The organism is Bacillus cereus group sp. N21 (genome assembly GCF_016483395.1).
GTDB classification, from domain to species: domain Bacteria; phylum Bacillota; class Bacilli; order Bacillales; family Bacillaceae_G; genus Bacillus_A; species Bacillus_A pseudomycoides.
Genome location: NZ_JAEHBX010000044.1, coordinates 1 through 41,450, shown reverse-complemented (window position 1 = coordinate 41,450; position 41,450 = coordinate 1). Strand labels below are relative to the sequence as shown.

Here is a 41,450-nt window from a genome sequence, read left to right as displayed (position 1 = left end):
GAGTCCATATAAATATAGAACTCAGGTTACTTAGTTGTGCTTTTTGAATACAGTCTACTTGACAGGGGTCACTTCAACATTGGTCAGCTTTCTTCATCCGATCATATTTTCACATGAAGATTAGGGGCATCCTCTTTAAGGATCGGGATTTCCCCATTATGTACGCTCCATAATGGGCATCGAACAATATATTTCTATACAATCAAACATTGAATAGAATAGGGCAAAACTTGTTCGCATTTTTAGAAAAGGGATAGGGATATAATACTAGTAATGCGTCGAATACTCGGACGCTACACTCATTATATTATAGTAAATCCTTTTATATGGGAAATATGAATTACTTACATAATTCATACGTAAAACATATTAATCCATCATTTTATATTTTTAACATTACGAAATAATAGCATTGCCAACATCGCCCCAATTAATGCAAGTGTCATATCCCACTGTGTGTCCCAAACATCTCCTAGTGTTCCAAGGAATGCTTCTGCTCCTGTCCCCGTTAATTTTGCAACTGCAAACTCTAACAACTCATATAATGCACTAAATGCTAAACAAACTGATATTACAAGTAGTTCTAGCCATCCTTTTTTTTGAATCTCAACTACCTTTATAAGTACTTCTCGTGTTAATAATGCTGGAACAAAGCCTTGCATAAAATGCCCAACACGATCATAGTAATTTCTTTCTAAATCATAAGCATCGCGTAGCCAATTGAATAATGGTACTTCTGCATATGTATAATGGCCTCCAATGAGCAATATCAACATATGAATCCAAATCCATACGTATGTGAACGTTGTAAATCGAAAACGTCGATATATAATCATTAAAATGAGTACTAAAATAGCTGCAGGTGCGACCTCTAAAACCCATGTAAAAGAATCTTTTGGGTATATTCCTGATATAAGTAATGCAATCCAAAAACCTACACATAACAATTTATGAAAATGAGCAGACACACCTCTTTCCCCCAGTACTTTATTTCTTATTCCATTAATAACATACATCCAGCTAAAACAGGTGTCATGATCATCGAAAACCTCAAAATAATACGAGGTGCATAATTTGTAAACTTCGCGCCTATATATGCCCCGAGCATTGTTCCCATTAAAACTTGTACTAATAACATGTAATCTAAATATCCTGCTGAAGTATATCCAACTCCTCCACCAATTGCAATTGGTAAAATAACAAGCATTGTAGTCCCTACTGACTGATGAATTGATAAGCCTAGTAATACCATTAATCCTAGTTGAATGAAAGGTGCTGAACCAATTCCAAATGCTCCTGCTAATATCCCAGTTGCAATTCCTAACATAGCTCCTTTTCCTAATACATATGGAGATAACTGATCTGATAAACTAGCAGACCACTCTTTTTGATTTTGCACAAAAAACAAACGAACTAACATGCATATCGCTGATAAAAATAACATACCAGCCGTAAACCAATGAAGGAGCTGTGCAGGAATCCCAGCACCAATTTTAGATCCAACATATGATCCAAGCGCACCAAATCCTCCTACAACACAGCCAATTTTCATGACAACATTTCTTTCTCGATAATGACTTATCACTCCAGAGAGTGTTGTAAATGCCATTGCTGTTAATGATGTCGCGAGCGCTATGTGAATTGGCACATGAAATACGAGAGTGAGCACTGCAATAATAAACCCAGCTCCACCTGCTCCAACAAACCCTAATAAAATCCCCATTAGAAACATTGTAATAATAATAGCCACTTTCTTTCCCCTCCAATGGCTCTATTATCTTATATATTTCTTTTTTAGCAAATAAAAAAGCATCCACATAGGATGCTTTTCACTATTTTTCTATATTCATTATATGTACTCTGTTAATCTTGATTAATTAAAATGACTGCTGGCCCAGATACTACCACTCCAGCGACTTCAATTTTTTCAAATTCTTTAACTGTAATAGATATAACCCCTTCTCTTTCCATCAATTCCTTACTCAAGGCTTCAGTTGGTATTTTTTTCACCGTCTTACCTCCTTTTCATTCTTGTTACCTTATATCAGTAATATCTTGTCATGAATCTGGCATGTAAGATTATGAAATTGTTCCAATGCATCCATATATACACTCCCCCTGCCATTTTCATTCCTTATTCCATAAAGAATATACGATTCCTTTTTGTAGCATATTGAAAAAAAATAAAAAAGCATCCTGTACGGATGCTTTCATCAGTTTAATTCACGTGAAAATTTTGTATACACACCAATACCTGCAAGCAATACCCCTAGCCCCGCAAACATTGTACCTAGGCCTAAAAAGAATGAACCGAGTGTTTGTAAATCTTCCATATGTATATCCTCTTTTCGTGTTATCTTCATATTCAATAAATAAATTGTATATCATTCCCTATTTTAATTCCATTTATTTTTAGAAAATTCCAACTTTTTAAGTATCCCTCTGACCAATAAAGTGAAACTTTAATCAGTGGATACTTTTCTTCAGCTCTCACCAATGAGACTTTTACGGGCAGTTGATTTCCCATCTAACTTCTTTGTTTTCACTGAATTTTGAAGCTTGGACTACTGGTTCAGAAAGCTCTGCACCTGTTACACGCTGCAAATCAACAGAATCGTATAAAGGAGTTGATTTTATAATATGTACGAGAAATTCTCCTTGCACTTCACTTTCAACCACTTGATTATCTCCTCGGCTAACCTCGCCTTCCATATACTCTTTCATATGTTCCTCAATGCTTTTTAACGCTTATTCATCCGTCCATATTGCTACTGTTTTTTCTACTGGGGCTGCAAATGAAGAAGTTGGCACCCTTACCACTTAAAGTGCAATTAACATTGCTAAAACATTATAAATTCCTTTTTTTCATGATACTTGTTTAACGCGTTATGTATTGAATCATTTCGTGTTAACTTCCCTCCTTTTCTAACATAATAAAAGTTATTTAGTAATCTAATAAACTTCTAGATTACAAAACTAGTTTAAAGTATAATGAAATTTTCCCAATTCACATAGACAAGAAATCCCATTTTCCACTTTTTTACATTCATTAACAAAAAAAACAGAAGACCATAACTCATAATGATCTTCTGCTTTTCATTTCAATCTTTATATAACCTATGCTCTACCACCTTATCATCATTATCAAATTGAAGAATGAGCCATTCACTATCTATAGGAATAAACCCTCTTTCATCTCCAAGGTAATAAACAGTTTGATTCATTTCCTCAAAACGCCTTGTCTCAGTTGGTTTTCCTAACAATTGTACAATCTCTTTCTTAGGTTTTCCCACTAGTTTATGTTTCGTTAGAAGATCATCTATCATATATACTCGTTTCCGTTCATCTTTTAGCCATCTATCTGTTTGAAACTTTGAATTATACTCATTTACACCTAGTTGTACGATACAAATACTGAATAATACCGCTCCCACAATTGTAATACTTTTAAATATGCCCTTATTATTACCACCAGAAAAATGAAAAACGATCCACTGAAGAGCCAGTAAAAGAATAAACGGAATTGATACCACTAAAATACTCACAGTATTATAAGACGAATGAGTCATGCCAATGATGAATATGAAAGCGATACATATAAACAAATATAAAAAAACATAAACATACAATGTTGCCCGTAATAAAAAATCTCTATACGCTCCCAATGAAAAATCACCTTTATCACATCAGATTTTTTACAACTTCACTTCTCCCATACATTCAATCATTTCTTTTATCCCTTGTAATTCTTGCACTGTATATAGTACTTTCCCTTCCAATCTTTCCTTTCTAAAATACGTAACAAGTTGCTCTCTATCCTTCAACCTCGGAAGTACTTCATTGGAAAGATCGATCATTTCATTTCCACTTCCATTTGTCTCATTGCCGAAATATACAGTGGGCTTAACTTCTTCTTTTAGAGCTTGCGAATGAACCTCTTTCAAGTAATCATATACAATTGTTGAAAGATGTTTTGCTTTATAAACGGGGTTTCCTACGTTTTCTACCATTAGAGTCATTGAATCTCCCTTTTTCATAAAAACAAATGTCTCTTCCTTCTCATATTCATTTTGATACTTACCAATCTCATCAATCATAAATGAATATACCCCTGCATTTTCTTTCGTCAATCCGTGTATCATTCTTCCTTGCCATTCTGTTGTCTCAATTACATATATTCCGGTTGTCGATAACAATATATGATCAACTCGAGTATTCCCCATTTTATTTCCTCTTCTACTATGTACTTTGGGAAGAAATATATTTGGAATAATATGTAGTTCGTCTTCAGTTATGATTCCTTCCTGAACAAATCCCCGTTTCATATAATGTAATATTTCATGCGTATTCATTTCTTCACCATTTCTAGAATACGCTCTTAATTTTGTAATTAGATCTTGTAACATATGTATCTCATTACTGTGTTTCTGTTGCATTTCACTACGCTCTTTACTATGCTGCATCGCTAATTGATTCTTCATCACTCTCATGTTTTCTACTTCTCTAGCTGCACTCTCTTTTAAATTATTGTACTTTTTACGCTCTATGTTTTTTAATGTCTCCTGCTTTTCTTCATAATCCGCTACAGCTGCAGCCATCTCACTCTGATAGTTTTCTATTGACTTTGTCTTTTCAAATTCCACTTGTTGGTTTTCTGATTCTAACTGTTTATTCTTATAAAACAGTACAAATACTCCAGCTAATAAAGCTAAAATTACACATATAAGTACATATTCCATCTTTTTTCTCCTTTATGGCTTAGTAAAATATTACCTAAACTTTTAAAATCCATTTTATTCTATTATACTACGTATTAAAATAACTCTCTGTAAAATTTGGATATACTTTTCACAGATAGCGATGGGTATCTCTCGGAATATAGCAAATGGTTTAACAAATATGTTGAAATTGAAGTTGATAGAATACATATTGAATTTTTAAAAGTAGAGTAAAAATGTCGATAATCAGATATGATAGTATAAAAAAGCCTTCAGGAAAACCTTGTTCTCGCAGTTTTTCCTGAAGACCTCTTATATTTTGAAGTAAATATATATTTTAATTTATAATTCTTTGCCTTACTACATTTAGACCTGATTATTTACTATAATCCATTTTCTTTCCATATTCCTATATCTTTTTGAAAAGAATATACTCAATAATTAAATCATAAAATAAGCTTTAAACTGTAATACCTCCATACTTTTTATTTTTCAATATACACCGAACGTACAATCGTACGAGTATAAGCTTTACCTTCTGAGTTAATACCTTTAATATCAATCGTCACATTATATACATCTGACTTTTTAATATGATTCAAAAGGCCTGTGAATGCAGCCTCATCTAACCTTTGCAGCTGATTCGATTGCGACACTAAATTCCCTTCTCGATCAACAACTCGGACAGTGAAAGAAAGATCCTCTTGTTTTCCTAGTTCTTTAGTAGATTGTTTCAATTGAAATTCAACTTTATCAGCTTTGATTTTCCCTGGCATTTTCAAAGTAAACGGTGCTTTTTGTTTATAATCACTAACAATCATATAAGCATCTTTTGCATGTGCTGTCATTAGTTTAACATGCCATTCCCCTATTTCCATTCGATTTATTTTAAATGTCCGAATAGACGCACCCTTAAAGTAGGAAGTTTCATCTCCTATCGTGACCTTACTATCTTCGTCTGTATATACTTTTCCCGACGGAGAAATAAGTTGTATTTTCACTTCTGAAGATGCTGTTAACACCGAGACAACGCCCTCTGTTTTTGTATCTACAGCAAACGTTTGATCAATCCATTTATTCTGTATTAGTTCTCCACCTAAAACGGTTTGATTAGAAGTAGTATTTAAATCATTAACAAGTTCTCTAGCATTATTATTTAAAGTATAAGGAACGAACGTGGCGGTAGAAGTACGTAAATACGGTTCAATTCGAGAAAACACCGCCGAACCTTTTCGTATATCATCATGATCAAATCTAGAATCGGTAAATAAGTGTGTTCCATAAGGTAATTTTGTACTCCATTCATTCACTAATCCATCATTGGAGCCATACGCGGAAAGGTATAGCCCACCTAAAGATAGAGCAGAGAAAGCCGGTCCCCAACTTGTACCTGCAACTGTATAGTAACGATTTAATTTAACATTTGGATTGTTATCTATTACAGAACGAAATTGTGCCATTTCACCTGTTTGTAAAGAATAAGTGCCATCGTCTCTTTGTCCGAGTAATGAAGCCAGCCAACCAGCCCACCAACTATACGATAAGTCTGCTAAATTTGATCCATAATGCGGCGAAGCCAGTGTAATGACTTTTCCTACAAAACGATTCGCACCATATTGAATGAGTGCTGCTTGAGTGTCAATTCCACCTTTACTATGAGCCACAATATTCACTTTTTTACCAAAATGATTATAAATCTCTTCTAGCTTTGCAGCCAACAATTTGCCATTATCCCACTGACTTGCAGATCCCTTCCCAGCTGCATCGTATAGTTGAACAAACACAGTTTGATATCCTGCACGATAAGCATAATCATACATATCGTTTGCATCGTGATAAACTGTTTTTCCATACCAACTATCCGCACTTCCATTTCTCCCTTGCACAAAAACAATAGGTGGCCTATTTTCATCATAATTTAAAGGCTTCTCACCTAAAAACCAATCTCCTGGATTGAATGTTTCTTTCGGTGGAAGCATCTCCCTATAAATTGGCGTAGCATTGGTCTCAGCAGTTGCAATACCACCAACAGAAGTAACCAGTAAAATGAATGCAGCAATCAACACCATACATCTTTTAAACAACGCTTGCATAATACTCCCTCCTTTTTTAGAAAGATGACGCAGAGTTTATAGATTGCTATGCTGTTGCAATACAATAACTGCTATTATTTCCAAATCTCATTTTCTTCTAAAGTTTCTAAGATTCATATTTATTCCATTAATAAGTATGATAATTTGACAGCATCGTCTTATTCTTTATAAACGATATTCTTCCTATGCTCCTTAATTCCTTTCATTCATCAATAGTACAAATGTTTCTCAACAAAAAACTTACAGATTTTATCGGTAATAATACTGAGTTAAGAAAACCCACTAGAAAAAGAAGTTATAATTTGTATGATGAAGATTTTATATTAGTTGGAGATGATTTAGAAGTTGGTGTATGTATTGAAAGAACAGAATATCATTACGAATTCAGTATGTGAGGCGTAACAGAAATTACAGCAATGTGATCATTTTTAAAAGAATAAAAAAGAGGCCTTCAAAACCTTAATACTACAAGGCTTTCTGAAGGCTTCCTTTATTCTGAAGTAAATACATATTGTAATATAACCCTTGCTTACTCAGTAACTCTTGATGTGTTCCTCTTTCTATAATTTCTCCATCATGCATAACAAAGATTTGGTCAGAATCTTGAATAGTAGATAAGCGATGTGCAATCGCAATTGTTGTTCTACCTTTTCGCATACGCTGCAACGCTGTTTGAATGGCCTCTTCCGTTTCTGTATCAATATTGGCCGTTGCTTCATCTAATACCAATACTTTCGGATTTGTCGCAATCGTTCTAGCAAACGCGATGAGTTGCCTTTGTCCACTTGAGAATGCCGCTCCCCTTTCTACTACTTCTGTATCATACTGTTCTGGTAACTTTTCAATAAACGTATTTGCTTGAACAAAACGTGCTGCTTCTTTTATTTCTTCATCCGTAATACTTTCATTATACATGCGAATGTTTTGTTTCACATTTCCGGCAAACAAGAAGGCATCTTGCAATACGAGCCCAATTCTCTTTCGAATTTCCTTCTCTTCAAACTTTTCTAAGTTTACACCGTCTATTAAAATATGACCCCCTTTAATATCATAAAACCGCATCAACAAGTTCATAATTGTACTTTTCCCACTTCCGGTATGCCCAACAAAAGCAACTGTTTGCCCAGGTTTTACATGAAAAGATACATTTTTTAAAACATCACGTTTTCCGTCGTATGAAAATGTAACATCTTTAAATTCAATTTCTCCTTCATGTACTTTCGGCTCTCCATTCCCTTGTTGAATAGGCGCTAAATCTTTTTCATCCATCAAATGAAAGACACGTGATGAAGAAACAAGTGCTTGTTGGAAGAAAGATAATTTCATCATCATTTCATTTGCAGGTTGGAAAAAACGATGAATATAGTTAACAAAAGCATATAATACCCCAACTTCAACTGGACTATTCAAAGCGTCAATTCCAAATAATGCGAGCACCAATGCAATCGCCACAATATGAACAAGATCTGTTGCCGGTCGTAAAAACAATGCATCTAATTTTAACGTACGGCGCCCAGCACTGTAATGCTTATTATTTACTTCTTCAAATTCTTTTCGCATCCGTTTTTCTTGACGAAACACTTGCACAATGTTCATCCCTTGAATCGATTCATTAAGCTTTGCATTTAAAATACTTAATTGATTGCGAAGTTCTAAATAAAAAACAGAGCTTTTCCTGCGATACATGGTCATAATCGTCAACATAATTGGTATTAATAAAAGAGAAAACAATGTAAGTTTCACATTAAGTAAAAACATAGCCACTAAAATTCCAATTAAAAATACTACATTTTTTACAAATGTTGATAACACACTCACATAGAAATCTTTAATTGCTTCTGTATCATTTGTTATACGAGATACGAGGGTACCAATTGGTGTACGGTCAAAAAAGCTTAATGACAACCGTTGTACATGTTCATACACTTCCACTCGCATATCTTGCACAATTTTGAAAGCTATATTTTGGAAATATAATAAATTTAAATACGTAAATAAAACCTTTAATAAATGAGCAATCATATATACAACAAATAAGGTTACAAGTGCTGATTGTTCAAAGTTACGGGGAACTAAATGTTCATCAAGAAACTGTTTAATTAAAAACGGACCCATCATTTCTGTAACAGTTGCACCAACTAGAAATAGAAATGCTAGTGACAATAAGCCTTTATATGGTTTCATATAAGAAAGTAATCGCCATAAATCGCTTCTTTTTTTCTCAGCCATTATATGCCTCCCTTCTCAACTAACGCTTCTAACTGCTGGCTTTCATACATCTCTTTATACCAACCTTCTTGCCTCATTAGTTGTTCATGTGTACCACGCTCTACAATTTTCCCTTCATCAACAACAAGAATAAGATTTGCATGTTGAATGGCACTTAACCGATGTGCTGTAATAATCGTTGTTTTTTGCTCTCTTTCTCGTTTCAGCGCTGTTAAAATTGTTTCTTCTGTCTTTGCATCAACTGCTGATAAACAATCATCTAAAATTAAAATTTCAGCATTCGTTAGTAAAGCACGTGCAATAGAAATCCTTTGTTTTTGACCACCTGATAAAGACACTCCTCGTTCCCCTACTACCGTATCGTATCCTTCTGGAAATTGAACAATATCATCATGAATACAAGCAATATCAGCAGCACATGCAATTTCTTTATATGTAGCATCAGCCTTTCCAAATGCAATATTTTCCCCTATACTTGCTGAAAATAGGAAATGGTCTTGAGGAACATACGAAATAGCAGATCGAACGCCATGCAGCGTCATATCACGAATATCTTTCCCACCAACTTGCAGCGATCCATTAAAATGATCATATTCCCTGATTAAACATTTTAACAATGTCGTTTTCCCTGCACCAGTGCGGCCAACAATACCTAATGTTTCACCCTTTTTCAGTGTGAAATGAATATCTTCTAAATGGAGAGTTTCATTTTTCTTATAGGAAAATGTATCAATTGCAAACGTTATATCACCGCTTGCCTCTTTATGTACCGCTCCATCTTTGTTCACAACATCTGAAGTTTGAGATAATATTTTTTCCACACGGTCATATGAAGCACGACCACGTTCCATAATATTAAATAGCCAACCAAATGCGAGCATCGGCCAAACAAGCGTCCCTAAATATGTTGTAAATGTAATTAACTCACCAACTGTCAGTTCTCCGCGAACAACTAATAGTGATCCATAGCACACAGCGATTAAGAATGAAAAACCGACAATAAGAGAAATTGTTGGATCAAATAATGAATCGATACGCGCAACTAACATATTTTTATGCACAACATCTTCTGACTTTTTTCGAAATGCTTGTAAATCTTCCTTTTCTTGACCAATTGAGCGAATCACCTTCATTCCACTCATACTTTCTTGTACTTTATCATTGATCTCAGAAAACGCTTGCTGTGCTTTATGAAAACGTCTGTGTAATAAAGTACCATAATAATTAGTTGAAATCGCTACAATCGGCATTGGGATTAAACTTAACAATGTTAACTTCCAACTAATCGTAACCCCCATAGCCACTAGCACGCATCCACCTACGGCTAACGAATCAACAAGCGTCAAAACGCCCGCTCCAGCTGTCTGTTGGATTGCTTGAATATCATTCGTTGCATGGGCCATTAAGTCCCCTGTACGATGTGATTGATAAAAAGATGGACTCATGTTTGTAAAATGTTCATATAATTTCTTTCGTAATTGGCGCGCGAGCTTTAAAGAAGACCCAAAAATCATAATACGCCATATGTAACGTAATATATACATTGTAATCCCGACAACTACTAAAAGAACAACCCATTGTAACAACTTTTCAGATGTTAGCGTTTGGTTATTAATTTGGTCTACAACAACTCCAATTACTTTTGGTGCAACAAGCTCAAGAAGTGCTACACCAAATAACAAAATAATTCCCGTTATGTACGCCCGTTTTTCTTGTTTAAAAAACCACGCTAAATTAAAAAATACCTTCATTATATCCCCCTCCCTTGAAATGAGCGATGTTTTCAGTTTATCAAAAATACAGAATTTTTAAAAGTTTTAAACACTAAAGTTTTCCAAAAGAAAAGGACACTCTTATCGAGTGCCCCCTTTAGCGCTTATTTCATTTGTTGTTTGTTCATTGCGCTCATCATTTGATTGATTTTCTTTTGGGATGGTTTTTGTCCCATTTGCATCATCATCATTTTTAACATTTGTTCATTGATTGGTGGATTTTTTTGTAAGTAATTCATCATATATTTGCGGGCGATGAAAAATCCTAACGCCACGCCTGCTACTAGTGCTAATACGCCCACTAGAACAACTACCCAAATTGACATATATTTTCCTCCTTCATGTTGTCTACCTTACAGTGTACTAAAACCTTTTCAATAAGACAAGATTGTATTCGACATTTTTTACACATATGTTCGTGCTTGTTTCAGAGGATTTAACCAACCATACTTTTTATTTTCATAATCCATTGCTAAAAATGTCAATTCGCATTTCCTGAGAACCTCAAAGAAAGTCGTTTCCATCGACACATTTCCGGATGTACTCATTTGAATATATTGTGATTTCACCGTTATTTCGCCGTATTCTGCCCCAGTATAAAGCATGTGCGTATGATGTGTTCTATTATACTTCCCAAAACTACGTAAAACCTGTTCTAATTTATGGTGAATTCTCATTACTTGTAATGGTGTCGTAATATACATCATCTGCTTATATAACACTTTCTTTTCCGAAAGGGAATCAGATTCTGAAAATCGAGCAAATAAATCGAAAAACAAATACTCCCGACCAAAGTATGCCTTCGCAACATCTTCTTGAATTAAATACAATTCATACGTTTTCATACTTTCCCTCCCGCTCTGGACAACCTTTTCTCTTCATTATATAGAAGAAAATATGCAATGATTGTCTGACTACGGAGAAAGAAAAAACTTTTTCTGTCGAATAAACTCATTTACATAGAAAAATCTCTCCATGCCGGAGAGATTTTTCACAAACCATTAAAGCATTTCTTTTACTTTACGAACAACATTTTCTACAGTGAATCCATACTCTTCCATGATCTTTTCACCAGGAGCAGAAGCACCGAATGTATCGATACCTAGTACATCTCCTTCAAGACCAACGTAACGGTGCCATCCGAAAGTCGCACCCATTTCAATTGCGAAACGTTTTGTTACTGCTTTTGGTAATACAGATTCTTTATATTCAGCAGATTGCGCTTCAAAGCGATCCATAGATGGCATGCTGACAACAGCTGCATCAACACCATCTTCTGCTAATGCTTTTTGCGCTTCAATCGCTAAGCTTACTTCAGAACCAGTTGCAAGTAAGATTACATCAGCAATTTCTTTCTTGCTTGCAGAAATTACATACGCTCCTTTTGCAACTTTTTCATACGTATCGTCTTTTGCACCTTCTAATGTTGGAAGATCTTGACGAGTTAAAATTAATGCAGTTGGTGTGTTTGTAGACCCTAAAGCTAACTTCCAAGCTGCAACAGACTCGTTACCGTCAGCAGGACGAATAACAGATACATTTGGCATTGCACGAAGCGCCGCTAACTGCTCGACCGGTTCATGTGTTGGACCATCTTCACCAACAGCGATACTGTCATGTGTAAACACATATGTTACAGGCAATTGCATTAATGCTGCAAGACGGATTGCTGGACGTAAGTAATCAGAGAATACGAAGAACGTACCACCGTAAGTTTTTAAGCCGCCATGAAGTGCGATACCGTTCATTGCTGCACCCATTGCGAACTCACGTACACCGTACCAAATATTTTTACCGCTGTAGTCAGCTCTTGTAAAGTCTTTTTCGTTATTCATGTATGTTTTGTTAGAACCAGCAAGGTCTGCAGATCCACCAAAGAATGATGGTACCGCTTCTGCAATCGCGTTAATTACAGTACCTGAAGAAGAACGAGTTGCTGTTTTTGATCCTAATTCATAAGTTGGTAAGTTTTGATCCCAACCTTCTGGAAGAAGACCCTTCATCGCTGTTTGTAATTCATTTGCTAATTCTGGATATGCTTGTGCGTATTCACCAAGCATTGTGTTCCACTCAGCTTGAGCTGTTTCGCCAACATCTTGTACCGTTTTACGGAAGTTATCATATACTTCTTCTGATACATGGAAGTCTTGTTCAGCTGTCCAAGCATACGCTTCTTTTGTTAATTTTGTTTCGTCTACACCTAGTGGAGAACCGTGTGAAGCTGATTTTCCTGATTTGTTTGGAGAACCGAAACCGATTGTTGTTCTTACTTCGATTAGCGTTGGGCGTTTTTCGTCAGCTTTCGCTTCCTCAATTGCTTTCGCAATTGCTGCAACATCGTTTCCATCCTCAACACGGATTACTTGCCAACCATATGCTTTATAACGATCTTCTACACTTTCAGAGAATGAACGATTTAAATCACCATCTAATGAAATATCATTAGAATCGTATAATACAACAAGTCGACCTAATCCTAAGTGAGCAGCTAATGAAGATGCTTCAGCAGAAACGCCTTCCATTAAATCGCCATCACCGCAAATTGCGTATGTATAATGGTCAACTACATTGTATGCATCACGGTTATACTTCGCTGCTAAATGTCTCTCAGCCATTGCCATACCAACAGCTGTCGAAATACCTTGTCCAAGCGGACCAGTTGTTGCATCTACGCCTGCTGTGTGACCATACTCAGGATGTCCTGGAGTTTTGCTTCCCCATTGACGGAAATTCTTTAAATCATCCATTGTTACGTCGTAACCAGATAGATGAAGTAGGCTGTATAATAACATTGAACCATGGCCTGCAGATAATACGAAACGATCGCGGTTAAACCACGTTGGGTTATTTGGATTATGTTTCATAAATTGCGTCCATAATGTATAAGCCATTGGTGCTGCACCCATTGGCATTCCTGGGTGACCAGAGTTTGCTTTTTCAATCGCATCAATGGATAATGTGCGAATCGTGTTGATAGAAAGTTGTTCGATTGAATGTGACATGCTATTCTTCCCTTCGCTTATATTAGTAAACGTTTTACACATTTATATGATAGCTTCCCACGCAAGATTATACAACATGTATCGACAAATATGTTGATGTTTTTTCGAATTTGTTCAAAAAACATACTAAATTTCACAATGTATAGGGTTTCAATCTGCTATACTTTTTCATTATTCATTTATTGATAATAAAGGGAATTATCTGTATTTTCATACGTGGCTCATAAAAATCTTTAGCAAATATTCTGCCCCCTCCATACCGCTCCTCTATTTACCATTTATTTACAACATATATAATAGAAATGAATATATATTAATTTTCATCGTATATATCAAATAAAAACTGCGGGAGGAGAAATGATGAGTGAACAAGTGGTTTCCTAAACCCTTTTAATTGTTTTTTCCCTTATTACAATTAGTTCTATTTACTTTTCAGTAAAATTAAAGTCACCTTATAAATACCTCCCAGGTGTTGTCATGCTTATTCTCTCCATTGGCACGTTCAGCATACTATATTTTGATCGAGGTATAATGATAACGAGTGAAGGATTAGGCTATTTATATAGTCTCATTGCAATCCTCTTGTTACTTATCGCCAGTATTTCTTTATTCATAGCAATTGCTATTTCTTTTATTTCAGCTTTATTTAGAAAAAATTAACATTTGTTATATCTGAGCACTACGCTCGATAAAAAATTAAATTCCAAAATGCAAAAGGTGTCCTTCTCCCGCTTCCACTTTATAGAGTAATCTAATTAAAGACTCTAACTCTGTACAAAGAATATCTCGATTAAAACTAAAGTATTCATACTCTCCATCCGTATCACACTCTACCGTCCATTGAAATGAGCCTGTGAGTTCTATTTTTTCAGGTCCCAATGAAAAGAGATTGACTAATGAGCGAAATAGGTTGATCGCTATTTCTGCTCCCTCTTTCTCGATTTTTGTAATACCATAATAATGGATACCAAACCCTTTCTCTTTCTTAAAAGGATTATATGTTGGAATCCACTGTAAAAAATCTGACACATACAAAACAATTTCATCACTGAATATCACGAATTCTTCAACAACCGTTCCATCTTTATAAAAAAACTCCCTGTCATGCCAAGAAAAATCTTCAGAACTTAGCTCTCCTTTTTCATTTGAAACAAATACAAATTCATGTTGCAAAGCCATAGTATTCTCCTCCTTCTCCTGTCATCATACGATACTCCGAAAACATTTTCATTTTCTTCATTATACATTTTTATATTTTCTAAACATTTGACAAAAAATAAATCTAGATTATTTGTTATGATTTATCATAAGATAACAAAAAAAGAAGGTTGATAAGCTTGAATAAGAACAACATTGTTCATATAAATATTCTACTAACAAGCGATATACACGGTACGATTTATCCAATTCATTATCGAAATAACGAGCCAGCAGAAATAGGATTAGCCAAACTTGCAACACGTATCACCCAAGAGCGTAACCAACATGAACATGTAATTGTGATCGATAACGGCGATTTTATACAAGGAACTCCATTCACCTATTACTACGCTAAATATATACAGCATAAAAAGAACCCAATGTCACTTATCGCGAATTACATTGGATATGATGCGGCCGTTATCGGAAATCACGAATTCAACTATGGAATGGATGTATTAAACAAAGCTATATTAAACGCGAATATGCCTTATCTATCTGCAAATATTTTAAATAAACATACAAAAGATCCTTACTTTGGGAAACCCTATATTATTAAACACATACATCCTAATATAAAAGTCGCTATCTTGGGAGTTACAACACATTACATCCCAAATTGGGAGCAGCCACCTCATATTAAAGATTTACTATTTGAAGATGCACTAGAAACAACAAAAAAATGGGTTTCTCTCATTCATAACCAAGAGCAACCTGACTTATTAGTCGTAGCATATCATGGTGGCTTTGAAAGGGATTTACAATCTGGAGAACCAACAGAAATTTTAACCGGTGAGAATCAAGGATATGCGATGTGCCAAGAAATAGATGGTATTGATATATTACTAACAGGTCACCAACATCGCTCTATTGCAAATACGAAAGTAAATGGTGTAACCGTTGTACAACCCGGATCTAATGGCCATTCATTAGGAAAAGTTCGAGTAGAGTTAGAACAAAATAAAGATCGAAGGATAATTAAAAAGTGTCAATCGGAACTGTTATCTGTCAAAGACGTTCAAACAGACGAAAAAGCACTTTCACTTGTATCTGACTACGAAAATCAAACGCAACAATGGCTAGATCAACCAATCGGCACCATTATTGGTGACATGCAAATTCACACTGCGATGCAAACACGTTTACAAGACAATCCTTTTATTGAATTTATAAACAAAGTACAAATGGAGGTAGCTGGAGTCCATATTTCTTGTACAAGCCTATTTCATAATGAATCTTCTGGCTTTCCAAATCAAATTACAATGAGAGATATTGTATCAAATTATATTTATCCAAACACATTAAAGGTCATACGTATTACAGGAAAAGATATTAAAGATGCTCTCGAATTATCCGCTGAATATTTCACATTAAATAACGAAGGAGATATTATTGTAAACCCCGCTTACACTACGCCAAAACCACAGCATTACAATTACGATATGTGGGAAGGAGTTTCATACATATTAAACATTTCAAAACCAGTTGGTGAACGAGTAGTTTCCTTACAATATGACGGATCTCCCATTCACTTTGATCAAGAATATGACGTAGTTATGAATAATTATCGTGCAAGTGGTGGCGGAAATTATTTTATGTACCAAAATAAACCCATCATAAAAGACATACCAATTGATATGTCTGAACTTATCGCAAATTACATATTAGAGCGGGGGATAATTGAAGCGACTACCAATCGTAATTGGAAAGTTACCAAATAAACCATTCTATTAAAATCAAAAAAGATGGGCTGCGCCCACCTCTTAATTTAACTTTGTATTATCTTGTTTTTTCAATGCTTTTAATTTCGCCGGTGTAATATCTTTACCTTCTTCGTTAACGACTTTAATGCCTTTTAATTCGTTTAACATATTTTGACGAAATCCTTTTAAATATTGTTCACGGAGCGATTGGCGCTCACGTTGTTCTTCTTCAGTTAATCCTTCAGCTTTCGCTTTTTTCGCTAAGAAGTTAATGCGTTCAATGAGTTCGTGACTTAGCATCTCGAATCCCCTTTCTACTTAAAACTGATTATTATCATACAATAGTTAGTCTTGTTTATCAAGCAATTGCTTCGTGTATTCCACGTATCTGCGATGTACTGTTGCTTTAGATACATCGTGTCCAAAACCACGAAGCGTTGCTGCAATTTCCTCAAATGTTAATTCATTGCGACGCAGACGTACAATTTCTTCAATCGGCACTTCTTTCTTTTCACGTCCTGTACTTAAATGTCGGTTTTTTAAGTTTTTTTCTGGACGAAACCCTCTTTCTACCGCTCTCTGCATTCCACGTTTAATCTTCAAATTATGAATCTTTCTCTGATACTCTTCAACTATACCAATAATATCTAGTACCATAGAATCCGAATCAGAAAGCTGTAATTCACCATTATGCGTATGTGTATATACTTTTATTCCTTCTTTATGTAAACAGTGCATTAAAGCAATTTTTGCATTCCCTCTTCCAAGCCGCGTTTCATCTTGAATGAGAAGCACATCGACCTGTTCATCTCGAATCATATCTAACACTTCTAATATACCGTCTCGTTCAATCGTATAGCCGCTTGCCTTCTCCTCAATCACCTTTATAACATTCATTTGATACCGCTCAGCTAAATGCAATAATTCATCTTTTTGGCGTGATAATGAAGTTTCCTGCGCTTCTTTCGTTGTGCTTACACGGGCATAAATGATTGCATTCATTTTAAAACCTTCTTCCTCATTTCAATTTTTCCTTTAGTGTATCACAAATCGTCCTTTTGTTCGAACTTATGTTTGTAGAATGTTTTTTTGCATGTTATACTTATAAGTAAGAAAATTGAAAGAAAACGAGGTGTAAAAAAACATGGAAAAGTTAACAAAACGCCAGCAAGACATTCTCGACTTCATTAAACTAAAAGTACAAGAAAAAGGTTATCCACCTTCCGTACGCGAAATCGGTCAAGCGGTTGGCCTTGCTTCTAGTTCTACAGTGCACGGACATTTATCACGTCTAGAAGAAAAAGGTTATATTCGACGTGATCCAACAAAACCAAGAGCTATTGAAATTTTAGGAGAAGTAAGAATCGAAACAGACACACAATCAGTTGTTCAAGTCCCAATTGTCGGAAAAGTTACAGCTGGTTTACCAATTACAGCAGTTGAAAGTGTAGAAGAACACTTCCCACTTCCTGCAAGCGTTGTTGCTGGAGCAGACCAGGTGTTTATGCTACGAATCTCTGGAGATAGTATGATCGAAGCTGGTATTCTGGATGGAGACTTAGTTGTTGTTCGCCAACAACATTCTGCATACAATGGAGAAATCGTTGTTGCTTTAACAGAAGATAATGAAGCAACTGTAAAACGTTTTTACAAAGAAAAAGATCATTTCCGCTTACAACCCGAAAACTCTTCTTTAGAGCCAATCATTTTAGATAAAGTCTCTGTTATTGGAAAAGTAATCGGGGTATATCGCGATTTACATTAAAAAATAGACCAGTTAAACTGGTCTATTTTTTAATTCGCTTCAATTGTCACGTCTCCTGCAGATGTTTGTCCGCTAATTTTTACGCTCCCATTCCCTACTACTACATTTCTTTCTTCCTCCTTGAAAACCTTAACTTCACCAGCAAATGTTTTCCCACTTACAGTCGCATCTTGAGGCTTTTCAAGTAGCCGAATATCAACATCTCCTGCAGTCGAGCTTGCTTCCACATCATATTTAGAGTCATGATCAATAACGTCCACATCTCCACTTGTTGTTTTCGCAACAACTTTTCCACTTACTTTTTTCATTTTAATTCCGCCCGCTTTTGAAGATCCTTCTACTTTCTTCGCTGTCACCCGCTCTATTTCTACATCTCCACCAAGCGTTGCTGCTTCTATGCGTTCACTCTTCACATCATTTACTGTTATCTCACCAGCAGAAGAACTTACTTTTATGTCTTGATAAGCACGTTCTGGAACAACAATTGTTACCCCCGACGATTTAAACCCAAATGATAAAAATGAAAAATCTAATGAAATTCCTTTTTTTATCTTACCCTGAATTTTTAATATCTCTCCTTCTTCATCAATACTTATTTTTTGCTTCGTAGTATTTCCTGATTGTTTTATATGAAAAGAAGAATCATTCCCTTTTTGAACTGTAACATCCTCAGCATCCAAATCAATTTCTAGACTTTTAATTGCTTCATTTTTTATAACTCTTTCAGTTTCTCCCTCTTCCGCCGCATCTACTGTTTTTGAATATGTTTGCGATATACCAATAACACCAATAATGATACAAGCGACAGCTATTAATAATATCTTTTTCATCTCATCTATTCCCCTCTAATCATTTTGAGATTCCAATTGACATAGCGCACACAAAATTTTTTAAACCATTTTGTACAGTAGTAAGCACCTATACATAACAATAATCCAACACCAACAAACGTAATAGAAACGAATACCTCAAGCCACAAAAAAGTACCAGTTAGGATTTTAATTACTACAAATAGTGGTGCCACAACGCTAGCAACTCCACCAACCCAAAGTGCAAATATAAAACTTATAATTGCGACTAAAGGACCTAATACAAGAATAAAATTTAATAAACTAAGACCAATTGCCGCCATTACAGCTCTTGTTATATTTGAAGCAGATGGATCCTTTTTCATCTCATCAAAACGATATAACGCTAACATCTCTTTCGCAATTACTTTTGGCGAACCGAGTCCTTTTATAATTTCTACCTCTGTCTTCCCTTCCTCTAATCCAAACTGAAAATGCTCCTCATAATCGTATAAAATATCCTGTCTTTCTTCTTCTGATAACTTTCTAAGATGTCCTGATAGATCTCGAAGAAACTGTTCTTTGTTCATCTCATTACACCTCTTCAATAATTTCTTGTACCCCTCTAGCAAAATCACGCCAATCCGTTACAAGTAAATGGAGTTGTTCTTCACCTTGATTTGTTAATTGATAATATTTACGCGGTGGCCCTTCTGTTGATTCTTTTAAATATGTTTGAAAATAGCCCTCTTTTGTTAATCGACGTAATAACGGATATACAGACCCTTCCGATATTAAAAATTTATTGGAGATTTGCTGAACGAGCTCATAACCGTAGCAATCTTTTCGTTTGACAAGTGCCAGTACACAAAGTTCTAGCACACCTTTTTTAAACTGGACGTTCAAAGATAATCCTCCTTTCCAATCAGTACCACTCAATGCAAGGTACTTGCGTTATCCATAATATACCATCCGCTATTGTTTATTGCAAGGTACCGTTTGTTGTCTATTTAATAAAATACCGTTTTCCACCTCTCTTTTCTTTATACCAAACAAATTAAAGAATCACGATTCCCCTTACCTAAACATGGAGAAATCGTGATAAATAATATCATACAATTCTATACACTAAATGGATTTATGTAATAATTCCAGCACATCTTTCATAACAAAGGGGGCATCTTTTTTTACATGCTCAGCAAACTCAGAAACTAGACGCAATGTTTTAATACTTTCAATCGGATGATCACCTGATGCACTTTCAGCAGAAAGCATAACAGCATTCGTTCCATCCAATACAGCTTGAAATACATCAGTCACCTCAGCTCTTGTAGGAATAGAATAATCCACCATGGATTGAAGCATTTGCGTTGCCGTAATCACATACGTATTTGTGCGATTACACTCATGAATCATCATTTTTTGTAAAAGCGGAATAAATTGGTACGGTAATTCTACGCCTAAATCGCCCCTGGCAATCATAATACCCTCCACTTCTTTACATATCTCCTGAAAATTCTCGATGGCCTCCATCGTTTCCACCTTAGCAATTAGATTTGGTGAAGTTTCATTTTTTAGGCGGATAAAGTTCCGGATTTCCTGTATATGAGAAGGTTTTCTAACAAATGAGCATGCAATAAAGTCAACATTCTCACTTAAAAGAAACTGAATATCTTTTTTATCCTTCTCTGTAATAGCTGGTAAGCTAACGATTGTACCTGGTAAATTCACCCCCTTATGAGAAGCTATATCGCCACCTACCTTTACTTTTGTTTCTATTTTATCCTCGCTTATCTTTTCAACCGTTAACTCAACTTGTCCATCATTAATAAGAATTCTATTTCCAACTTTCACGTCATTAATAATCCCTGGATAATCAACACTTGCTTCTTCTTTGTTTCCAGAAATAGAATGAATGTATAAAGTAAAAGTATCTCCTGCTTGAAGAGTAACTCCATTTTCTTCAATAACTCCCAATCTTATCTTGGGTCCTTGTAAATCCCCTAAAATTTTGATGGAATCATCTAAAGATTTTACTAATTGAATTATTTCCTTATGGCTTTCATGGGAACCATGCGATAAATTAAGGCGGATAATATTCATACCATTTCTTATTAACTGCGACAAAGTATCCTTATTATTACTCGCCGGTCCAATTGTACAAATTCGATCAATTGTCATATTTTCACCATCCTTTTTTATCTATAATTCCCATATAGAAAGAAAAAATAATATTTCTCATACATGGTTTGTAATGTAAGAGTAGAAAAGGCCGATAATTCCTTAGTACAAGAATTATCGACCTTTTCACGATGAAAATGAACTGAGTTGTTGCATGATAAAAAAGCGAACCATCAAATGGATTTTTTTAACAAATGAACACTCTAGTATGTATCCATCATGATAACAAAGCACTCATTCCATCGATAGCTGCATTTGTTTTTGTTTCAACCTTTCTTCCAACACATGAATCATAAATAAGAAATGCTCAGCTTCTCTTGTAACATGATCAGCTAGTAATGGATTAATTACATTTCGAATTTGGCATGTTTGAATAAGTTCCAATCCCGCCTTTTTGAAATTTCTCAATTCAACTGTGGCATTTTCACTATCTTTATTTAGCTTTCCGATTATCGGATATGTTGGTTCCTTCTGATATAACATCGATTCAACATCCCTAGCTTGATTAAGAAGAATTTCAAAATCATCACCGAATTTTAAAGCAGTATGAACTAAATTTCGCTCTGATTGATCAAGCAAAGAGGCAATAAAACGAGAGTGCTCCATCATAATTTTTAGCCAAAACACATTTTCACTAATTATCGCATCTTGAATTGGATCCATTTTTCCTTCATTAAATTTCTGAAGCGTTCTTATAAAATATTCTGCTTCTCGCGCAACATGATCTACTAATAAAGGAAAATTAAAGCCACTTACCTTACAATTAATAATTAAAATTAAAAGATTTCTTTTATAATTACGAAACGCATAAACTAGCTGAATACTTTCTTCATTTAATTGCCTAACTGCTTGAACAGTTTGAGGAATAGAGAATGCTTTTTGTAGATGTCGATCAAAAAGCTGAAAAAACTGATCTACTTGCTGAATTAGATTTTTATCTTTTCGATTAAACCCTTCACCAAGAAAAAGCGCATGTTCCTTCATAATCCGTAACCAAAATCGATTTTCAGTTAAGGACCTTTCGATAAATAATTGTTCTGTTAATGATTCAGAAGGTGCGGCTTTCAATTCGGGCGGAAGCAGCATAGCCCTTTGCTTATCCATGACAAAATGATCAGGAATTGGTTGTTGTCCGTTAGTCATTAAAATCCCACCTCATTTGTAAAAATTTCACTACTACACCATGTATATGAATAGACGATACCCATCATACTTAAACTGCATCATTAAGAACTGTAAATCTAGTATTTTGTAAAGAAAAGATAAAAAAACTCATATCTCATTAGGACGTGAGTTTTCCTTTTAAAAAATATCTTTTTATTTATTACCTGGCGCAGGCTGGTCCACTCCCTTAATACGATGTTTATGTCCATTATCTTCTGTTGTATAAAAATCGTAATAATGGACATGCATTCCATTTCCAACTGGAATAGCTGGTCCTGAGTGCGCCTTATAATAATGCGTATGTCCATCTTCGAATACTACATATCCTTCTGTATAGTGTATATGTCCTCCGTCCTGTACCGAAATTGGTGGAGAGGTTACATCTAAGCATTGATGTACATGCCCCGCCTCAACAGATGTATAATCAACAGAACCATGATTATGATTAGGTACAAATCCTGAAACAAAATCATCTTTTCCTACCCTGTTCACTCTGCTCACTCCTTGGCCATCAGGATAAACTTTATAAACTTATATGCTTAAAATCAAAATTAATACCTATTAGTTCCCTATTTGCTTACTGTTGAGTAATAAGAATAATTAAGTAATTTAAAGTACATATTATTACTGTTATAAGTCAAAAGGAGGTCATTATCATGAACAAACAACGAGCACAAGAGATTGCATCTTCACCGGTTATGGCTAATGTAACCTATAATGGAGTTCCGATTTATATTCAAAATGTAGATGAAAATAATGAAACAGCTAGAATTTACCCCCTTAATGAGCCTCAAAATGAGCAGGAAATTCCTTTATCCAACTTAATAGAACATTAAACAAACAATAATTTTTAATACAAACACTACTCAGAGTGATGTTTGTTAGGGACAGCTCATACAATTGCTTGTCCCTATTTTACACATGAAATATTCAACCTCAAAATCTAAAATACTTCTGAATAATACGTTGGGATAAGTGTAATTTTATTGAACTTGTCAATTAGTTGTTAAATCCCATAGTTACTAGAATATTGTTAATCTATGTTTCTAGTGAAATATTTTTACACTGGAAACAAATTTCATGCACATAGGACTAGAGTCAAAACAAAATAATTTAAAAACGTAGAGTAGGATTTCCTTAAATGACATAGAAATTATATAAAGTGACAAAAAGGGGTAATTTCCTCAACAATACCAACCATTTCAAGCAAATTCCCTTCAAATCCCCTTCAATTTCCCCGTAGATTGGTTTTTTCTTGCAACAAAAATCAAAAAAGCAAATTTTATTTTACACGAAACATAATTTTCACAATAAATTGAATCAACTATAAAAAATGAAATTGGGAGGAGTATGATGACGCAACTCGATTCTTTGCACCCAATTGTAGAAAAGATAATCAATAATATTGAAAAAGTGATTGTCGGAAAGCGAAAGGAAATCATTCTTACCTTAGCGGCTCTCTTAACCGAAGGCCATGTACTATTAGAAGATGTACCAGGTGTCGGGAAAACAATGATGGTACAAGCCCTTGCAAAATCCATCGATGCAAATTTCAAACGGATTCAATTTACTCCTGATTTACTGCCATCAGATGTAACAGGTGTTTCTATTTATAATCCGAAAGAATATCAATTTGAATTTATGGCAGGACCTATTATGGGAAATATCGTGCTAGCTGATGAAATTAACCGTACATCACCAAAAACGCAGTCAGCCTTGCTTGAAAGTATGGAGGAAGGCAATTTAACAGTAGATGGTATAACAAGACCTTTACCAAAGCCATTTTTTGTAATAGCTACACAAAATCCAATTGAGTATGAAGGAACGTATCCTTTACCAGAGGCTCAGCTCGACCGTTTCTTACTAAAGCTAAAAATGGGCTATCCCACACCGGAAGAAGAATTTGAAATTTTAAATCGGACAGAAAAAACAAAGCCTATCTCTCATTTACAAGCCGTTATTACAATAGAAGAATTACTACACTTACAACAAAACGTACGGGCAATATATACAGACAAGGCCATCAAACACTACATCGTAAAAATCGTTAATCAAACCCGATCTTATAATTCCGTACAGCTAGGGGCTAGCCCCCGTGGCTCCATTGCTTTGATGAAAGCTGCACAAGCTTATGCGCTCATAAATGGCAGGGATTTTGTCATTCCAGATGATGTTAAATGTTTAGCTCCATATGTTTTAGCCCATAGACTCATTTTAAAAATAGAGACGAAATTTGAAGGGATAACACCAGAAAGCGTTATCATAAAAATTATCGCCCGGACTCCAGTACCGGCTCAAAAGGCGAAAAACTCCTAATGAAACAGCTACTACGAAATGGTCGTCACGCCGGGAAGCTATCGTTGCTTGCTTTATTCATCGCTTTAACATTTGTATACACCATGTTACAAGGAGAATTTGTAAGCTGGTTTCTATTTTACACCTTTAGTCCTTTCGGTCTTTACTCATTATTGTTACCCTTTTGTGCCTTGTGGAACGCCGAGGTGAAACGCATAACAAATCAAAAGGAGTTTACAGCAGGACAGCAGTTCTTATGCACTATTACAATAAAACGAAAAATCCCCTTCCCCTTGCTTTATTTAATTGTAGAAGAAGTGCTACCCATGGAGTTCAAAACTCGCAAACAATCAAAAAATGCAAAAGTGTTATTATTTCCAGGATTCAAGCGAAATATTTCATATCAATATGTAATCGACGCAATCCCAAGAGGAGAACACACCTTTTCGAGTGTGCGTGTAAAAACTGGTGATGTATTCGGGATTATCGAAAAAGAGACAATCTTTTCAGTTCCCGATAGATTTTTAGTTTATCCCCAATATGTAGACATAACTTATAGACAATTAGAAAACGATTTCGAACAAGGAACACTCTCATCAAATGTGAATGTAGCAAGAGATGCAACAGTCTCATCTGGTGTCAGAGACTATAAACCTGGTGACCGTTTTTCATGGATCGATTGGAAGGCAACTGCTCGAAAAAACAAGATTATGACGAAAGAGTTTGAACAACAACGAAGTCATGATGCCGTGATTTTCATGGACAGAACCCCCTCTCCCCTGTTCGAATTGGTTGTTACGTTTACAGCTTCTCTCGTGAGGTCTATCCTAAAACAAGATTCACAAGCATCATTTATATCCGCCGGAAAAGAACAAACCGTTCTTCCTTTACGTCATGGTGAGACACAATTACAACAAATTTTTCACCATTTAGCAAAAGTACAAGCAGACAATATGTTTCCGCTCTCTCAAACTGTAGAAATAGAGTTAAAGAAAATCTATCAACCAGTAACATTCATACTTGTAACAAGTAATCTTTCTCCCGATATTCAAAAAGTTGCTGACAGTATATCACTGAAAAGCAGTAAGCTAATGATATTTGTCGTCAAGGAAAAAGTACATCAATTCTCAAAATTGGAACTAAGCCTACTCGAAACGCTAAGAAAACAAAAAGTATTCGTGAAAGCAGTTTATGAGAATCATTATACAAATGTATTTTTTGAGGTGAACAAATGACCATATTACCTTTAAATAATAAATGGGATATCAGTAGTTTCCTAATGCATTTATTTGGTTTTCTCATTTTATTAGAATGGTTGCGACCACTTATAGAAATTACAGACATGGTGAGATTGAACCTCTTTACAGGATTTATAGGAATTTGCTTCATTCTCTCTTTTTTTCAAACCCGATTCCAAATTTCGATAAAGATTTTAGTCATCTTATTTATGATTCATTCGGTAGATTATAAGGGACCTTTTATTCACCCTGCTTGGTTGGTAGAATCCTTATCTGATTTCTTTCACAATACCCCCCTTCTCTTTCAAGCAAATTGGTGGGATCTTTCCAAATCTTTTCAGACCTTTTTATTTTTTTTAGTTCTTTGGTTTTCGTGCTTCCTCACCCTTTATTGGCTGATTCACCAAAAACGCGGACTCTTATTTCTTACGTTAACCGTTATTTATATTACAATTTTTGATATATTCGGCTTATATGACATGAACAAGGCGATTATTCGTACAATTATAACGGGTCTTTTCATGCTCAGCCTTCTCCAGATTGAACGTATAAAAACGTTCGAGAACTTACAAAAGCATACCAAATCCACACCGCAATTGCTCATCCCAATTACGGTATCTATTATATTTACGATAACTATTGGATATTTCGCTCCCAAACCCGGTCCTCAATTATCCAATATTGATACTTTCTTCAGATTCGATACACCTTCAGCAAATAAAGAGACAACAATCAACAAAGTCGGTTACGGTATGGATGACTCTCAATTAGGCGGTCCTTTTAAATGGGACGACACAGTTGTTTTCACAGCGCAAATGCAAAATAGTCAATATTGGAGAGTTGAAACAAAAGACTTTTATACCGGAAAGGGTTGGGAAATTTCTGATAACCCGAAAAAAATTTCTTTTAAGAATAAAAACAACGTATTGAGTTGGTATGAACGGAATACAAAAACGGAAACTACCGAAGCAATTATCACCATGCAAAAAGACTCACCTCACCTTATTTATCCCGCGGGATTAGTATCGGTTGAAGCTGCTTCAGATGTATCATTCCGTGCAGATCCCTTTTCGGAAAAAATCGATATGATGAAAGAAGGCTCTTCTACTACCTTAAATAAATATAAGGTGACTTATAAGACTCCTCATTTTTCTATCGAAAACTTAAAAGCTGTAAAAGCGGCTGAGGGTCTAGAGGCAAGCTCTTATTTCATAGAAAAATATACTCAATTACCCGACTCATTACCAAAGAGGGTAAAAGACTTAGCGATAAATCTTACAAAAGATAAAAACAATCGATACGATCAAGTATTAGCTGTTGAAAGCTACTTCGCAAATAATTCTTTTGTATATGAAACAGAACATGTTAAGGTTCCTGGAAAGGATCAAGATTATGCAGATCAATTTATATTTGATACAAAAAGTGGATACTGCAATAATTTTTCCACGTCTATGATTGTTTTACTTCGCTCTATTGGGATTCCGGCACGCTGGGTAAAGGGCTATACCGAGGGCACTCTTGAAAACAAAGTAACGAATTCAGATTATGAGAATATTTACACAATCGATAATAACAATGCACACTCTTGGGTTGAAGTATACTTTCCAGGATACGGATGGGTCCCGTTCGAACCAACAAAGGGTTTCAGCAACCCATATAACTTTACACATGACGCTTCTGCTTCAACTGCCACTTCACCAAATAGCGAAACTACGATACCTAGCAACGAACAAACTCCACAGCGAAATGCAGAAGCAAAACAAAAAAATTTAATAGAAGATACCGAAGTCCTCTCTAACGGAAAGATTATGGATTCCAAAAAAGGATTTTCATGGGGATACTTGTTCCTTTGTATCATATCAATTAGCATAACTGGCTATGCCCTCTTTACTACTAGAATAAAGTGGTTCGCATTTTTTATCATTCTCTCCTATAAATACCGAAAAGGAGATGATGTTTATGCAAAAGCTTATGATGCACTTTTAAAACAACTGGAAAGAACCGGCATCTCACGCAACGAAAGCCAAACATTGAGAGAATATGCAATCCATGTAGATAACCTTTACAATTCGACTGATATGCAAAAACTCACTCTTAGTTATGAAAATGTTATTTATCAAAACCATCCTGCTACATCGGAATGGAGCAAGTTCATACAATTATGGGAAAAACTCATGAAAAAAGCATCCTCTCCACCCAAGTCGAATGAATTTGATACGTTCATTTAATTGAGTAAGGCGATTTCTATAATTAGAACAAAACCTTTTATTAATTTATCAGATTTGTAATCATAATAGTCTCATGATCATGTGTTTTAGATAGTCCTTACGAATAATTAGATTCCTACTTCAAATTTAATTCAACTTTGAAATCCTTGATATCAGTAGTATCAAGAATTTCAGTTCTTAGTAAAAATAATCAATATTCTCAATACATTTACAGACACACAAAAGCGCGGTTCCTGATTACTCAGAAACCGCGTCACATTAATGTTTATTGCGTTTTATTTTTAAAATATTAATAAAGAGACATATATTGATCGCGTTCCCATTGGTGAACTTGCGTGCGGAACAAAAATCAATAAAGATTTGTATCTATTAAGCTATGCATAAATGTTGTAGTACCAATGTTTAACGACAATTGTTTGTATATTGACTTTCGATAATATTCGTTTGCTTTTGAAATAAATATGGTCAAAATATGGTCATTAAACGGCCGACAAAACATAGCCTCCTGCTTTTGCGGGCTTTTCTTCTCTATTTTCTTATTACGGATAAACTTTGATATGACAAGAAAGATATGTGGGCGAATTGTGGGTAAAAAACACCTAGCAAAAGTTTGCTTAAATTTGGCATTATGTTGCTTTTTTGTTTCCACAAAGGAGACAAATATTAATGAAGAAACTTGTGGACCTCGGCATGATCCGCCAGGTATCTATGAAAAGTAATTCTGATATGATGCAAACTGCTAATGCTATAGTAATTCGACCTATTGTGGAAGAAGTGTCCGACAAGGAACCTACTAAAAGTCCTACAAAGTGTCCTACCATTAAAACAACCCCTGTTTCCTTAAAACAAAATATAAAAGATATAAACAAACGTAATAGTAATGAGACTAGTAATACTACTGAAGAGAATATTCAACAAGCTGATTTTGTTGCTCACTGGGTTCCAGAACGTTTCGTTTCTTTAACTAGCTCTTTTTATTCTGAATCAAAAACAATTCAAGAACTGTGGAAGGTTGTAAGACAGTGTAATAGAGTTGTTAATTACACAACAGGTGATAAAGCATTTACTAAAGACCAGGAGCTTACTATTGGCTTAAAAGCTATTAAAGAGTTTGTTATGAAAGTGAAGTCTGGAATAAAAATGAAGTATGGTAAATTTACTTATTTCAATGGGATTGTAAATAACTTAATGGACAAGTTCTACTTCGATAAAGAGTTTATGGGATTATAAAAAAGCTCCCAAACGCTGAGGAACCAATAAGAGAATTTTTTTAAAAAGCATATGGAGCGGGATTTTCTACAACCGTAATACATTTTTTCATATTGTTAAAACACTCAAAATTTTTCTTAAGGATGGGAAATCTTTATATCTTATTTATATAATTTATGTTATCGTTCAATATGTTAATTAATTACAGTACTTTTTAAAAGGAGGATACATAATGAAAGCAACGAAACTCCTATCATTAGCAATACCTGTTCTATTATTAGTAGGTTGTGGGGTAGGAGATAAAGATTCTATCCCTAAGACTGAGGAAACTAATAAAGCAATGTCGAAAACAGTAATATCTGAAAAACAGTATCCGTATTATATTTGTGAGCAACTGGTAGAGTTTCAATTCAAGAAGGATGAAATACTGTTAAAACTAGGAGAAGCTTCAAAAGATAATAAGAAATATAAAGATGTATTTAAAACAGCAAACGATATGGATGAAGCCTTAGACCGTATGGAGAACATAATAGTACCTGATAAATACAAAGACATTCATAAACTCGTACAAGAAGGGATAACAGATGCAAGAAAAGGAACAAAGTTAATAAAAGACGCTGATAAAGACGATGGACTGAAGATTCAAGAAGCTGTATTAAAAAGTTCTCCACATATGTCAGGTGTAGATGGAGAACAGTGGAGAGAAGCAATTTATAAGTTAAATCAGGAAACCAAAGATGCCTACGCCAAAGCACTTGATAAGAAAATGGAAGAACATACAAAGTAATAGAGTAACTTGTAATTATACATACAATCATTCAACTAATAAGGGGTAATAGAAATATGAAAGCAAAGAAACTTGTAACGTTAGCACTTCCAATCATGTTATTAGGGGGTTGCGGAACAGACAAAGTAGAGAAGAAAGCAGACACAAAGGTAGAAGCAAAGGCAAAAGAAAAGGAAAAGCTATCGAAAGAAGCATACCCTTCACGTATGTCAAACTTACATTATGAGTTAAAGTTGAAGATGGAAGACCTAACTGCACTAGCAAAAAGAAAAGACAAGGATACAAAAGAGTTAAACAAGGAAATCCTAAAAGGTGCAGATGAATTACAACAAATATTCGATAAGTTTTACAAGATAGACCCACCAAAAGAGTTTGAAGAATCACACAAAACTCTTATAAAAGCAATAGACTGTTATAAAGAAGCGTTTGACACACAAATAAGTCTAGCAAAAAGTGGTTCTGTAACAAAGAAGAAGACGGAACAATTAAAAGAATTAATGTATAAAGGCAATGACTACTTAGAAGAAGGTATGCAACCAATTGAGAAAGCTGTAGACCATACCGCAAGATAGAATCAATCGTATGACCCTATCACTTTATCAAAAGACGGTAAAGAAATAATTGGTGAATGGGGTAGTTATGTTGGTGACAAGTTCACCAAAGGAACAGAGTTCCGTCAAGATGGTACATACACCATATTTGATGATGAAGACAACACACCTTATGAGAACTCACATATGGATGGGAAATGGTCTTACAATGGAGACAAGAAAGAAATGACATTAACAATAGACGAGTATGTAAAAGACGGCAAAAAGGCGAAACCTGGTGAAATGAAACAATCTATGTCCTATACGATGGAGTACTTTAGAGATGGTATATTCAAAATGGTAGGCGACGATGGTAGCAAGATGCACCAAGTAAAACGTAAGTAATAGTTAGTAATGGGTTACTTATCAAAAGTAACCTGTATTACATATAAACAATACAAGAGGGGTATTTAATCATGAAAGCAAAGAAACTAGTATTGTAGATAGCGATAAACCACTAGAGGATAAAGACCTAGAGTATAAAGAGAAGTCTAAGGATATGTTAGCTACATTAGACAAAATAGATAGTCTAGACCCAGAGTATAAGCACGGAGACCTTCAAAATAAACTAAGTGAAGTTACAGGTTTAGTACATGACTCTTTAAGTAAAACAAAATACGGATTAAGTACGAAAACCGTAAAGTCAATTCACGAAGGTAGGAAACCAATGACTGATGCAACGGAAATGGTAGACAAAATATACAAGGATTTTAAATAACCGTATTCAAACAGAGAGGTTGTACATATGAAACGAAAAACACTAGCAGTCGTAGTTCCTGCTCTCCTACTCACAGGGGTAATAGCTGGTTTCGGAAACGGGGAAACATCGGTAGGGACGAAAGTAATGTCCTTAGTAGTACCTGTTCTACTAACAGCAGGGTTAGTAAAGAGTTGCAATAATAAGGAAAAGAAATCTAACAACATCACAGTAAGCGAAAGAGTATTTGAGACAGACGAAGAAGGTAGACTAACGAGTAAAACAGACTATGTTGCAAAAGTGCAAGGGGTAGCTATGGTTTGGGTAGAAGCACAAAAGAAATTTGGAGAGTTACAAAAGAAAGACCCTTCATTCCTTAGCACACACAATGAGTTAAAGCAAGCAGTAAGTGAAATGAAGTCAGCAAACAAGAAATTAAGAGAAATTAAACCACCAATACAGTATGATAACTTGCAATCAGATTTATCCCAATCTCTAGATATTCTTGATAAAGGACTAGACACAATGGTAGATGGGTTTACAACATTAGATGAAACAAAGATTAATAAGTCATCTGAACTGATTGATGAAGGTAGTGACGCTCTTATGAAGTCATTTGGTGCTATCTTAAACTTGACAAAAACGGAAGACGAAGAATCAGAAAACATCTAAAGGGGTATAACAATGAAACGTAAACTATTAGCAGTTGCATTGCCAGTTATGTTAATTAGTGGGGTAGGTTGTTCTAAAGACAATGCAGAAAAAAAGAAGACTGGTAGTTTACAAGTAGCAGTAGATTATAAAACTTCTATACTTGACTTAAGTAAAGCGTTAGAAAGCAAATTATCTATAGAAGAATTAAAAGAGTTACTTATGAATGCTAAAGTTTAATACATAGTAAAAAAGCCGACTCAATTAAGAGCCGGTTTCTTTTATGTTAACGTACGTTTACGTATGCATCACTAGCTGTAATGTAGTACGTATTCCCTTTCGAATTGTGTACTTTGTATTGTGGTGATCCATTGACAGTTACTTTTTCATCGATTGTAAACCCTAGTCCTGCATCTAAAGTACCAGCAACATCTTTATCCTGCCATGATGGGGAATCATAGAAACGTAGGTTGTCCACTTTAGATACAAGACGTTTTCCTGCAGTCGGATTAACTGACTCTTTTTTCTCAAACTTGATGTAAGAAGGATTGTTATATACCCATTGATTTCCTCCAAGATTTAACCAACCATCTTTTTCTCCCCATACTTGGTATGATTCTGGTTTATTTAACTGACGAATAACAGAGTAACTTGCACCTGCCCCTTTACGAAGAAAAACCCTCAACACGTTATGTGTCAAAGGTTTAAGCCTCTTAGTAAAGAGACATATATTGATCGCGTTCCCATTGGTGAACTTGCGTGCGGAACATATCCCACTCAATTTCTTTCGCTTCGATGAAGTGCTCAAGTAAATGTTCACCTAATGCACCACATACAATTTCGTTAGATTGTAGTGTAACTAACGCTTGTGCTAATGTTGCTGGTAAGTCAACGATACCTGCTTCTTCACGTTCTTCTTTAGTCATTACATAGATGTTACGATCCACTGCAGCTGGCGGAGTTAATTTATTTTTAATTCCGTCAAGACCTGCTGCTAATAATGTTGCCATTACTAAATATGGGTTTGCAGCTGGGTCAACACTACGTACCTCTACACGTGTACTGATACCGCGAGATGCTGGAATACGCACTAATGGACTACGGTTTTGTGCAGACCATGCTACGTAACAAGGCGCTTCATATCCAGGTACTAAACGTTTGTAAGAGTTTACAGTTGGGTTAGCTACCGCTGTAAATGCCGGGGCATGTTTTAAAATACCTGCGATAAAGTGACGCGCATCATCACTTAATTGTAATTCACCATTTTGATCGTAGAATACGTTTTCTCCATTTTTGAATAGAGATAAGTTACAGTGCATACCAGAACCGTTCACTCCGAATAATGGTTTCGGCATAAATGTTGCGTGTAAACCGTGTTTACGAGCGATTGTTTTTACAACAAGTTTGAATGTTTGAATGTCATCACATGAACGAAGTGCATTCGCATATTTAAAATCAATTTCGTGCTGTCCTGGTGCAACTTCATGGTGAGATGCTTCAATTTCAAAACCCATTTCTTCAAGTTCAAGAACGATATCACGACGACAGTTTTCCCCTAGATCCATCGGCGCAAGGTCGAAGTATCCACCGTTATCATTTAGTTCTAATGTTGGATTTCCTTTTTCATCAACTTTGAATAAGAAGAACTCCGGTTCCGGTCCAAGGTTGAATTCTGTAAATCCTAGTGCTTCCATTTCTTTTAACATACGTTTTAAATTGTTACGTGGGTCACCTTCAAATGGAGTGCCATCAGCATTGTAGATATCGCAGATTAAACGAGCTACTTTACCTTTTTCAGCAGTCCAAGGGAATACTACCCAAGTATCTAAGTCTGGATATAAGTACATGTCAGACTCTTCAATACGAACAAATCCTTCAATTGAAGATCCATCAAACATCATTTTGTTATCTAGAGCTTTCGTTAACTGACTAACTGGAATCTCTACGTTTTTAATAATCCCTAAAAGATCCGTAAATTGTAGACGGATATATTTTACATTCTCTTCTTTCGCTAAACGAAAAATATCTTCTTTTGTGTACTTTGCCATTATATATTCCTCCTTAGTCCCTCTAAACACCTTCAGAATCAGTAATCTTTAGTGAAAAAACCTTGAAATATCACCTTGCCGTAATGAAGTTCGATTGAATCTACCTGTATGCTGCAATTCATCTCGAAGAATTTTACGAAGCTCGGATTTTGAAATTTCTTTCGTTTCTTCTTTTACTTTCACTGCTTCTGTTTGATTTTCTTTCATTTGTAACACTTGTTTAATACCAGCCATATTTAAGCCTTGATCTAACAAATCTTTAATTTCTAACAACTTATCTACATCATTAAATGAAAACAATCTACGATTTCCCTTTGTACGGGTTGGGAAAATTAAATTGTGCTCTTCATAGTAGCGAATTTGACGAGCAGATAATTGTGTTAAATCCATTACAATACCAATAGGAAACAGCGGGGCAGAACGTCTATCTTCTTTCATTGTTTCAGTTCCTCCTTCGCCTTAACTGTTTCTCATTTTATATCATGTTATGTTTGATGTCAACAGATGTTAGCTTTTCTAACATGATTTTTTTTATAAATTTTTTCATTCTTTTTTAAAATGGCATAAATACCTTTTTCTATACAAAAAAGCTGCCGAAATCGACAGCTTTCCCTTACGAAATTGTTAATAGATTTTTTTCAATTAACGCATCGATCGCAGAACAAATCGCAATCTTCACGTGAGAATAAGTTAATCCACCTTGCACATAGGCAACATACGGAGGACGAATTGGACCATCTGCTGATAGCTCAATACTTGCACCTTGAATAAACGTACCTGCAGCCATAATGACATCATCTTCATAACCTGGCATATAGCTTGGATACGGTGTAAAGTGAGAATTAATTGGAGATGCGTATTGAATTGCTTGGCAAAATGCAATCATACGCTCTTTGTCATCAAATTGAACAGACTGAATTAAATCTGTTCTTGCAGCATTCCAAGTTGGTGATGTATTCATTCCTAACTTTTCTAAAAATGCAGCCGTAAAGACTGCCCCTTTTAACGCTTGACCAGCAACATGAGGAGCTAAGAAGAAACCTTGATACATTTCTTGTAAGCTATATAAAGATGCCCCTGCTTCTGCTCCAATACCTGGAGATGTTAAACGATATGCACAAGCTTCTACATATTGTTCTTTCCCAACAATGTAGCCACCTGTTTTTACAATTCCACCACCCGGGTTTTTAATTAGAGACCCTGCCATTAAATCTGCCCCGACATGGCACGGTTCTAACTCTTCAACAAATTCTCCGTAGCAGTTATCTACAAATACAACAACATCTGATTTAATCTCTTTTACAAAAGAAATCATCTCTTTAATTTCTGCAATTGTAAATGACGGACGAGTCGCATACCCTTTTGAACGCTGAATACCAATCATTTTCGTATTTTCCTGAATAGCTGCTTCTACAGCTTTAAAGTCAACGCGTCCTTCCGCCGTTAACGGTACAGCATTATAACCAATGTTATATTCTTTAAAAGAACCAACACCTTTCCCGCGCACACCAACAATCTCTTCTAACGTGTCATATGGCTTCCCTGTTATATATAATAATTCGTCACCAGGACGCAAAATACCAAATAAAGCTGTTGAAATCGCATGTGTACCTGAAATAATTTGCGGACGAACAAGCCCTGCTTCTGCTCCAAATACATCAGCATACACCTTTTCTAATGTGTCACGACCAATGTCATCATAGCCATAACCTGTTGTTGGAATAAAGTGTGAATCACTAATTTTATGTTTACGAAAACTTTCTAATACACGGAATTGATTACTTTCAATTATTGTATCAATACGTTTATGTACACCGGTAATTTGTTCTTCTACTTCTTTTACAATAGGAGCGATTCTTTCTCCATTTTTCAAACGATCAAACATTTTTATTCTCTTCTCCTTTTTCCACTAAAAATCTCTTTAACTGTCCATTCAGCGGTGAATGAGCAAATATATAACCTGTACACTCATACAAGAATCCATCTTCTTTAAATTCCATCCCAGTTAATACCGTTTCTGTTTTTAAAAGCGTTAGTAATCTACCTTCACTCGGAGGAATCATGACCTTATACGATTCCATCTCTTCCATCATCTTCGTTCCTACCGATTCTTTCAAGCTTAATAAATCTGTTTCTTCAAAAGCACTGGTCATAAGAAAATCATTTTTTGGAAACGGAATAAAATTCTGATGTAATCTATCCTTCTTATTGTAAACCGTAATAATTGGAATGTGGTCAATTTCAAGGTCTTGTAGTAATTTTTTCACCGTCTGTTCATGACCTACATAATTTGGATCTGCAGAATCAACGACATGTAAAATCACATCCGCTTCCCTCGCTTCTTCCAGTGTAGAGCGAAACGCAGCAACCAATGATGTTGGTAAATCTTGAATAAACCCCACCGTATCAGTTAATAGCACCGTATACCCACACGGCAATTGCATTTTTCTTGTTGTTGGATCTAACGTCGCAAACAGCAAATTTTCTTCAAATGTGTCTGCTTCTGTTAATCTGTTAAATAACGTCGATTTCCCAGCATTTGTATACCCAATTAACGAAACTTGAAATACTTGATTATCCTTTCGGCGCTCACGATATCTTTTCCGGTGCTCCACAACAATCGCTAACTGCTTCTTAATCTCATCAATACGAGAGCGAATGTGACGACGATCTGTTTCTAGCTTCGTTTCACCAGGACCTCTCGTACCAATCCCGCCTCCAAGACGTGATAGCGCGAGCCCTTGCCCCATAAGACGTGGCATCGTGTATTGTAGCTGAGCTAATTCCACTTGAAGCTTACCTTCTCTTGATTTCGCACGCTGAGCAAAAATATCCAATATTAGTTGCGTTCGATCGATTACTCTCGCATCTAACATAGCTGATAAATTACGAATTTGGCTCGGTGTTAATTCATTATTAAATATAATAACAGCTGGTTCTAATTCTTCCGTCAGCGCTGCAAGTTCTTCTAATTTCCCCTTACCTATGTAAGTAGCAGGGTGAAATTTCGGACGTTTTTGCGTTGTAGATACCAAAACTTCTGCACGTGCCGTCTTCGCTAGCGATGCGAGTTCTTTCATGGAATGCATAAACCGTTCATCATCATCTTGCGGCAATTGACAGCCAACTAATATGACTTTTTCTTTTTCTTCCATCAAATATGTTCACTCACCCTTTTCGAAAATTAAACCTTCTAATATAATAGCAGAGGAAGCACATTTCATCTAGTTAGCGAGGGAGAAAATTCATGGCATGGGAGATTTTTAGCATCATCGGTACAATTGCCTTCGCACTCAGCGGAGCTATTGTCGCAATGGAAGAAGATTACGATATTTTCGGGGTATATATTTTAGGGATGGCAACTGCCTTTGGAGGAGGTGCCCTTCGTAATTTATTAATCGGTTATCCAATCGGCGCTTTTTGGCAACAAGACATGTTATTTCAAATTGCACTTTTATCAATGACGATTATCTTTCTATTTCCAAATAAATTAATTAAGCATTGGAAAAGATGGGAGAACATCACAGATGCTATCGGCTTATCAGCATTCGCTGTACAAGGAGCACTTTATGCACAAAAGCTCAACTTACCTATTAGCGCTACAATTGTTGCAGCTGTTTTAACAGGGATTGGCGGTGGTATCATTCGTGATTTATTAGCACGCCGCAAACCTCTCGTCCTTCGCGCAGAAGTATATGCATTTTGGACGATTTTAGCAGGATTTTTAATTGGTGCCAAGATTATTGTCAGTGACTGGGCTCTATACACCTTATTTATTTTTATTGTTTGCTTCCGCATGATTTCCATTCATTACAAATGGCATTTACCGCACAGACGCTTAGAGAATAAAGAGCGTTCCTTGCATAAATAGTAAATTCACCTCTTTACATGACGTAAAGAGGTTTTTCTTTTCCAACGTTTTTTTCTGTTCAGAGTGTCCATACTAAACTTTAAAGCGAGGTGAACATAATGACAAACCACGTAAACAAAGGCGCTCAAAAAAGCTCAGTCAACCAAATTAGCTTCGACCCAAAATCCGCCCATGAAAAAAGCAAAAAGATGGAGCGATATCATAGGGCATATCAACAAAAAGCTAAAGAAGAATAGAGGTGATAAAGAATGGCAAAAGGAAACAACAACCGCAATCGCGGACAAAGTAGTAGCGTTAATCCACAAGGACTTGCATCAGATGTAGCTGATACAAGTCCAAAAAGCAAATTAGAACAACGAGCAAAAACAAAAAATACAAAATAGAATACGATGCATTACGTTTCTCTTCCATAATAAAGTAAACGCACAGTTTATGAACTGTGCGTCTCTTCTTCAAGCGTTAAATCACTACTTGATATCCCAATTAAATCATACTTATCGTATGCATCCTCTTGCAATAAGCGCATTGCCTGTGTACGAATGGATTTCTCAACAATATTCCGGACATAGCGTCCATTACTAAATGATGTAATTTGTGATGAATATTTCACCGCATGTAAATGATCACGGAATTTCCATTCCGCCTCTTTTGATAATTGATATTCTCGTTCATCATACATTCTCTTCCCAATTTCAAGCAACTGATTCACTGTATAATCCGCAAACTCAATAATAAATGGAAAACGCGATTGCAAACCTGGATTTAAAGAAAGGAAATGATTCATCTCTCTTGAATATCCCGCTAAAATCAAAACAAATCCATGTTGCTTATCTTCCATATGTTTGACAAGCGTATCAATCGCTTCTTTTCCAAAATCTTTCTCTCCACCACGCGCTAACGAATATGCTTCATCAATGAACAATATTCCACCCATGGCTTTTTTAATTAAATCTCTTGTTTTTTGTGCTGTATGCCCAATATATTCTCCCACAAGATCCGCGCGTTCCGCTTCGACTAAATGCCCTTTTGATAAAATGTTCATCTCAAATAATAATTTCCCAATCATTCTTGCGACAGTTGTTTTCCCCGTTCCTGGATTTCCTTTAAATAACATATGAAGCACTTGCTTTTCTGACTTTAAGCCAATTTCTTGCCTTTTCTTATTTACATAAATCCATGCATAAATTTCTTTTATGATTTTTTTTATATCTTCCATTCCAACAAGTTTACCCATTTCTTCTTCAATCCGCTGCAGCATCTCATGCTTCGTAGACGTTTCACTTGAAATTACCGATTTCTTTTCTGGAGCAGGTACTGAAAATTTTTTTCGGTGATTTAACACAATATTAATTTGATTATTATTTTTCTTTCGCATTGATTGTTCCATACAATCACCTCTTTTTATCGACTCACCAAAAAATATCATTAATTTTTCCACTTCCCATACAAATAACTGTTTTCAGAAAAATTTGTTATAATATAAGAAAAAACAGGGTGGTGGGAATATGGAAACAAAGGAAATTCATGATACGGTACAAGCTTTTTCTTCCTTTTTATTAAATAAAGGAAGAAAACCTTCAACCATTAAACGTTACGTCTATGATATTGAAGATTTTGGGCATTGGTTAGAAAAAAATAAAAAACTTTCCTCTAGTAATATATGGGCTACACTTTGTACAAAAGACTATGAAGATTATTTTTCCGACTTAAAAAAGAAACGGCATTACTCTGAAAAAACAATGCACCGTGTTTTTATTGTCTTAAATAGACTATATCAGTTTTTAAACCTCCCAAACCCATTAAAGGACATGAAACTCGTCATCCAACCTAATCGCGCGTTACGTGATGAAGATTTCATTTCAAAAGAGGACGAAAAACGCTTAAAACATACTCTGACTTCATTAGAAGGATTATCAGAGAAACAACGCCCTGTCCGTCCATTACTAATGGATCGTAATATTTCTATTGTAAATTTACTCATTGACTACGGCTTATCCCTACAAGAACTTGTATCATTAAATATGCATCACGTTCATTTTGAAACGAATACAATTTCCATTCCAGCAGTAGCAGGTGTTGAAAGAACCATTAATTTAACTCACGACGACAAACAACAACTATATAACTATTATAAAAAAATCCCTGAACCAGTTCGTCCCAAATACCATAGTGATGACCCGCTATTTGTGGCATTTGATTTCAACCGTAACACATATCGGTGGGTGTACGAAAATGATGCTCCAAAAGCACTAACAGAAATAGCCGTCCAAAAAATGATTCGTCTTGAGGTGGCACGGGCAAATTTACGGAAAGGCATTTCCGGCCAACACTTTCGAAATACATTTATTTTACGGTTAATTGAACAGCACATCCCAGAGCAAGAAATCATGAAACGCGTTGGTTTCAAATCAAAAATTTCATTAAAAAGGTATTATCAATATGCAAAACAAAAAGAAAACGCCTTATAAATGGGCGTTTTTACTATTTTTCACATAAACTGCCCGTTTCCCTATTCCTTTTTATCTTTAACTTGCATCTACTATGATAGGTTTTTCACCATCTCAATTAGAAAGGAGCATTTTAATGTCTTATTTTAATGATAACCAAAAAAAGATTTCAAAACCGTATTTTCCAACACAACCTCATCGTATTCCGACAGTCCATTATACCCCTATTCCTAAATTATACGCGAATCTTTTTTCCGATACTTTAAGTGACCTAACTAATATTATTCCAGCTGTATTTTCCAATCCAACAGAATCTAACACAAAAGAGCTTATAACCTTATTAGAAATAATAAAGGGGTTCCTGGAACGTTTAAACTTAACGCTTACACAGCGAGAAGCTGGCATTGCAATTGTCGAAAATTTAATTACTATTTTGGATAATCAACCTTTTGTAGCAAATGCAACATATATTGAATTACAAAACCTACTCAACTTTTCACTGTATATCACTAAATTATTTAGAATCAATCATCTTGTGTTCCAAAAAATCATCATGCAAATAGAAAATTTACAAATTACTTTACTACAAATTGCGTCAATTGAAATGACTGGACTTCAAGGCGAACAAGGACTTCACGGCGAACAAGGTATTCAAGGCGAGCAAGGGCCTCAAGGCGAACAAGGGCCTCAAGGCGAACAACGACCGCGCGCCGACCAAGCACGTCGGGGCGAGGAAGGACCGCGGGGGGAGGAAGGACGGCGGGGGGGGGGGGG

40 protein-coding genes and 4 pseudogenes are annotated in these 41,450 nt (G+C 35.4%); 17 read left to right on the top strand and 27 right to left on the bottom strand.

What is annotated here, in order from left to right; genetic code table 11:
• Window positions 1-377: 377 nt before the first annotated feature.
• The 7 genes from JDS96_RS21070 to JDS96_RS21040 form a co-directional block, all read right to left on the bottom strand.
• Window positions 378-968, bottom strand: coding sequence for a DUF2238 domain-containing protein (locus tag JDS96_RS21070; protein ID WP_199667929.1), 591 nt, complete (start codon window positions 966-968; stop codon window positions 378-380).
• A gap of 26 nt (window positions 969-994) precedes the next feature.
• The gene (locus JDS96_RS21065) at window positions 995-1,750 is read right to left on the bottom strand and encodes a sulfite exporter TauE/SafE family protein (RefSeq protein ID WP_098206625.1); all 756 of its coding nucleotides are present in this window, start codon (window positions 1,748-1,750) and stop codon (window positions 995-997) included.
• A gap of 113 nt (window positions 1,751-1,863) precedes the next feature.
• Window positions 1,864-2,010: a BC1881 family protein gene (locus JDS96_RS21060; RefSeq protein WP_003199195.1), complete on the bottom strand. Its 147-nt coding sequence runs from the start codon at window positions 2,008-2,010 to the stop codon at window positions 1,864-1,866.
• A 495-nt stretch (window positions 2,011-2,505) separates the two neighbouring features.
• A complete protein-coding gene (locus tag JDS96_RS21055; RefSeq protein ID WP_199667928.1) occupies window positions 2,506-2,724 on the bottom strand; it encodes a hypothetical protein in 219 nt (72 codons plus the stop codon).
• A gap of 377 nt (window positions 2,725-3,101) precedes the next feature.
• The gene (locus tag JDS96_RS21050; RefSeq protein WP_199667927.1) at window positions 3,102-3,665 is read right to left on the bottom strand and encodes a hypothetical protein; all 564 of its coding nucleotides are present in this window, start codon (window positions 3,663-3,665) and stop codon (window positions 3,102-3,104) included.
• A gap of 30 nt (window positions 3,666-3,695) precedes the next feature.
• Window positions 3,696-4,739, bottom strand: a complete 1,044-nt coding sequence (locus tag JDS96_RS21045; protein ID WP_199667926.1) for a nuclease-related domain-containing protein — start codon at window positions 4,737-4,739, stop codon at window positions 3,696-3,698.
• Between the two features lie 464 nt (window positions 4,740-5,203).
• On the bottom strand, window positions 5,204-6,811 hold the full coding sequence (locus tag JDS96_RS21040; protein WP_033796330.1) for an esterase/lipase family protein: 1,608 nt from the start codon (window positions 6,809-6,811) through the stop codon (window positions 5,204-5,206).
• A 314-nt stretch (window positions 6,812-7,125) separates the two neighbouring features.
• On the opposite strand from JDS96_RS21040, the pseudogene JDS96_RS33480 reads away from it, so the two are divergent.
• Window positions 7,126-7,206, top strand: a pseudogene (locus JDS96_RS33480) (YxiF family protein); the annotation flags it as partial.
• Window positions 7,207-7,276: 70 nt separating this feature from the next.
• Here the strand turns inward: JDS96_RS33480 and JDS96_RS21035 are convergent.
• From JDS96_RS21035 to JDS96_RS21010, 6 genes are all read right to left on the bottom strand, one after another.
• Window positions 7,277-9,040 (bottom strand): ABC transporter ATP-binding protein, encoded by a 1,764-nt coding sequence (locus JDS96_RS21035; protein WP_199667925.1) that lies wholly within the window; start codon window positions 9,038-9,040, stop codon window positions 7,277-7,279.
• Complete coding sequence (locus JDS96_RS21030; RefSeq protein ID WP_199667924.1) at window positions 9,040-10,791, bottom strand: ABC transporter transmembrane domain-containing protein; 1,752 nt, start codon at window positions 10,789-10,791, stop codon at window positions 9,040-9,042. The genes JDS96_RS21035 and JDS96_RS21030 overlap by 1 nt, the downstream gene beginning before the upstream one ends.
• A gap of 125 nt (window positions 10,792-10,916) precedes the next feature.
• Window positions 10,917-11,138 carry a YneF family protein gene (locus JDS96_RS21025; RefSeq protein WP_003199214.1) on the bottom strand — a complete coding sequence of 74 codons (222 nt, stop codon included), beginning with the start codon at window positions 11,136-11,138 and terminating at the stop codon, window positions 10,917-10,919.
• A gap of 78 nt (window positions 11,139-11,216) precedes the next feature.
• Window positions 11,217-11,657 carry a sporulation inhibitor of replication protein SirA gene (gene sirA, locus JDS96_RS21020; protein WP_003199216.1) on the bottom strand — a complete coding sequence of 147 codons (441 nt, stop codon included), beginning with the start codon at window positions 11,655-11,657 and terminating at the stop codon, window positions 11,217-11,219.
• 156 nt (window positions 11,658-11,813) lie between these two features.
• Complete coding sequence (gene tkt, locus JDS96_RS21015; protein ID WP_003199219.1) at window positions 11,814-13,814, bottom strand: transketolase; 2,001 nt, start codon at window positions 13,812-13,814, stop codon at window positions 11,814-11,816.
• A 696-nt stretch (window positions 13,815-14,510) separates the two neighbouring features.
• Window positions 14,511-14,993, bottom strand: coding sequence for a coproporphyrinogen III oxidase (locus JDS96_RS21010; protein WP_199667923.1), 483 nt, complete (start codon window positions 14,991-14,993; stop codon window positions 14,511-14,513).
• Between the two features lie 158 nt (window positions 14,994-15,151).
• On the opposite strand from JDS96_RS21010, the gene JDS96_RS21005 reads away from it, so the two are divergent.
• Window positions 15,152-16,735, top strand: a complete 1,584-nt coding sequence (locus JDS96_RS21005; RefSeq protein WP_199667922.1) for a bifunctional metallophosphatase/5'-nucleotidase — start codon at window positions 15,152-15,154, stop codon at window positions 16,733-16,735.
• Between the two features lie 42 nt (window positions 16,736-16,777).
• On the opposite strand, the gene JDS96_RS21000 is transcribed toward JDS96_RS21005, so the two are convergent.
• Together JDS96_RS21000 and JDS96_RS20995 are read right to left on the bottom strand one after the other, a co-directional pair.
• On the bottom strand, window positions 16,778-17,017 hold the full coding sequence (locus JDS96_RS21000) for a DUF896 domain-containing protein (protein WP_016115780.1): 240 nt from the start codon (window positions 17,015-17,017) through the stop codon (window positions 16,778-16,780).
• Window positions 17,018-17,062: 45 nt separating this feature from the next.
• A complete protein-coding gene (locus JDS96_RS20995) occupies window positions 17,063-17,719 on the bottom strand; it encodes a YneB family resolvase-like protein (RefSeq protein ID WP_003199230.1) in 657 nt (218 codons plus the stop codon).
• A gap of 142 nt (window positions 17,720-17,861) precedes the next feature.
• On the opposite strand from JDS96_RS20995, the gene lexA reads away from it, so the two are divergent.
• Complete coding sequence (gene lexA / locus JDS96_RS20990) at window positions 17,862-18,482, top strand: transcriptional repressor LexA (RefSeq protein WP_003199232.1); 621 nt, start codon at window positions 17,862-17,864, stop codon at window positions 18,480-18,482.
• A 29-nt stretch (window positions 18,483-18,511) separates the two neighbouring features.
• On the opposite strand, the gene JDS96_RS20985 is transcribed toward lexA, so the two are convergent.
• From JDS96_RS20985 to JDS96_RS20960, 6 genes are all read right to left on the bottom strand, one after another.
• Window positions 18,512-19,312, bottom strand: a complete 801-nt coding sequence (locus tag JDS96_RS20985) for a DUF4097 family beta strand repeat-containing protein (protein ID WP_199667921.1) — start codon at window positions 19,310-19,312, stop codon at window positions 18,512-18,514.
• 5 nt (window positions 19,313-19,317) lie between these two features.
• Window positions 19,318-19,860: a DUF1700 domain-containing protein gene (locus JDS96_RS20980; protein WP_199667920.1), complete on the bottom strand. Its 543-nt coding sequence runs from the start codon at window positions 19,858-19,860 to the stop codon at window positions 19,318-19,320.
• Window positions 19,861-19,864: 4 nt separating this feature from the next.
• The gene (locus tag JDS96_RS20975; protein ID WP_003199239.1) at window positions 19,865-20,176 is read right to left on the bottom strand and encodes a PadR family transcriptional regulator; all 312 of its coding nucleotides are present in this window, start codon (window positions 20,174-20,176) and stop codon (window positions 19,865-19,867) included.
• Between the two features lie 222 nt (window positions 20,177-20,398).
• Window positions 20,399-21,451 (bottom strand): pyruvate kinase, encoded by a 1,053-nt coding sequence (locus tag JDS96_RS20970; RefSeq protein ID WP_003199240.1) that lies wholly within the window; start codon window positions 21,449-21,451, stop codon window positions 20,399-20,401.
• A gap of 234 nt (window positions 21,452-21,685) precedes the next feature.
• The gene (locus tag JDS96_RS20965; RefSeq protein ID WP_199667919.1) at window positions 21,686-22,594 is read right to left on the bottom strand and encodes a DUF2935 domain-containing protein; all 909 of its coding nucleotides are present in this window, start codon (window positions 22,592-22,594) and stop codon (window positions 21,686-21,688) included.
• A 174-nt stretch (window positions 22,595-22,768) separates the two neighbouring features.
• The gene (locus JDS96_RS20960; protein WP_018765285.1) at window positions 22,769-23,107 is read right to left on the bottom strand and encodes a YmaF family protein; all 339 of its coding nucleotides are present in this window, start codon (window positions 23,105-23,107) and stop codon (window positions 22,769-22,771) included.
• A gap of 164 nt (window positions 23,108-23,271) precedes the next feature.
• Between JDS96_RS20960 and JDS96_RS20955 the strand changes: the two genes are divergently transcribed.
• The 10 genes and pseudogenes from JDS96_RS20955 (at window position 23,272) to JDS96_RS20905 (ending at window position 32,550) form a co-directional block, all read left to right on the top strand.
• A complete protein-coding gene (locus tag JDS96_RS20955; protein ID WP_003199254.1) occupies window positions 23,272-23,451 on the top strand; it encodes a small acid-soluble spore protein H in 180 nt (59 codons plus the stop codon).
• Between the two features lie 517 nt (window positions 23,452-23,968).
• On the top strand, window positions 23,969-24,931 hold the full coding sequence (locus JDS96_RS20950) for an AAA family ATPase (protein ID WP_003199256.1): 963 nt from the start codon (window positions 23,969-23,971) through the stop codon (window positions 24,929-24,931).
• Window positions 24,931-26,145 (top strand): DUF58 domain-containing protein, encoded by a 1,215-nt coding sequence (locus tag JDS96_RS20945; protein WP_098206632.1) that lies wholly within the window; start codon window positions 24,931-24,933, stop codon window positions 26,143-26,145. Before JDS96_RS20950 ends, JDS96_RS20945 begins: the two co-directional genes overlap by 1 nt.
• A complete protein-coding gene (locus tag JDS96_RS20940; protein WP_199667918.1) occupies window positions 26,142-28,376 on the top strand; it encodes a DUF4129 domain-containing transglutaminase family protein in 2,235 nt (744 codons plus the stop codon). The genes JDS96_RS20945 and JDS96_RS20940 overlap by 4 nt, the downstream gene beginning before the upstream one ends.
• A 657-nt stretch (window positions 28,377-29,033) precedes the next feature.
• A pseudogene (locus tag JDS96_RS20935) lies at window positions 29,034-29,606 on the top strand (helix-turn-helix domain-containing protein); the annotation flags it as partial.
• A gap of 211 nt (window positions 29,607-29,817) precedes the next feature.
• Window positions 29,818-30,372 (top strand): hypothetical protein, encoded by a 555-nt coding sequence (locus JDS96_RS20930; RefSeq protein WP_199667916.1) that lies wholly within the window; start codon window positions 29,818-29,820, stop codon window positions 30,370-30,372.
• 56 nt (window positions 30,373-30,428) lie between these two features.
• Window positions 30,429-31,307, top strand: a pseudogene (locus JDS96_RS33305) (DUF7018 domain-containing (lipo)protein).
• 154 nt (window positions 31,308-31,461) lie between these two features.
• Window positions 31,462-31,680, top strand: a complete 219-nt coding sequence (locus JDS96_RS20915) for a hypothetical protein (RefSeq protein ID WP_199667913.1) — start codon at window positions 31,462-31,464, stop codon at window positions 31,678-31,680.
• A gap of 27 nt (window positions 31,681-31,707) precedes the next feature.
• Complete coding sequence (locus JDS96_RS20910) at window positions 31,708-32,331, top strand: DUF7018 domain-containing (lipo)protein (RefSeq protein ID WP_199667912.1); 624 nt, start codon at window positions 31,708-31,710, stop codon at window positions 32,329-32,331.
• A 12-nt stretch (window positions 32,332-32,343) separates the two neighbouring features.
• The gene (locus JDS96_RS20905; RefSeq protein WP_199667911.1) at window positions 32,344-32,550 is read left to right on the top strand and encodes a hypothetical protein; all 207 of its coding nucleotides are present in this window, start codon (window positions 32,344-32,346) and stop codon (window positions 32,548-32,550) included.
• Window positions 32,551-32,596: 46 nt separating this feature from the next.
• Here the strand turns inward: JDS96_RS20905 and JDS96_RS32855 are convergent.
• The 5 genes and pseudogenes from JDS96_RS32855 to hflX all read right to left on the bottom strand — a co-directional run.
• Window positions 32,597-32,989: pseudogene (locus JDS96_RS32855) on the bottom strand (SH3 domain-containing protein); the annotation flags it as partial.
• A gap of 34 nt (window positions 32,990-33,023) precedes the next feature.
• Window positions 33,024-34,358: a type I glutamate--ammonia ligase gene (glnA, locus tag JDS96_RS20895; RefSeq protein ID WP_003203448.1), complete on the bottom strand. Its 1,335-nt coding sequence runs from the start codon at window positions 34,356-34,358 to the stop codon at window positions 33,024-33,026.
• Window positions 34,359-34,406: 48 nt separating this feature from the next.
• Entirely contained in the window at window positions 34,407-34,796 is a 390-nt protein-coding gene (gene glnR / locus JDS96_RS20890; RefSeq protein WP_002014475.1) for a transcriptional repressor GlnR, read from the bottom strand.
• Between the two features lie 175 nt (window positions 34,797-34,971).
• A complete protein-coding gene (locus JDS96_RS20885; RefSeq protein ID WP_033796336.1) occupies window positions 34,972-36,243 on the bottom strand; it encodes a methionine gamma-lyase family protein in 1,272 nt (423 codons plus the stop codon).
• Window positions 36,236-37,513, bottom strand: coding sequence for a GTPase HflX (gene hflX, locus JDS96_RS20880; protein WP_199667930.1), 1,278 nt, complete (start codon window positions 37,511-37,513; stop codon window positions 36,236-36,238). The genes JDS96_RS20885 and hflX overlap by 8 nt, the downstream gene beginning before the upstream one ends.
• A gap of 92 nt (window positions 37,514-37,605) precedes the next feature.
• Between hflX and JDS96_RS20875 the strand changes: the two genes are divergently transcribed.
• The gene (locus JDS96_RS20875) at window positions 37,606-38,229 is read left to right on the top strand and encodes a trimeric intracellular cation channel family protein (protein ID WP_003203441.1); all 624 of its coding nucleotides are present in this window, start codon (window positions 37,606-37,608) and stop codon (window positions 38,227-38,229) included.
• Between the two features lie 248 nt (window positions 38,230-38,477).
• Window positions 38,478-38,612, top strand: a complete 135-nt coding sequence (locus tag JDS96_RS32850) for a hypothetical protein (RefSeq protein WP_001051869.1) — start codon at window positions 38,478-38,480, stop codon at window positions 38,610-38,612.
• Window positions 38,613-38,659: 47 nt separating this feature from the next.
• On the opposite strand, the gene spoVK is transcribed toward JDS96_RS32850, so the two are convergent.
• Window positions 38,660-39,616, bottom strand: coding sequence for a stage V sporulation protein K (gene spoVK / locus JDS96_RS20870; RefSeq protein WP_199667910.1), 957 nt, complete (start codon window positions 39,614-39,616; stop codon window positions 38,660-38,662).
• A 118-nt stretch (window positions 39,617-39,734) separates the two neighbouring features.
• On the opposite strand from spoVK, the gene JDS96_RS20865 reads away from it, so the two are divergent.
• Together JDS96_RS20865 and JDS96_RS20860 are read left to right on the top strand one after the other, a co-directional pair.
• Window positions 39,735-40,697 (top strand): tyrosine-type recombinase/integrase, encoded by a 963-nt coding sequence (locus JDS96_RS20865; RefSeq protein ID WP_199667909.1) that lies wholly within the window; start codon window positions 39,735-39,737, stop codon window positions 40,695-40,697.
• A 115-nt stretch (window positions 40,698-40,812) separates the two neighbouring features.
• Window positions 40,813-41,450, top strand: a 638-nt coding sequence (locus JDS96_RS20860) for a collagen-like repeat preface domain-containing protein (RefSeq protein WP_199667908.1), incomplete at its 3' end; no start/stop codon positions are given.

Bases quoted from the DNA above. Each gene is read 5' to 3' on its own strand.
- JDS96_RS20965 (WP_199667919.1), bottom strand. From the start codon at position 22,594: ATGACTAACGGACAACAACCAATTCCTGATCATTTTGTCATGGATAAG.
- JDS96_RS20980 (WP_199667920.1), bottom strand. From the start codon at position 19,860: ATGAACAAAGAACAGTTTCTTCGAGATCTATCAGGACATCTTAGAAAG.
- hflX (WP_199667930.1), bottom strand. From the start codon at position 37,513: ATGGAAGAAAAAGAAAAAGTCATATTAGTTGGCTGTCAATTGCCGCAA.
- JDS96_RS20985 (WP_199667921.1), bottom strand. From the start codon at position 19,312: ATGAAAAAGATATTATTAATAGCTGTCGCTTGTATCATTATTGGTGTT.
- JDS96_RS20940 (WP_199667918.1), top strand. From the start codon at position 26,142: ATGACCATATTACCTTTAAATAATAAATGGGATATCAGTAGTTTCCTA.
- glnR (WP_002014475.1), bottom strand. From the start codon at position 34,796: ATGAAAGAAGATAGACGTTCTGCCCCGCTGTTTCCTATTGGTATTGTA.
- glnA (WP_003203448.1), bottom strand. From the start codon at position 34,358: ATGGCAAAGTACACAAAAGAAGATATTTTTCGTTTAGCGAAAGAAGAG.
- spoVK (WP_199667910.1), bottom strand. From the start codon at position 39,616: ATGGAACAATCAATGCGAAAGAAAAATAATAATCAAATTAATATTGTG.
- JDS96_RS21035 (WP_199667925.1), bottom strand. From the start codon at position 9,040: ATGGCTGAGAAAAAAAGAAGCGATTTATGGCGATTACTTTCTTATATG.
- JDS96_RS20930 (WP_199667916.1), top strand. From the start codon at position 29,818: ATGAAAGCAACGAAACTCCTATCATTAGCAATACCTGTTCTATTATTA.
- JDS96_RS20950 (WP_003199256.1), top strand. From the start codon at position 23,969: ATGACGCAACTCGATTCTTTGCACCCAATTGTAGAAAAGATAATCAAT.
- JDS96_RS20910 (WP_199667912.1), top strand. From the start codon at position 31,708: ATGAAACGAAAAACACTAGCAGTCGTAGTTCCTGCTCTCCTACTCACA.
- JDS96_RS21025 (WP_003199214.1), bottom strand. From the start codon at position 11,138: ATGTCAATTTGGGTAGTTGTTCTAGTGGGCGTATTAGCACTAGTAGCA.
- JDS96_RS21000 (WP_016115780.1), bottom strand. From the start codon at position 17,017: ATGCTAAGTCACGAACTCATTGAACGCATTAACTTCTTAGCGAAAAAA.
- JDS96_RS20915 (WP_199667913.1), top strand. From the start codon at position 31,462: ATGTTAGCTACATTAGACAAAATAGATAGTCTAGACCCAGAGTATAAG.
- tkt (WP_003199219.1), bottom strand. From the start codon at position 13,814: ATGTCACATTCAATCGAACAACTTTCTATCAACACGATTCGCACATTA.
- JDS96_RS20865 (WP_199667909.1), top strand. From the start codon at position 39,735: ATGGAAACAAAGGAAATTCATGATACGGTACAAGCTTTTTCTTCCTTT.
- JDS96_RS21040 (WP_033796330.1), bottom strand. From the start codon at position 6,811: ATGCAAGCGTTGTTTAAAAGATGTATGGTGTTGATTGCTGCATTCATT.
- JDS96_RS20945 (WP_098206632.1), top strand. From the start codon at position 24,931: ATGAAACAGCTACTACGAAATGGTCGTCACGCCGGGAAGCTATCGTTG.
- JDS96_RS21010 (WP_199667923.1), bottom strand. From the start codon at position 14,993: ATGGCTTTGCAACATGAATTTGTATTTGTTTCAAATGAAAAAGGAGAG.
- JDS96_RS32850 (WP_001051869.1), top strand. From the start codon at position 38,478: ATGGCAAAAGGAAACAACAACCGCAATCGCGGACAAAGTAGTAGCGTT.
- JDS96_RS20995 (WP_003199230.1), bottom strand. From the start codon at position 17,719: ATGAATGCAATCATTTATGCCCGTGTAAGCACAACGAAAGAAGCGCAG.
- lexA (WP_003199232.1), top strand. From the start codon at position 17,862: ATGGAAAAGTTAACAAAACGCCAGCAAGACATTCTCGACTTCATTAAA.
- JDS96_RS21030 (WP_199667924.1), bottom strand. From the start codon at position 10,791: ATGAAGGTATTTTTTAATTTAGCGTGGTTTTTTAAACAAGAAAAACGG.
- JDS96_RS20875 (WP_003203441.1), top strand. From the start codon at position 37,606: ATGGCATGGGAGATTTTTAGCATCATCGGTACAATTGCCTTCGCACTC.
- sirA (WP_003199216.1), bottom strand. From the start codon at position 11,657: ATGAAAACGTATGAATTGTATTTAATTCAAGAAGATGTTGCGAAGGCA.
- JDS96_RS21045 (WP_199667926.1), bottom strand. From the start codon at position 4,739: ATGGAATATGTACTTATATGTGTAATTTTAGCTTTATTAGCTGGAGTA.
- JDS96_RS21055 (WP_199667928.1), bottom strand. From the start codon at position 2,724: ATGAAAGAGTATATGGAAGGCGAGGTTAGCCGAGGAGATAATCAAGTG.
- JDS96_RS20885 (WP_033796336.1), bottom strand. From the start codon at position 36,243: ATGTTTGATCGTTTGAAAAATGGAGAAAGAATCGCTCCTATTGTAAAA.
- JDS96_RS20955 (WP_003199254.1), top strand. From the start codon at position 23,272: ATGAACAAACAACGAGCACAAGAGATTGCATCTTCACCGGTTATGGCT.
- JDS96_RS20970 (WP_003199240.1), bottom strand. From the start codon at position 21,451: ATGACAATTGATCGAATTTGTACAATTGGACCGGCGAGTAATAATAAG.
- JDS96_RS20905 (WP_199667911.1), top strand. From the start codon at position 32,344: ATGAAACGTAAACTATTAGCAGTTGCATTGCCAGTTATGTTAATTAGT.